A 57,201-nucleotide genomic window follows, 5' to 3' on the forward strand; every position below is an offset into this window, starting at 1 on the left:
CGACGGTCCCGCCTGCCCGGCGACCACGGACTTCGTGCTGCACATCAGCGCCCAGGGGTCGTCGGGCGCGGGCGGCGACGGTGTCGTACCCAAGGGCTACGCCTGCATGCGGAACCTGGAACCCCCGCACCCCGGTGACCCGGGTGGCGGGGGCGGGCCCCGCACGATCGTCGGGGACTGTGTCTACGGCTCGGGCAGCGGGCAGGTCCGGGAGACGGCGTGCGACGGCTCGGGGCCGAAGAAGCCGCAGTACAAGGTGGTCAAGGCCGTGCTCCGGCGCGCGAGTTGCCCCGCGTCGACCGCCCTGTACGTCCAGCTCGGCGGCGAGCGGCCGGTGGGCTGCGCCCGGCCGGTGTAGTCGGGTGACCGTCAACGGCCGGGCGCGGTAAGGGCGTTACGGCCGGAGCGTCGGCTCGCGCCGCACGTCCTGCCGGTCCAGCTTCGCGTCGTACGACGCCAGTGGCTTCGCCTGTGCCGCGGTGGTGGCCGGGACGCCGGCCCAGGCCAGGATGCGGGCGGTGGCCAGCGCCTTCTGGTCGGCGGTCAGGCCGGCGACGTTCGCGCCGTGGTTCAAACCGGGCGCGGTGAAGACGTACGAGTCCTTCGAGCCCTTGCCGACGGCGAAGCGCTCGGCGCCCCACGGGTCGTTCTGGCCGTAGACGAAGAGCATGTGGTCGGCGTGGTGGCGGACCCAGCTGTCCACGTCCCGCATGGCGTTCGGCTGGAACGTCATCGGGATGGAGCGCGGGACGAAGTTGCGGGGCGGCTGGTAGCCGTAGCGGACGTACTTCTTCTCGATGTACGGGAACTCGATGGTGGGGGCGCCGAGTTGGGTGCCCGCCTGGTAGTAGTACGGGGTGTACGGGTCCAGGCCCTGGTCGGTGTAGAAGGAGAAGCCGGAGATCGTGTCGACCGAGGTCCAAATCTCGTCGTCGGTGGCGGTCGCCGCGTCGGCGGGGATGGTGTCGCAGTCGGAGACCAGGCTGTACTGCCAGAAGCCCCAGACGTAGTCGAGGACGACGGCTTCGTAGGCCTTGTCCAGGCTGCCGACGGTGGTGAAGGTGAAGCCGTTCTCGGCCGCGTACGCCGCGTACTTCTGCTCCAGCGAGTCCCTGCGCACCAGCGCCTCGCGCTGCACGGCGTCCAGGCGGTCGCGGCACTCCTTGGTGCCGACCTTCGTGAAGAAGCGGTCGTAGGCCGAATCCTCGTTGTTCACCACGTCGTTGGGGGCGACGTAGGCGACGACGCCGTCCATGTCACGCGGGTAGAACCGCTCGAAGTACGTGGCCGTCATCCCGCCCTTGGAGCCGCCGGTGGCGATCCAGTTCTTGGTGTAGATCGGCTTGAGGGCCTTGAAGACGCGGTGCTGGTCGCTGGCCGCCTGCCAGATGTCGAGCTTGGACCAGTCGGCCGGGGCGGGCCGGGACGGTGTGAAGTAGCGGTATTCCAGGGAGACTTGGTTGGCGTCCGCGATCCGGGTCGGTTCGCTGCGGCTGGGTGTCGTGGAGACGTTATAGCCACTGGTGTAGAAGACCGTCGGGCGCGAGACGTCCTTGTGCAGCACGGTGATCCGCTGCTGGAAGGTGCCCTTGGACGGGTGCCGGTGGTCGATCGGCTGGGTGTAGTTCAGGACGAAGTAGCGGTAGCCGGTGTACGGCTTCTCCTGGATCAGGCTCATGCCGGGTATCGCCAGCAACTGGTCCTTGATGTCCGCGACTTGACCGGTTCGGCCGGCCTGGGCGGCGGTGGCGGTGGCCACCCCGGCCGTACTCAGCGTGCCTATGAGCACGGTGAGCGCCAGCAGCCATCTGAGCGCCTTGCGCATGCAGTCTCCCCTGTGAGGCAGTTGTGAACGGGAAGCTATCGGAGCAACTCCCGTCACACCAGGGGTGGTTGTGCGCTTACGGCGCTGACCAGCGGCTCAGCAGAGGATCCAGCCCGAGCTGACCGACCCGCCGCCCACCGCGCCCTTCACCAGGACGCACCGGTGACCGGCGTGCACGGTGACCGGTCCGGCCCGGCGCGTGTACCGGCCCTTGTCGACGACCGGGCGGCTGCCGCGCGCCTGCACGCTGACCGACATCGTGCGCTTGGCGCCGGGGTTCTTGGGCGCGGTGTACGCGCAGATGTAGTCGCCCCGGCGGAAGATGTGGACGGTGCCGGTGGAGAAGGGCAGCGTCTCCACCTCCCGCCCCGGGCAGACCGCGGCCGCCTGAGCGGTGCCGGGGGCGGCGAGCGCGAGCAGCCCGGACGTGCTGAGTACGGCCATGCCGAACGCCACCCGCCGTCGTAGCGCACCCATGTCCACAGTCATCCCTCCCGCACAGCACAGCAGCCGAACAGCGTACTGATGTACGGACGCAAGACGTATGTCGCATGGTTGCGCGACCATCAGTGAGGTGCGGCGACCGGCTCCTCCGACTCGGGTGCGCCGACGAAGGTGCGCCACAGTTCGGCGTAGTAGCCGCCCAACGCGAGCAGCTCGTCGTGTGTTCCGTCCTCCACGACCGCCCCGTGATCCATCACGACGACCCGGTCCGCGCGGGCCGCCGTTGTCAGGCGGTGGGCCACGACGAGGGTGGTGCGGCGGCCTGCGAGGCGGTCGGTGGCCTGGTTCACCTGGGCTTCCGACGCCAGGTCCAGGGCGGCTGTCGCCTCGTCGAGGAGGAGGATGTCGGGGTCGACCAGTTCGGCGCGGGCCAGGGCGATCAGCTGGCGTTGGCCCGCCGAGAGGTTGCGGCCCCGTTCGGCCACCTCGTGGAGGTAGCCGCCGTCGAGCGTGGCGATCATCTCGTGGGCGCCGACCGCGCGGGCCGCCGCCTCGACCTCGGCGTCGGTGGCGTCGGGGCGGCCGTAGGCGATGGCGTCGCGGACGGTGCCCTGGAAGAGGTACGCCTCCTGGGGGACGACGCCCAGGTGGTGGCGGTACGACGTGATGTCGAGGGCGCGGAGGTCCGTGCCGTCGACCGTGACCCGGCCGCCCGTCGGGTCGTAGAAGCGGGCGACCAGCTTCACGAGCGTCGACTTGCCCGCGCCCGTCTCGCCGACGAAGGCGACCGTCTGGCCGGCGGGGATGCTCAACTCCACTCCCCCGATGGCTTCTTCGTCGTCGCCGTACGCGAAGTGCACGTCCTCGAAGGCGATGTCGCCCCGGAGGGAGAGGACTTCGAGGGGTTCGTCGGCCACTCGCGTCGATGTCGGTTCCTGGAGCAGCTCCTGGATGCGGCCCAGGGAGACGGTGGCCTGCTGGTAGCCGTCGAAGACCTGGGAGAGCTGCTGGACCGGGGCGAAGAACAGGTCGATGTAGAGGAGGTAGGCGACCAACGCGCCTGTCGTCAGGGTCGCGTTGTCCACCCTGCCCGCACCCGCGATCAGTACGGACGCCGCCGCCACCGACGACAGCAGCTGTACGAAGGGGAAGTAGATCGAGATCAGCCACTGGCCCCGGGTACGCGCCGCGCGGTAGCTGCTGCTGCGCTCGGCGAACCGCCGGCCGCCGTCCTTCTCGCGCCGGAACGCCTGCACGATCCGCAGCCCGGACACCGACTCCTGGAGGTCCGCGTTGACCAACGACACGCGCTCACGGGCGAGTTCGTACGCCTTCACGCTGGCCCGGCGGAAGAAGAAGGTCGCGATGACCAGCGGGGGCAGGGTCGCGAACACGACCAGCGCCAGCTGTACGTCGATCACCAGCAGGGCGACCATGATGCCGAAGAAGGTGACGACCGAGACGAAGGCCGTGACCAGCCCTGTCTGGAGGAAGGTCGAGAGGGCGTCGACGTCCGTCGTCATCCTCGTCATGATCCGGCCCGTCAACTCCCGCTCGTAGTAGTCGAGTCCGAGGCGCTGGAGCTGGGCGAAGATCTTGAGGCGGAGGGTGTAGAGGACCCGCTCGCCGGTACGGCCGGTCATGCGGGTCTCGCCGCGCTGTGCCACCCACTGGACGGCCACGGCGACGAGGGCCAGCAGCGACGCCGACCAGACCGCGCCGATCGCCATCTTGGTCACGCCCTGGTCGATGCCGTGCCGGATCATGATCGGCAGCAGCAGGCTCATGCTCGCGTCCACGGCGACCAGGCCGAGGCTGATCAGCAGCGGGGTGCCGAAACCGCGCAGCAGTCGCCGCAGGCCGTAGGAGTCCTCGGCGCGGACCGCGCCCGCCTCGTCGATGTCGGGGACGTCGGTCGCCGGGGGCAACGCGTCGACCTGGGCGAGGAGTTCGGGCGTCGCGGGCATCCCGGACAGCGCGGTGTCCTTGGGCTCGCGGTCGCCGGTCCACAGCCGGGGCGTGACCCCGCGCTCGGCGTCGAACTCCGCGTCCAACTCGTCGCGTACGGAGGTGTCTTCGGCCGGTTCGGCGGGGAGGGCGTGGCCGGGTGAGACGCCGCCGAGTTCGTCGGGGTCGGTGAGGAGGCGGCGGTAGAGGGGTGAGCGTTCCTGGAGTTCGTCGTGCGTGCCGATGTCGGCGAGGCGGCCCCCGTCGAGGACGGCGATGCGGTCGGCGAGGTTGAGGGTGGAGCGGCGGTGCGCGATGAGCAGCGTGGTGCGGCCCTGCATGACCTGTTTCAACGCCTCGTGGATCTCGTGCTCGACGCGCGCGTCCACCGCCGAGGTCGCGTCGTCCAGGACCAGCAGGCGCGGGTCGGTGAGGATCGCGCGGGCGAGGGCGACGCGCTGGCGCTGGCCGCCGGAGAGGGTGAGGCCGTGCTCGCCGACCGTCGTGTCGTAGCCCTCGGGGAGTTCCTGGATGAACCGGTCGGCCTGGGCGGCACGCGCGGCGGTGAGGATCTGCTCGTCGGTCGCGTCGGGGCGGCCGTAGGCGATGTTGTTGCGGACCGTGTCCGAGAAGAGGAAGGAGTCCTCGGGGACCAGGCCGATCGCGGCGCGCAGCGAGTCGAGGGTGAGTTCGCGGACGTCGTGGCCGCCGATGAGAACCGCGCCGTGGGTGACGTCGTAGAAGCGCGGGAGGAGGAGCGAGACCGTGGATTTTCCGGAGCCGGAGGAGCCGACGACCGCGAGGGTCTCGCCGGGGCGGATCTCGAAGCTGAGGCCGTTGAGGACGGGGCGCTCGTGGTCGTAGCCGAACGACACGTCGTCGAACTCGACCGTGGCCGGGGCGTCGGCGGGGAGTTGCTTGGTGCCGTCCGTCAACGAGGGCTCGGTGTCGATGAGTTCGAGGACGCGTTCGGTGCCGGCGCGGGCCTGCTGGCCGACGGTGAGGACCATGGCCAACATGCGGACCGGGCCGACGAGTTGGGCGAGGTAGGTGGAGAACGCGACGAACGTGCCGAGCGTGATGTGCCCGCGCACCGCGAGCCAGCCGCCCAGCGCGAGCATCGCGACCTGGCCGAGGGCGGGGACGGCCTGGAGGGCGGGGGTGTACTTGGCGTTCTGGCGGATCGTGCGGAGGCGTCCCGCGTAGAGCCGGCGGCCGACCTCGCGGAGCTTTCCGGTCTCCTGGTCCTCCTGGCCGAAGCCCTTCACCACGCGTACGCCGCTGACGGCGCCGTCGACGACACCGGCCACCGCGGCGGCCTGGGCCTGCGCGTACCAGGTGGAGGGGTGCAGCTTGCTGCGGCTGCGCCGGGCGATGAAGCCGAGGGCGGGGGCGACGGCCAGGGCGATCAGGGTCAGCGGCAGGGACAGCCAGGCCATGATCGCGAGGGAGATCACGAAGAGCAGGACGTTCCCGATGGTCATCGGGAGCATGAAGAGCAGGCCCTGGATCAGCTGGAGGTCGCTGGTCGCGCGGCCGACGACCTGGCCGGTGGACAGCTCGTCCTGGCGGCGGCCGTCGAGGCGGGTGATCGTCCCGTACATCTCGGTGCGGAGGTCGTGCTGGACGTCCAGGGCGAGGCGGCCGCCGTAGTAGCGGCGGATGTACGTCGAGACGTAGACGAGGAGGGCGGCGACGATCAGGGCGGCTGCCCAGGGGGCCATGGAGCGGGTGTGGCCGGTGATCACGTCGTCGATGATCACCTTGGTGACCAGGGGGACGAGTGCGGTGACCGCCATGCCGGCCAGGGAGGCGCCCAGGGCCAGGACTACGTCCTTGGGGTAGCGCCAGGCGTATCCGGCGAGCCGTCGGGCCCAGCCCTGGGTCTGCCCCGGTGTCTCCCCCTGTTTCGCTGCCACGCGGTGCCTTCCGTTCGCCCCTGATCAGCTGGTCTTACGGAAGGCACCAACGCGGATTGAAGCGGATTTCATCCCTCCGCAACATTGCGCTTCGCGCGGAGGGTCGTTTTTTGGGCGCAGGCCCGCTGTGGCTGGTCGCGCAGTTCCCCGCGCCCCTAAAAGACGGGGGTTGTGCGGACCCGGAGATAGTAGAAGCGGGTCGTCTGGACCGCGTTCTGGTTGTCGTCGCTGACCAGGAGGACCTTGTAGGTGCCCTTCTCCCTCCCCGTGATCACCATGCCCTCGATGTTGTCGAGGAGGGGGTTCGGCTGGGGCTGCTTCGCTGTGGCGCCGAGGGACGGGCAGTCGGCGATGTCGGCGAGGAGGGTCTTCTTGATCAGGTGGACTCCGGGCTGGCCGGTGAGGGTGTCGATCTTGCTGGTGTCCGTCGCGTGGCGGGGGTCGGCCAGGTAGAGGCGGACGGTGTTGCCTACGCCACTGGTGAAGCCGCGTTCCAGGACGAGGAGGCGGCCGTCGGGGAGGGCCTGTACCTCGGGGACGCCGAGGAACGTGGCGTCGGGCTTGTACGCGTACTGCGCGGCGAGCTTGAAGTGGTCGTCCTTGGTCCGGTTCCAGGTCTGGAAGCGGACGTCGCCGGAGGTGTCCCCGGCGATCGGGTACTCCATCGACGCGAGGAGCGTGTGACCGCCGGGCAGCAGGGTCAGGCCCTCGAAGGTCTGGTTGGAGACGGCCCGCCCGGCCGGGGCGACCAGGAGGGAGGACGGGACCGGGAGGCGGTCGAGGATCTTGCCGTCGCGGGAGTAGCGGCGGATCGACGGCTCGGTCTCGGAGGTGATCAGGCGCGTGCCGTCCCGGTCGATGGCGAGGCCCTCGGAGTCGAGCGCGGCGCCGTTCTCGTCGGCGAGCGGGACGACGCGCTGCGGCTGGAGCGTCTTCGCGTTCAGGTCGAACAGCGAGGAACGGTCCTCCAGCGCGGCGATCGAGCCGTCCTTGTCCACGGCGAGCGCGGAGAAGTTGCCGACGAAGGTGCCGTCGTACGTCGTCTTGTCGAGCGCGTCGGAGAAGCGGTCGATCGAGACGGACGGCGAACGGGCGTTGGCGGTACGGGAGTTGCTGGCGTTCGCGGGCCCGGCGGCGGCGGTGAGGCAGGTGGCCGCCGCCAGGCCGGCGGTCGCGGTCGCGAGTACGGTTCTCAGGCGCATGGGCGTCACCGTAGGACGGGTGGGTGACGTGCGGGAGACCGCGCAGTAAAGCGATGCCCTTGAGCAGGCGCTTTGGGCGAATGGGCAGGGACCGGCTTTAGGCGAGGTCCTTGTGGATCACCTTCGCGACACCCTGGATCGTGGTGATGCCGTAGCTCATCGTGCTGTTGTCCTGGGTGAGCACGGACATCATGTAGTCGTGGCCGCCGCCGTTGAAGGTGCCCAGGCTGTGCACGCGCCAGCCGTGCGTGGAGCGCTGGAGCCAGCCGTTCTTGACGTGGACGGTGACCGTGGAGGGGGCCCCGGACGGGGTGCCCCAGCGCTGGCTGGAGATGACCTGGTTCATCAACTTCAGGATGTACGCACGGGAGTTGTCGCTCAGCACCGTGTTCTTGGCGGTGACCAGCTTGAGCAGCTTCTGCTCGTCGGTGACCGTCTCCTGGGTCAGGCCCCAGTAGTTGTTCGCGCCGGGCTTGGTCTGGGTCATGCCGGCGGCGGACAGGAAGCCCTTGATCTTCGTCAGGCCGAGCTGCTTCCACAGGGTGGAGGTCGCGTCGTTGTCCGACTTGGTGATCATGGCCTTGGCGAGCGTCGACTCCCGCGTCGTCAGCGTGCGGTTGTGCTTCTTCGCGTCCCACAGCAGCGTGGCGAGGACGGTCACCTTGACGGTGCTGGCCGAGTCGTAGGCGCTCGTCGCCCGCAGGGTGCAGGTGGTCTTGGTGGTGCGGTCGTAGAGGCCGACGGCGACGGTTCCCTTACGGGTCGCGAGGGCCGCGGTGATGTCCTTCTTCAGCTTGGCGGCGAGGCCCGCCTTGGCCGACGTACAGCTGACCGTCGGGGTGGCCGCGGCAGCGGGCGTCGCGGCGGCCAGCACGGGTATGAGGACGCCGGCGCCCACGCCGACGGCCACCGCTCTGGCTCGGCGGGATGTCCAAAGAGACTGAGTCATGCCTGAGTTGACTCACAGGAAGGCATGAAAGGTTGTACGGGTTGGGGAACGGTTGTACGACGCGTTACCCGGCCCTTTGCGAATTCACAGCCGGCCGCCAGGTTCGGCACAGCAGTCACCCACCCTGCTTTCGCACGATGCGTGGGTGACATCTGCCACCGATCCACACCCCCACACCGAACCCGCGTCCGCCGACTGGCCGCCGCCGGCCCCACCCGCCGACGCTCCGCCCGAGAAGGCGCCCCGCTGGTCGCTGCCCGCGCTGATCGCCGTCATGGTGCTCGCCGCGGTGCTGTACTCCTGGAACCTCTCCGGCTCCAGCCTCAACAGCTTCTACAGCAGCGCCGTCTACAGCGGCACGCAGAGCTGGAAGGCCTGGTTCTTCGGCTCGCTGGACGCCGGCAACTTCATCACGGTCGACAAGCCCCCCTTCTCCCTCATGGTGATGGGCCTGTCGTGCCGGATCTTCGGCTTCGGCACCTGGCAGATGATGCTGCCGGAGGTCGCCGCCGCGCTCGGCACTATCTGGATCCTGCACTCCTCCGTGAAGCGGTACTTCGGGCACGTGGCCGCGACGATCGCGGCGCTGGTCCTCGCCCTCACCCCCATCACGGTCGCCATCAACCGCGACAACAACCCCGACACCCTCCTCGTCCTGCTGATGGTGGCCGGCGCGGCCCTCGGCCTGCGCGCCGTGCGCACCGAGAAGCTACTGCCGCTGATCGGCTCGGCGGTCTGCTTCGGCTTCGCGTTCAACACCAAGCTCCTCCAGGGCTACATCGCCCTGCCCGCCGTCTTCGCCGTGTACCTGTTCGCGTCGAAGCTCGGCTGGAAGAAGAAGGTCGTCCAACTCGCCCTGGCCACGGTCGCGTTGGCCGTCTCCAGCTTCTGGTGGGCCACGGCCGTCTCCCTCGTCCCGGCCGCGGACCGCCCCTACATCGGCGGCTCGACCGACGGCACCGCCTGGGACCTGATCATGGGCTACGACGGCTTCGGCCGCGTGTTCGGCGGCGAGGGCAACGGCGGCGGAGGCGCGGGGGGCGGCGGAGGCGGCGGCGGTACGTTCGCCGGCACCGCGGGCCTCGGCCGTATGTTCAACGACATCCTCGGCGGCCAGATCTCCTGGCTGCTCCCCTTCTCGGCCATCGCCCTGATCGCCGGCCTGGTCCTGGTCGGCCGCGCCCCGCGCACCGACGCGACGCGCGCCGCGCTGGTCATGTGGGGCGGCTGGACCCTGCTGCACTACGTCACCTTCAGCATGGCCCAGGGCACGATGCACCCGTACTACACGACCGCGCTCGCCCCGGGCATCGCGGCCCTGTGCGGTGGCGGCGGCGTCATGCTGTGGCGCGCGTTCCGCAGCGGTGACGCCCGCTGGTCGTGGGTCCTGCCGGCCGGTCTCGGGGTCACCGGGATCTGGGCGATCGTCGTCCTTCGCCGGGCCTCCGGCTGGAACACCTGGCTCTGGCCGACGATCGGCGTCCTCATGGTCCTCGCGATCGTGGGCCTGTTCGTCTTCCGCTCCGGCAACCGGACCCGGCTCCTCACCGCGTCCATCGCGGCGGCGATCATCGCCGCGCTCGCCGGTCCGACGGCGTACGCCGTGACCCCGGCGGCGTCCAGCGGCACCGGGGGCGGCATGGGCGGCACCAACCCGACGGCCGGTCCGTCGACCGGCGGCGGCTTCGGCGGTGGCGGGGCTCCCGGCGGCGGCCGGGGCGGCTTCGGCGGCGACCGTGGCGGCGAGATGCCCGGCGGCACCCAGCAGGGCGGCGGCCAGGCGAACGGCGAGGCTCCCGGCGGGATGACCCCGGGTGGCGGCGGCACCGGCGAGGTACCGCAGGGCGGCGGCGCACCGAGCGGGGCGCCGAGCGGCACGGCCGGTGGCGCGACCGGTGGTCAACAGGGCGGTACCACCGGGGAGTTCCCCGGTGGCGGTACGGCACCTGGCGGTACCGGCACCGGTACGGCTCCGGGCGGCACCGGCGGTACGCGCGGCGGCTTCGGCGGCGGTGGCGGCATGGGCGGCACCACGTCCAGCGCGCTCATCTCGTACCTGGAGAAGCACCAGGACGGCGCCAAGTGGCTGCTCGCGGTGTCCAATTCGCAGAGCGCGGGCCAGCTGATCCTCAGCACCCACAAGCCCGTCATCTCCATGTGGGGCTTCACCGGCTCCGACAAGGCGATGACCCTCGCCAAGCTCAAGGAGCTGGTGAAGAAGGGCGAGTTGCACTACATCCAGCTCGGCGGCGGCGGGATGGGCGGCAACAGCACCCTGAACACCGAGATCACCGCGTGGGTGCAGAAGAACGCGACGGCGGTGAAGGAGAGCGCGTACGACAAGAGCGCGTCGACGGAGACGAGTTCGAGTTCCTCGACCTCCACGACCAGCACGTCGACGCTGTACCGGCTGGACCCGTCGGACGTGAAGTGACACCGACGTAGGCGACAGCGAACGGCCAACGGCCCCCGACCTTACGGTCGGGGGCCGTTTTGGTATGTCATCCAGCGGTCTCTCTCTGTCAACTCGCGTAGACACAGGGCAAATTGTCGCGTCAGGTCACCGGATCGACACGTCCCGTTTATTTACTCGACCGCATGAACATGTCACGCTCCCGATTGCCGCCCCATTCAACCCGCGTAGATGGGACACTCTTTATGCTTGGGACACGGATCCACCGCTGGAAATCGGTGGCGTTGACGACCGCCGCCGTCCTGGTCGGCCTCGCCGCGCCGGCCCTGACCGCGACCCCGGCGTCGGCCACGACCACGGCGTACGACGCGACGTACTACAAGAACGCGGTCGGCAAGACGGGCACCAGCCTCAAGTCCTCGCTGCACACGATCATCAGCAGCCAGACGAAGATCTCGTACTCCGCGGTCTGGGACGCGCTGAAGGCCACCGACCAGGACCCGAACAACAGCAACAACGTGATCCTGCTGTACAGCGGTGTCTCCCGCGCCAAGTCCCTCAACGGCGGCGACGTCGGCGACTGGAACCGCGAGCACACCTGGGCCAAGTCCCACGGCGACTTCGGCGAGGTGACCGGTCCCGGCACCGACCTGCACCACCTGCGTCCCGCGGACGTCCAGGTCAACAGCATCCGCGGCAACCTGGACTTCGACAACGGCGGCAGCGCGGTCACCAACGGCGGCGGCAGCACCGTCGACTCCGACTCCTTCGCGCCGCGCGCGGCGGACCGGGGCGACGTGGCCCGCATGATCCTCTACATGGCCGTGCGCTACGAGGGGGACGACGGCTTCGCCGACCTGGAGCCCAACGAGAAGGTCGGCAACGGCAGCAACCCCTACATGGGCAAGCTCTCCGTCCTCAAGGCCTGGAACGAGGCGGACCCGCCCAGCGCCTTCGAGGAGAAGCGCAACGAGGTCATCTACAGCACGTACCAGCACAACCGGAACCCGTTCATCGACCACCCGGAGTGGGTCGAGGCGATCTGGTAGGCAGAAGTTGCCGCCGGACCTGAACTCCCCCTGAGTCAGGTGGAGTTCAGGTCCGTTTTGCTGTCGCCGCCCGCGGAGGGCGCCCAGGGTCTCACGGCCGGGCTCGCGACGCCGGCGGACACCCCCGCCGACCGGGTGCACCAGGACGTGGCGGACGCCCTGCGGCGGTATTACGAAGTCGCCGCGGCACCCTGCCGGGAGCGGACGCCGGCCAGGGTGGAGGCGGACCGGTCGATCCGGGGGCGGCCCCTGCCGGCCGGCGAACTGACCCGTCTCACGAGGGTGTCGGCCCCCACGGTGAGCCGGCACATCACGGCCCTGCGGGACGCGAGGCTCATCAGCAGCCTCCGCTTCGGCACGAGCGTCCTGCACACGCTCACCCCGCTCGGGGCGGCACCGCTGCGCGGGGCGGACAAGCCGGTCTCCTCCGTGCCGTGACCCGCGGCACGTGGCGCGGGCATTCGGCCGTTCGGCCGTTCGGTGGAAACCGCAGGCCTGTCGGTGCTCGTACGCGGACGGCGGCGGACGGCGCGGCATCGTGGCCCCCGACCCGATCCACCCGTCCCACGCAGTCCAGCAGGAGGACTCCATGCTCGGCACCGACTTCACCACCGGATCGCCCAACTGGCTCGACCTCGGCAGCCCCGACACCGATGCGGCCGCCGCGTTCTACGGCGCCGTCCTCGGCTGGCAGTTCGTCTCCGCCGGGCCCGAGGCGGGCGGATACGGCTTCTTCCAGGTGGACGGGAAGACCGTCGCCGCCCTCGGACCGCTCACCGAGGAAGGGGCGCACTCCGCTTGGATGATCCACTTCAAGACCGACGACATCGCGGCCACCGTCGAGGCCGTCACGGCCGGTGGCGGAACCGTCCGGATGGAGCCCATGGACGTCATGGGCGAGGGCATGCTGGCCCAGGCCACCGACCCGCAGGGCGCCCAGTTCGCGCTCTGGCAGCCCGGCAGGACCGCAGGCCTGGAACTCACCTCCGCCCCGAACACCCTGCTCTGGGCAGAGCTGCACGCCCCCGACCCGGAGGCGGACATCGCCTTCTACCAGGGCCTGTTCGGCTGGCGCAGCCAGGAGATGCCGGCGCCCGGTATGACGTACCGGGTACTGAGCACCGCCGAAGGGGACCAGCAGGACGCGTCCTTCGGCGGGGTCGCGCCGTTGAACGCCGGCGAGGGCGAACAGCCGCGCTGGGTACCGTACTTCCACTCGACCGACGTCGACGCCACGATCGCGGCGGCACAGTCCAAGGGCGGTTCCGTACTGATGCCGGCGACGGACGTACCCGAGGTCGGCCGGATGGCATGGCTCGGGGACCCGTTCGGAGCGGTGTTCGCACTGCTGACGCCGGATCCGCGGATGTGAGGCGGGCGGCCCGGGGGGGCTCCGGCTCAGGCGGCGGCCCTTCGCCGACCTGGAGTCCGACGACAAGGTCGTCAGGGCAGCACCCGTACATCGGCAAGCTCTCAATCCTCAGGCAGCGGAACGACGAGGACCCATTGGACCCCGTTCATCTCATTCCAGATTGTCTGGGGTTTCTGCCCTATCGAATCCCTTGGTAGACGTCAATTGGGCCATAGTGAGTCCGTAGCATGGGCTTAGCCGCGCTCCTGCAATCGTAGCTTGATCCAAGATCGCCCCATCGAATTTGGCGCCTCGCAGATCGGCTCCCGAGAGGTCCGCCATCTCTAGATTTGCGCCAGTGAGGTCCGCGTCTCGCAAATCAGCGTTGACCAGATTCACCGCCTTCAGCACCGCGTGCCGCAAAATAGAGTTACGCAAATCAGCCCGCGACAATGAACCCTTACTCAGGTCCACTTCAGTCAAGTCAACTTTTGTCAGCACAGCCGATTCCAGGAAAGCAGAACTCATATAGGCGCCCTTTAGGCTGGCACCACCGAGCCACCCCTCACTTAAGTCAATCCCTCGCATATCCGCTTTTTCAAGCGCCGAGTTGCCTAGTCGACAACGCCTAAGCTTGGCTCCTTTCAAATCGACACCGCGAAGATACGCCCTCCGCAGGTCAATCCGAAACGGCTCGTCCCAATCAGGACGGCGCCCAAGGACTGTTGCCGCAGCACTCAGGTGATCCGGCATCCGTTCGTCGATTTCCCCTTCCTGCACCGCGTTACCCCTTTGCGCGTTGGCGCGGATAAATGCCACCAACACCTCAACGATCGTCGAGTGATACTTGGGCGAGTCGTGCATAATTCGCTCAAGTGCATAAATTCCTCCTAGCTTCTCCGTTGCTGGATCAGCCGAAAGCATCTTTATAGCGGAACTGTATCTATCAATTACTTGGCCTTCACGCGTGAGCTCCGCCTGCTCACTATCTTTTTCTCGCACGTGCGTGAGAATGTCGCGGCTGTGACGAAAATTTCGATCGGTATAGTACAGGCCAATCGCCGCTACCACCCCTGCCCCTACAGCCACAATAACTGTTCGAAATCCGGTAACTACCGCTGCCACACCCGGACTCAATCCGGGTCCCATGTGTCCTGAATCAGCCCACCAAGGCCCCTTCCACACAAGCAGGAGAAAAAGTCCGGCACCAAAGGACGAAAGGGTAATCTTCGACACCCGTTTATTCATGCACCCAGGCTGCCCGAAAAGCGTTATCGATCCCGCCACAACCTCTACCCGTGTTGCCAACTTGTTACCCCACCCTCCCTTCTTGCGCATTTCCGATCGAGAACCGGTCGGATATCATCAAGAGGATCGAACATATGAATCAGGGGGAAGTTGTTGAGGCACCCCCATGCCGCCCAAAGCGGTCAAGATCGATGATCTCCACGAGTTGATTAAAAAATCCGATTCAGCCTGTCGATCCCCTGATCCACGCGTCGCGAGGAACAGGGGAAACATACGACACGACATCCGAAACGTGCACTGCACAGACAGGCAATGGTCGGTCGCATGCAACAGCACGCACCTGCACAACCAGCTCAGCTGTCTCCCGTGTCGGGGTCGTGCTGGAGATGGACACCGCTCGTGCTGGAGATGGACACCGCTCAACCCTCGAAGTCGTACTCCAGGATGTATGACGCCGCGTCCAGCACCATGTTGTTCACCTCAACGGCAACTCCCCCAGCGTCAAACGCAGTTCGCGCGATCAGCATGACCGGCACACCCGCCGGCAACGCCAGTCGCCGGGCCTCGTCGCCACTCGGCATACGGGAACGGACCTCTTCCCGGAAGTGGACCGGCTTGCGCCCGAGTTCCTCCAGCCTCGCGTAGATGCCGCCGGGACCGGTGTCCGGTCGAGCGATCGGCGTGCCCGACGCCAGAGCGGCCGCGAGGAAGGAGGTGGCCAGAAGCACCGGCTTGCCGTCGAGAACGTACCGGCGGCGGCGCACGCAAACCCGAGCCCCTTCGTCACCCAGGCCCAGCACACCCGCGATCGCGGCCGGGGCGTCCTCCTCGCCCACCTCCACCGAGTCCACGACGAGTTCACGGTCCCCGACATCGGTCGCCCAGACGGAACGCCCCTCGCCCCACTGCGCGTGAGCGAGGCGTTCGAGCCCGCGCCGCCGGATCGGCTTGAAGTCCCGGACGAACACCCCGGCTCCCTTGCGCGCCTCGACGAGCCCCTCCGCCTGCAGCACACCGAGGGCCTGCCGGGCGGTCATACGGGCGACGCCGTGCTCGGCCATGAGGTCGTTCTCACCCGGAAGCCGCTCACCGGCCCCGTACTCACCGGCCTCGATGGCCGCCCGCAGCTGCGCCGCGATGCGCTGGTATTTCGGCTGACGCCCCGTGTCCCCGCCGCTCATCCAGGCCTCTCCTCCGGTCATCTCTAGACATCCTAGGCACCAGCCGCCACACCCTGACAGCCGACCATCGGTCCCCAGCGAGCAATTCCGCACATCTCTAGAGATGTATTGACGCAGGCATGGACCACCCGCTTCACTGAATGCCCCTCACCTCTCTAGAGACGTGAGGGGCGTCCGCCGCCTGCCGTGGAGGTCTTCATGTCAGCCCACACCGCGCCCGCACAACCCGCAAGCCCCGACATGCGGGAGGCCCAGTGGCAACTCCCGCACAACCCGCGCAGTGCCAAACACGCTCGCGCGCTGCTTCGCCTACAGCTCACGGACTGGAAGATCACCGGCGAAGTCGCTGACACCGCCGAACTGTTGCTCTCGGAGCTGGTCACCAACTCCATCCGGCACGCGCGGACTCCGCCCGGCCGCGAGATCGGTCTGCGTTTCGCCACGTACGACGGGCGGCTGCGAGTCGAGGTCGCCGACGCGAGCGACCGTCGGCCGCGGCTCCGGGTAGCAGCCCCCGAAGACGAAGGGGGCCGGGGACTCACCCTCGTGCAGGCCTTGGCGGAACGCTGGGGATGCTGCCCTCGCCTGCACGGCATCGGAAGGGCGACATGGGCGGAAGTGGCCCTGCCGCGATGAACACGCGCAACACAGCGATACGGCCGATACCGTTGAAATCGCCGTACATCGCATCTCGCAGCGCATACGAGGAGATCCCCGTGGCCGACGCCTCCGTTCCCCCGCCGGACCGACCGGCCACGCCGGACGACGTCGTCACGGTGACGCTCACCTACACCGGTGACCAGGCCGAAGTGCTGCGCACGCTCGCCCTCTTGGAGGGACGTACGCCCGAGGAAGTGGCGTTGGACCACATCGCGCGTGGCGTCCCGCTGTCCTTCTCCTCTTCATTGGGAGAGGACTCGGAGGCGATGGCCGTTCTGGCGCGGGCGATGTTCGACGGACCTTCCGACTTGGCCGCCCGATCCGGCGAGGACGTGTTCGGGGAAGGTGGCCGTTGAAGCGTCATCTGTTCGGCGTCGCGGACACGTCGGTCCTCCTCGCTGTCTACAACCGGAAGGACGCTCACCATGAGTCCTCCGTACAGGCCCTCTCCCTGGTCGACCGGCTCGTGGTGTCGCCGATGGTTCTGGCCGAGTTGGACTACCACCTGACGACGAAGATCAGCGGCAAAGCGGCAGCGGACGCTCTGGCCAGCATGCGCGCCTGGGCGAGCACTGATCGGCTCACACTCGCGACCGTGGGCTGGCCGATCTTGAGCGAGGCCGAGCGTTTGATGCGTACGTACGCGGATCATGACGCTATCGGCATGACCGACGCGGTCAACGCCGTTCTGGCATGGTCTCTGCCCGAGCCGGTTGTACTCGCCTTCGACCATCACTACCGAAATGTCATCGCGCTCAGGACACCGACCGAGGCACCGCTGAAGGTGCTCCCGTAGTCGAGCAGCGCCCTCACCCCAAATGCGTAGCCGCGAACATCCGCAACACAGCCGGCAGTACGACCACGGACGGCCCCGGTTCCCCCAACGCCTTCGCGAGGTCCGACTCCAGTGCCTCCGGCGAAGTCCGCACCCCCCGTACCCCGAACGACTCCGCCAGTGCCACATAGTCCGGCCGGGTCAGTTCCGTCGCCGTGGCCTCGCCGAACGCGTCCGTCATGTACTCGCGGAGGATGCCGTAGCCGCCGTCGTCGACGATGAGCCAGGTGACGTTCAGGTCGTACTGCTTGGCCGTGGCCAGCTCCGCGATGGAGTACAGCGCACCGCCGTCCCCCGACACCGCCAGCGCCGGACGCGTCGGGTCGGCGGCCGCCGCGCCCAGTGCCGCCGGGAAGCCGTAGCCGAGGCCGCCGGCGCCCTGGGCGGAGTGGAGGTGGTTGGGGCCCTTCGCGTCGAAGGCCGACCAGGCCCAGTAGGCGAGGATCGTCATGTCCCAGAAGGACGGGGAGTTGGGCGGCAGGGCCCTGCGTACCGACTCCAACACGCCCTGTTCCAGGGTCAGTTCCTGGGACGCGATGCGTTCGCGGACCTTACCCAGCAGCTCCCCCACCCGCACCGGCGCCGAAGTGTCCGCCCGCTCCGTCACCGTCTCCAGCAGCGCCTGCAGCCCGTGCCACGCGTCCGCGTGGATGCCCAACGCCGGGTGGTTCGACTCCAGTTTGCCGAGGTCCGCCTCGATCTGGATGACGTGCCCTCGTGGTTTGAACGTGTGGTAATTGGAGGAGAGTTCACCCAGACCCGAGCCAACTACCAGTACTACGTCCGCGTCCTCCAGGAAGTCCGTCGTATGGCGGTCCTCCAGCCACGACTGCAACGACAGCGGGTGCGTCCAGGGGAACGCGCCCTTGCCACCCGGCGTCGTCACCACCGGCGCCTGGAGTTTCTCCGCCAACTGCCGCAGCTTCTTCGACGCGTCCGCCCGTACGACTCCCCCGCCCGCGATGATCGCGGGACGCACCGCGCGCGACAGCAAGTCGGCTGCTACGGCGGTCAGTTCGGGGCGCGGGAGGACGTCCTCCGGTGTCGCGTCCACCGCCGTCACCACCGGGAGCAGGGTCGGAGCCAGCAGCACGTCCTGGGGGATCTCCACCCACACCGGGCCGTGCGGAGCCGTCAGCGCCGACTTCCACGCCTCCGCGATCGCGGACGGGATCTGCGACTGGGCACGGACCGTGTGGACGGACTTCACCACGCCCCTGAACGAGGCCGACTGGTCGGGCAGTTCATGCAAATACCCATGCCTGCCACCGCCCAGACCCGCCGTCGGGATCTGGCTGCTGATCGCCAGCACCGGCGCCGAAGCCGCCCTCGCCTCCTGGAGCGCCGCCAGCGACGTCAGCGCGCCCGGGCCCGTCGACAGCAGCAGCGGTGCCGCCTCGCCCGTGATGCGGCCGTACGCGTCCGCCGCGAACCCGGCGTTGTTCTCCACCCGCAGGCCGATGTAGCGCAGGTCGGAGCGGCGCAGCGCGTCGAACATGCCGAGCGCGTGCTGGCCCGGCAGACCGAAGACGGTTGTCGCGCCGAGCCCGGCCAGGGTCTCCACGACCAGGTCGCCGCCGTTGCGCCCGGGGGGCGGGTTCAGGGCGGCGGTGATCTGCGCGGCCGTCGGGCGGAGTTCCAGGTCGTGGTCGTGCGTCACTTGCTCTCTGTCTCCCTACGAGTCACCAATTGCCCGGCCGGTGTTACGAGTTGCGCGCCTCCGCGATCTGCCGGGACATGATCGTGATCAGGTCGTACGCGGTGTGCGACGCGGCCACCGACGTGATCTCGGCGTGGTCGTATGCCGGTGCCACCTCGACGACGTCCGCCGACACCAGGTTGCAGGATGCCAGGCCGCGCAGGATCTCCAGAAGTTCGCGGGAGGTCATGCCGCCGGCCTCGGGCGTGCCGGTGCCGGGCGCGTGGGCCGGGTCGAGGCAGTCGATGTCGATGGAGATGTACAGGGGGCGGTCGCCGATGCGCTGGCGCAGCTGGTCGGCGACCTCGTCGGCGCCCCGGCGGTAGACGTCCGCCGAGGTGACGATGCCGAAGCCCATCTTCTCGTCGTCCTTGAGGTCCTGCTTGCCGTACAGCGGACCGCGGATACCGACGTGCGAGAGCGCCTCCGTGTCGAGGATGCCCTCCTCGACCGCCCTGCGGAACGGCGTCCCGTGGGTGTACTCGGCGCCGAAGTACGTGTCCCAGGTGTCGAGATGGGCGTCGAAGTGCAGCAGGGCCACCGGGCCGTGCTTCTTCGCGACCGAACGCAGCAGCGGGAGCGCGATGGTGTGGTCGCCGCCCAGGGTCATCAACCGCGCGCCGGTGCCCAGGAGTTGGTCCGCCGCGGCCTCGATGGTCTCGACGGCCTCGTTGATGTTGAACGGGTTCGCCGCGATGTCACCGGCGTCCGCGACCTGCGCGAGCGCGAACGGGGACGCGTCCTGCGCCGGGTTGTAGGGCCGCAGCAGCCGGGACGCCTCGCGGATCGCGTTGCCGCCGAAGCGCGCGCCCGGCCGGTACGAGACACCGGCGTCGAACGGCACCCCGACCACCGCCACGTCCGCGGTGCCGACCTCGTCCAGACGCGGCAGCCGCGCGTAGGTCGCGGGTCCGGCGTACCGCGGGGTGCGGGAGGAGTCGACCGGGCCGCGGGGCGTCTCGTTGCTGGTCATGGGCACTGCCTTCTTTCCTACGCTTCGTCGCGTATGGGATTTTTCCTGCGGGTTTGTACACCTGACTACGACTTTACTGGTGGGCGGCGACGGGCTCGGACGCGCGTTCGGGTGCGCCGCGCCCCGCGAGCCGGTCCCGCCACGCGGCGAGTACGGCCGCGTCGGTCGCCGGCGTGGCGAGGGAGACGGTCACATAGGCGGCCAGAGACAGCAACAGGCCGTAGTACACAGGCTCGTTGGCGAGGATGCCGTAGCCCGCCATCAGGCCGACGACCGCGAGGCCGCCGACGATCACCGAGGCGAGCGCGCCCTGTGCGGTGCCGCGCTTCCACAGCAGGCCACCGAGGATCGGGACGAGGAGTCCGCCGACGAGGAGGTTGTAGGCCACGGTCAGCGCCTCGACGACGTTGTTGAGCGCGATCGCCGTGACGATCACCGCGACGCCCATGACGAGGATGAAGGCACGGTTGCCGCGCACCTCGTCACGCTCCTCGTCGTCCTCCCGCCGTACGGCGCCCCGCAGCCGCGACCAGATGTCGTTGTTGGCCACCGTGGCGCAGGCGATCAGCGCGCCGGACGACGTGGACATCACTGCGGCCAGGGCGGCGGCGAGCACCAACCCCCGCACCCCGACCGGGAGTTCGTCCTTGACGAAGGTCGCGAAGGCGTCGTCCGGGCTGCCGAGGTTCGGGTAGAGGACCTTGGCCGCCGTACCGATGACGGCGCCCGCGACGGCGTAGACGAGGCAGTAGGTGCCCGCGACCGTGCCGCCCCACTTGGCGGTCCTGTCGCTGCCCGCCGTGAACACGCGCTGCCAGATGTCCTGGCCGATGAGCATGCCGAACGTGTAGATCAGGACGTAGGTGAAGATCGTCTCGCCGCCGATGCCCAGCGGGTCGAAGTACCCGGTGGGCAGCTTCGCCCTCATCTCGCTGAAGCCGCCGGCCTTGACGACCGCGATCGGCAGGAGCAGGAGCAGCACGCCGATCGTCTTCACCACGAACTGCACCATGTCCGTCAGCGTGATGGACCACATGCCGCCGAGCGTCGAGTACGCGACGACGATCGAGCCGCCGAGGACGATCGCGAGGGTGCGGTTCATGTCGAAGAGGACGTCGAAGATCGTGGCGTAGGCGATGGTCGAGGTGACCGCCAGCATCAGGGTGTACGCCCACATGACGATGCCGGAGACGACCCCCGCGCGGCCGCCGTACCTGAGATCGAGCATCTCGGAGACGGTGTACACCTTCAGGCGGGCGATGCGGGCGGAGAAGAACACGGAGAGGGCTAGCAGGCCGAGGCCGATGGTGAAGACCATCCAGGCGCCGGAGAGGCCGTACTGGTAGCCGAGACCGACTCCGCCGATGGTGGACGCGCCGCCCAGGACGATCGCGGCCATGGTGCCGGAGTACATGACCGGGCCCAGGCGGCGGCCCGCGACCAGGAAGTCGCTCTTGGACTTGGCGCGGCGCATGCCCCACCAGCCCATGGCCAGCATGCCGGCCAGGTAGACGACGATCACGGTGTAGTCGACGGCCATGTGGGGGCCTCCTTCGCGCACTCTCGGGGTCGTCCCGGGGTCTCGGGGTGGCTTGCGTCGCGACTGACCCTAGGTGGCCGGAAAGCGGCTGCGAAGTGTACGTTTCATCCATTCGAGCCCGAGGCAATGGAGGAAACGTCCACCATGCCGGACCTCACGGTTCCGCCCACACCACCCACCCCACCCGTGCTTCTCTCCGCCCTCCTGGCCCGCGAGGACCTGGGGCTGCGGCAGATCGCCGGGCCGTCCGACCCCGGCATCGCGATCCACTGGGCGCACACGTCGGAGATGCCGGACCCGTATCCGTACCTGCTGGGCGGCGAACTGCTCCTCACCGCGGGGGTCCACATCCCGGACGCGGCCGGCTCGGGCACGTACTTCGACGACTACGTCGCCCGGATCGTCGAGGCGGGCGGCGTGGCCCTCGGCTTCGGCGTCGCACCGGTCCACGACACGGTGCCGCGCGCCCTGGTCGCGGCCTGCGACCACTACGACCTCCCCCTACTGGAAGTCCCGCCGCCCACCCCGTTCTCCCGCGTGGCCCGCGCGGTCTGGCAGCTGATGGCCCAGGCCCGCCTCGCCGAACTCCGCCGCGTCACCGAGGCCCAACAGAGCCTCGCCGCAGCGGCCTCCCGCCCTGATCCGGTCCCTTCGGTACTACGACAGCTCGCCCAGCGGGTCGGCGGGCGCGCGGTGCTGTTCGGTCCTGACGGGACGGAGATCGCGGGGGCGGGGCGGGGTGCCGGGGGAGTTGGAGCGACGGGGGCGGAGGCGGGAGGTAGGACGGGTTCGACGGGTACGTGGGCGGGACGCGGAGCGGGAGCGGTCGGCGCGGAGGCGAGCGGCGCGAAGGTGCGGGAGGCGTTGGCGGAGCTGGCCCGGGTGGTCCGGCCCCCGGCCGCTCCCACTTCGTCCCCCGCCTCATCCCGTAGGTCCCCCGCCTCATCCCCTACGTCTCCCACCACACCCTCTAAGTCCTCCACCTCCACCTCCCTCGACGGCACGCCCCCGAACCGCCCCGCCCCCACCTCCGCCACCGACACCGTCCCCGGCGCCCACCTCGCCGCGTACGCCCTCGGTACCGGTCAGGGTTTCGTCCTGGGGGTCGCCGCCCCGCGGCGCGCCCCCGGCGACCACACCATCGCCTCCGTCGCCGCCGTACTCCTCTCCCTCCTCACCGGCGAGCACCAGAGCCGCACGGGAGCGGACCGTTCGTCGGCGCTCGTACGGCTGCTGCTGGGCGCCGCGCCGGAGGACGTCGCGTCGCTGCTCGGCGGGGACCGGTGGGTCGTCGTGCACGCACGACCGGACACGCCCGCGCCCGACCCCGTCGCCGCGTCCGCGCTGGGCGCCGCCCTCGGTTCCACGCTGATCGACCGGACACCGGAGGTCGTACGGGTGCTCCTCCCCGCCGATCGCGAACCCGCCCCGCAACCCGGCTGGACCCTAGGGGTCAGCGCCCCCGTCACTCCCGAGGAGTGGCCCGCCGCCGACACCCAGGCGTCCCGTGCCCTGGCCCGCGCCCGTGCGACCCGTGCCCCGTTGGTACGACACGGTTCCTCCGGCCGCGCCGGTCTCGACGAACTCGTACCGCACGACGAGGCCGAGGCGCACGCCCGCACCCTGCTCGCCCCGCTCACCGCCCACCCCGCGCTCACCGAGACCCTGCGCACCTGGCTCTCCCTGCACGGGAGTTGGGACCGTACGGCGGTCGCCCTGGCCGTGCACCGCAACACCGTGCGGCAGCGGATCGCCCGGTGCGCGGCGCTGCTGGAGACGGACCTGGACGATCCGGACGTACGGATGGAGCTGTGGTTCGGCCTGCGTCACCTCTGAGTGACCCAGTGGGAGTGATCCACATCCCAGCGTTCGGGACGTCGGGCACGCGCACAACTCTCTGCTTCACAATGGGAACCATGCCGATACCCGGGACTCCCAGCCGCGCCGAGCTCGTCGATCACCTTGTGAAGACCCGTATCGCGGGCGACGTAGCCACGCCCCGTGAGAACAACCTCTCGCACTACCGCAAGCTCGCGAACGGCGATCGCCACTACTGGTTCGGCCTGGAGTTCGGCAGCCGTTGGACCGACGAGCAGGACGTGCTCGCGGTGATGGCGGAGCGGGTGGGTGTGAACGACGATCCCGAGTACCGCTACGGCCAGGACACCATCGACCCGGAGCTGACGGTCGAGGGTCTCGACCGGCTGGCGGCGCGGCTGCGCAAGGCGGCCGACGGGCGGCAGCGGGTGCTTTTCGCGACCGGTCACCCGGGTGGTCTGCTGGACGTGCACCATGCCACGGCCGCCGCCCTGCGCACGGCCGGCTGCGAGATCGTCGTGATCCCGGACGGGCTGCAGACGGAGGAGGGGTACGTCATGCAGTTCGCGGACGTGGCCGTCCTGGAGCACGGCGCCACGCTCTGGCACACGCACTCCGGTGAGCCGATGAAGGCGATCCTCACCGCCCTGGAGCGCGAGGGCCGCCCGCTGCCGGACCTGGTGGTCGCCGACCACGGCTGGGCGGGCTACGCGGGGCGGCACGGCATCGACTCCGTCGGTTACGCCGATTCGAACGACCCGGCGCTCTTCCTCGCCGAGTCGGAGGGCACCGTCCAGGTGGCGGTCCCCCTCGACGACCACGTCGTCAGCCCCAGGTACTACGACCCGATGACGGCGTATCTGCTGGCGGAGGCCGGACTGTCGTCCTGAGCACCTGGCTCGGCCGGACTCCTGGCTCGATTGGGCTCGACTCTCCTGTCACGGCCAGGGGTTGAGCCCCTCCGCCCGGCGCTGCGCGTACCCCGGTGTCGGGTCCAGGTACACCCGGTTCACCGACGGGAACGCCTCGCGCAGTCGCTGTTCGGCCTGTTCGCAGGCCCACTCGATCTGCGCAGCGCTCGACCTGTCCCGGAAGTCGATCTTCGCGGCCACCAGCGCCTCGCGCGGGCCCTGCACGAGGGTCGTCAACTCCAGTACGGCTTCGATGTGTTCGACCCCGAGCAGCTCTTCCTTGATCCGGTCCCGCATGGCCTTGGGGAGCCGGCGGCCGATGAGGAGTTCCGCGTTGGAGCGGCCCAGCACCCAGGCGACGCAGAGCAGCAGGGCGCCGATGCACAGCGAGGCGATGCCGTCCCAGACGCCGGAACCCGTGAGCTGGCCGCCGAGCAGGCCGCCGGCCGCGAGGACCAGGCCGACCAGGGCGGCGGAGTCCTCCAGGACTACGGCCTTCACGGCGGTGTCGGGGGTGTAGCGGAGGTACCGCTTGAAGGAGGCGTCGAAGCGAGCCGCCTCGCCGCGCGCCTGGCGTACGCCCGTCCGCAGGGAGTAGCCCTCCAGGAGGAAGGCGACGCCGAGCACGATGTAGGAGATCAGCGGGTCGCCGAGGTCCTCGCCGGCGACGAGGGTGTGGACGCCGTCGTAGATCGAGAAGACCGCGCCGCCGACGAAGGTGGCGACGGCGGCGAGCATCGCCCAGATGTAGCGCTCGGGGCCGTAGCCCAGGGGGTGTTCCTCGTCGGCGGGTTTCCCGCTGCGTTTGAGGGCGGTCAGGAGGAGGAGTTCGGTCACCGTGTCGGCGACGGAGTGCGCGGCCTCCGACAGCATCGCGCTGGAGCCGCTGATGACGCCGGCGACCGCCTTGGCGAGCGCGATGCCCAGGTTGGCGACGGCCGCGACAATTACGGTGACGGTGGACTCGCCGCCACCGTCACCCTCCTCTGTTTCTGCCATGCCCTCAGTGTTCCCGAGGAACCCGGACCACGCCCTCCTGAATGACGGAGATGGCCAGTTGGCCGTCCTGCGTGTAGATCCGCGCCTGCCCGAGCCCCCGCCCTCCGGACGCCGACGGCGACTCCTGGTCGTAGAGCAGCCACTCGTCCGCGCGGAACGGCCGGTGGAACCACATCGCGTGGTCGAGGGAGGCCCCTACGACGTCCCCTACGGCCCAGCCGCCGCGGCCGTGCGCGAGGAGGATCGAGTCGAGGAGGGTCATGTCGGAGACGTAGGTCGCGAGTACTACGTGGAGGAGGGGGTCGTCGGCGAGCTTGCCGTTGGTGCGGAACCAGACCTGCGAGTGCGGTTCGCGGGGCTCGCCGAACTTGCCGTACGGCGGCTCCTCGACGTAGCGCAGGTCGATGGCCTCGCGGGCCTCCAGGAACTTCTCCACGACCTCGGGGGCGATGTGGTCGTAGCCGCGCAGCCGGTCCTGCGAGGTGGGCAGCGTGACCGGGTCGGGGGCGGCCGGCATGGGGGCCTGGTGCTCGAAGCCGTCCTCGTGCTTCTGGAAGGACGCGGACAGGGCGAAGATCGGCTGCCCGTGCTGGACGGCGACGGTGCGGCGGGCGCTGAAGGAGCGGCCGTCGTTCATGCGCTCGACGGTGTAGACGATGGGCGCGCCGGGGTCGCCGGGGCGCAGGAAGTACGCGTGCAGGGAGTGGGCGAGGCGGTCCTCGGGGACCGTACGCCCGGCGGCGACGAGGGCCTGGGCCGCCACCTGTCCGCCGAAGACGCGGGGGACGACGGCGGCCTGGGACCGGCCGCGGAAGATGTTCTCCTCGATCTGCTCAAGGTCGAGCAGATCGAGGAGAGACTGAAGTGCCTGGCTCATGGCACCTTTTCTACTGGCCGGTAATTTCGGGGACCTTACAGGCCCATGTCCTTCGCGATGATCGTCTTCATGATCTCGCTGGTGCCGCCGTAGATGCGGTTGACGCGGTTGTCCGCGTACAGGCGGGCGATCGGGTACTCGTTCATGAAGCCGTAGCCGCCGTGCAGCTGGAGGCAGCGGTCGATCACGCGGTGGGCGACCTCGGTGGTGAACAGCTTGGCGCTGGCCGCCTCGGCGGGGGTCAGCTCACCGGCGTCCAGGGCCTCGGTCGCGCGGTCGACGACGGCCTCGGCGGCGTCCACCTCGGCCTGGCAGGCGGCCAGTTCGAACTTGGTGTTCTGGAACGCGGCGACGGGCTGGCCGAAGACCACGCGCTCCTGGACGTACTGCTTGGCGAACCGGACGGCGGCCTTGGCCTGCGCGTACGCGCCGAAGGCGATGCCCCAGCGCTCGGAGGCGAGGTTGTGGCCGAGGTAGTAGAAGCCCTTGTTCTCCTCGCCGAGGAGGTCCTCGGCCGGGACCTTCACGTCGACGAACGCCAGCTCGGCGGTGTCGGAGGTCTTCAGGCCGAGCTTGTCGAGCTTGCGGCCGACCGAGTAGCCCTCGGCCTTGGTGTCCACCACGAAGAGGGAGATGCCGTGGCGGCGGTCCTCCTTGGTGGACGGGGAGGTGCGGGCGCAGACGATCATGCGGTCGGCGTGCACGCCGCCGGTGATGAAGGTCTTGGCGCCGTTGAGGACGTAGTGCGTGCCGTCCTCGGAGAGCTTGGCGGTGGTCTTCATGCCCGCGAGGTCGGAGCCGGTGCCCGGCTCGGTCATCGCGATCGCCCACATCTCCTCGCCGGAGACGAACTTCGGCAGGAAACGCTTCTTCTGCTCGTCGGTGGCGAGCAGCTTGATGTAGGGCAGGCCGAGCAGCACGTGCACACCGGAGCCGCCGAAGGAGACACCCGCGCGCGCGGTCTCCTCATAGAGGACGGCCTCGAACTTGTACGAGTCGATGCCCGCGCCGCCGTACTCCTCGTCCACGCGGATGCCGAAGACGCCGAGCTCGGCGAGCTTGTAGTAGAAGTCGCGCGGCGCCTGGCCGGCCGCGAACCACTCGTCGTAGACGGGGACGACCTCGGCCTCGATGAAGGCCCGGAGGGTCTCCCGGAACGCCTCGTGGTCCTCGTCAAACACCGTACGGCGCACCGCCGCCACCTCCAGCTAGCCCAGGGTCCATGTCTAAGCGCTTGCTCAGAACATCACGGTACCGGCGAGTAGGGGGAGCGTCCAGCGGAATGGGCACGTAACGCTCATCACGCTGTCGCTCCGCTCACAGACCCGCATGTGCCCACCCGCCCGCCCGACTCGGTAGGCCAAGCGGCCCCGACACGGGGCTCCGCCCCGGACCCCGCCGAAGCCACAGCCTGATACCGCCCCCGTCACCCCGCCGAAGCCGCCGCCCCGAACGCCCCCCTAGCCATCCGATGCAACAACTCCGCCGTAGCCCCCCGCCCGGGCAGCGACCCAGGCCGCCCCAGATGCGGAGTCGAGTTCAGCAGCCCGAACACCGAGTGCACCGCCGACCGCGCACTGGGCTCGGCCAGCTCCGGATACACCTCCCGTACGACCTCCACCCACAACTCGACGTACTGGCGCTGGAGTTGACGCACCAGCTTGCGGTCCGTGTCGCGGAGTCGGTCCAGCTCGCGGTCGTGGAGGGTGATCAGGGGGCGGTCGTCGAGGGCGAAGTCGATGTGGCCCTCGATAAGCGAGTCGAGGAGCAGCTCCGCGGAGGTCACCCCCTCCGCCTCCGCCAGGCGGCGCTTCGCGCCCGTGAGGAGCTGGCCGCTGATGCCGACCAGCAGCTCGGCGAGCATCGCGTCCTTGCCAGGGAAGTGGCGGTACAGGCCGGGCCCGCTGATGCCGACCGCCGCGCCTATCTCGTCGACCCCGACGCCGTGGAATCCCCGCTCGGCGAAGAGCCGCGCGGCCTCCTTGAGGATCTGTTCGCGGCGGGTGGGGGCGTCGGTTCTCGTGGTCATGGAAGCAATTCTAGACAGGGAGGTTAGCGGTCGTTAACCTGAAGGAAATGGTTAACGCTCATTAACAGTCGAGTCAGTAGTCGAGAGCAACCGATCGCTGTGCGAGGGGACCCACAGAATGCAAGAGGCACCGGAGCTGACGAGCGCGGCCGATCCCGCGTCGGAGGCGTGGCGGGCCAACGAGGCGGCGCACCGCGCGCTGGGCGAGGAGCTGCGGCAGAAGCTCGCCGCGGCCCGGCTCGGCGGCGGTGAGCGGGCCCGGGACCGGCACACCGCGCGCGGCAAGCTGCTCCCCCGCGACCGCGTCGACACGCTGCTCGACCCCGGCTCGCCCTTCCTGGAGCTGGCTCCCCTCGCCGCCGACGGCATGTACGACGGGGCCGCCCCCGCCGCCGGTGTCATCGCCGGGATCGGGCGAGTGAGCGGGCGCGAGTGCGTGATCGTCGCGAACGACGCCACGGTCAAGGGCGGGACGTACTACCCGATGACCGTGAAGAAGCATCTGCGCGCCCAGGAGATCGCCCTCGAAAACCGCCTCCCCTGTATCTATCTCGTCGACTCCGGGGGCGCGTTTTTGCCCATGCAGGACGAGGTGTTCCCGGACCGCGAGCACTTCGGGCGGATCTTCTACAACCAGGCCCGGATGTCGGGGGCGGGGATTCCCCAGATCGCGGCTGTTCTCGGGTCCTGTACCGCCGGTGGGGCCTACGTCCCTGCCATGAGCGACGAGGCCGTCATCGTCCGCAACCAGGGGACGATCTTCCTGGGCGGACCGCCCCTCGTGAAGGCCGCCACCGGCGAGGTCGTCACCGCCGAGGAACTGGGCGGCGGCGACGTCCACGCACGCGTGTCGGGCGTCACCGACCACCTCGCGGAGGACGACGCGCACGCGCTGCGGATCGTCCGCACCATCGCCGCCACGCTCCCCGCGCGCGGGGCCCTCCCCTGGGAGGTCACCGAGTCGGTGGAGCCGAAGGTCGACCCGTACGGGATCTACGGCGCCGTCCCGGTCGACTCCCGTACCCCCTACGACGTACGGGAGATCATCGCGCGCGTGGTCGACGGCTCCCGTTTCGCCGAGTTCAAGGCCGAGTTCGGGCAGACCCTGGTCACCGGCTTCGCCCGCGTCCACGGCCACCCGGTCGGCATCGTCGCCAACAACGGCATCCTGTTCTCCGAATCCGCCCAGAAGGGCGCCCACTTCATCGAACTGTGCGACCAGCGCGGCATCCCCCTGGTGTTCCTCCAGAACATCTCCGGCTTCATGGTCGGCAAGGACTACGAGGCGGGCGGCATCGCCAAGCACGGCGCCAAGATGGTCACCGCCGTCGCCTGCGCGCGCGTGCCGAAGCTGACGGTGGTGGTCGGCGGTTCGTACGGCGCGGGCAACTACTCGATGTGCGGCCGGGCGTACTCCCCCCGCTTCCTGTGGATGTGGCCCGGCGCCAAGATCTCCGTCATGGGCGGCGAGCAGGCCGCGTCGGTCCTCGCGACGGTGAAGCGGGACCAGTTGGAGGGGCGCGGGGAGGAGTGGCCCGCCGAGGACGAGGACGCCTTCAAGGACCCGATCCGGCAGCAGTACGAGCGCCAGGGCAACGCCTACTACGCCACCGCCCGCCTCTGGGACGACGGGGTCATCGACCCGATGGAGACCCGCCAGGTGCTGGGTCTGGCCCTGACCGCCTGTGCCAACGCGCCCCTGGGAGACCCCCAGTTCGGCGTCTTCCGGATGTGATGAGGGTGCCCCAGATGGTCGACACATTCGAGATTCCCGAGCCGCCCGAGGTACCCGAGATGTTCGACACGGTCCTCGTGGCCAACCGGGGCGAGATCGCGGTCCGCGTCATCCGCACCCTGCGCTCGCTCGGCGTGCGCTCGGTGGCCGTCTTCTCCGACGCCGACGCGGACGCCCGGCACGTCCGCGAGGCCGACACGGCGGTACGGCTCGGCCCGGCTCCGGCGGCCGAGAGCTACCTGTCCGTGGAGCGGCTCCTGGAGGCGGCGGCCCGCTCGGGCGCGCAGGCCGTGCACCCGGGCTACGGCTTCCTCGCCGAGAACGCGGCCTTCGCGCGCGCGTGCGCCGACGCCGGGCTGGTCTTCATCGGTCCCCCGGCCGACGCGATCGCCCTCATGGGCGACAAGATCCGCGCCAAGGAGACGGTGGAGGCGGCCGGGGTCCCGGTCGTCCCCGGCGGCCGCGACCCCGAACTGGCCAAGGCTGCGCACGAGTTGGGCGCACCTGTACTCCTCAAGCCGTCGGCCGGAGGTGGCGGCAAGGGCATGCGCCTGGTCCGCGACCTCACCGTCCTGGAGGAGGAGATCGCCGCCGCCCGCCGCGAGGCCCGCGCCTCCTTCGGCGACGACACCCTCCTGGTCGAGCGCTGGGTCGACCGCCCCCGCCACATCGAGATCCAGATCCTGGCCGACGGCCACGGCAACGTCGTCCACCTCGGCGAACGCGAGTGCTCCTTGCAGCGCCGGCACCAGAAGGTCGTCGAGGAGGCCCCGAGCGTCCTCCTGGACGAGGCCACGCGCGCGGCGATGGGCGAGGCGGCGGTCCAGGCGGCCCGCTCGTGCGGGTACGCGGGCGCGGGCACGGTCGAGTTCATCGTGCCGGGCAACGACCCGTCGTCGTACTACTTCATGGAGATGAACACCCGCCTCCAAGTGGAGCACCCGGTAACGGAGTTGGTGACCGGCCTCGACCTCGTGGAGTGGCAGTTGCGGGTGGCGGCGGGCGAGCGACTGCCCTTCGCACAGGACGAGATCACGCTCACCGGGCACGCGATCGAGGCCCGCATCTGCGCCGAGACCGTGTCCGTCAAAGAGGGCGCGCGCGGGTTCCTCCCCTCCGGTGGCACCGTCCTGAAACTGAACGAACCCTCGGGCGACGGCATCCGCACCGACTCCGGCCTCTCCGAAGGCACCGAGGTCGGCAGCCTCTACGACCCGATGCTCTCCAAGGTCATCGCCTACGGCCCCGACCGCGCGACCGCCCTCAGGAAACTCCGGGCGGCCCTGGCGGACACGGTGACGCTGGGCGTGCCGACGAACGCCGGTTTCCTACGGCGGCTGCTCGCTCATCCGGCGGTCCTGGCGGGCGAGTTGGACACCGGGCTCGTCGAGCGGGAGGCGGACGGGCTCGTGCCCGGCGAGGTACCGGTGGAGGTCTACGCGGCGGCGGCGCTGCTGCGGCACGCGGCGCTCGCGCCCGGGCGGAGCTCCGGCTGGGCCGACCCGTTCGCCGCCACGGACGGCTGGCGGCTGGGCGGGGAGCGGGCCTGGACGGCGCACCCGCTCCAGGTGCCGGGCCACGACCCGGTGACCGTGCGCGTACGCCGCACGCCCGAGGGCGGGACCGAACTACTGCCGGACGGCGCCGAGAAGCCGCTCGGCGGGTCCGGCCGGCCCGGGCCCGACGGCCGGTTCGTCCTGCGGCTCGACGGACTCGTCCACACCTTCACCGCCCTGCCGGACGGCACCTGGCTGGGCCGGGACGGGGACGCCTGGCAGGTGCGGGACCACGATCCGGTGGCCGCGTCGCTCAGCGGGGCCGACCGGTCCGGTGCCGGTTCGCTGACCGCGCCGATGCCGGGGACGGTGACCGTGGTGAAGGTCGCCGTGGGGGATCAAGTGGCCGCGGGGCAGAGCCTGTTGGTGGTGGAGGCGATGAAGATGGAGCACGTCGTCTCCGCGCCGCACGCCGGCACCGTCGCCGAACTCGACGTGACACCCGGCGCGACGGTCGCCATGGACCAGGTGCTGGCGGTCGTCACACCCCTGGAGGAGGACCAGTGACACTCGGACCGGAGACACTCCCGATGGTCGTACCGGCCCCCGATCTGCCCGCCCGGGTGCGCATCCACGAGGTGGGGGCGCGGGACGGGCTGCAGAACGAGAAGTCGACCGTGCCCACGGAGGTGAAGGCCGAGTTCGTGCGGCGGCTGGCCGACGCGGGCCTGACCACGATCGAGGCGACGAGCTTCGTCCACCCCAAGTGGGTGCCCCAACTGGCCGACGCCGAGCAGCTGTTCCCGCTCGTGCGGGATCTGCCGGGCGTGGACCTCCCCGTCCTCGTGCCGAACGGCCGCGGACTCGACCGGGCGCTGTCCCTGAAGGCGACCCGCGTCGCCGTCTTCGCCAGCGCCACCGAGTCCTTCGCGAAGGCCAACCTCAACCGCACGGTGGACGAGTCGCTGGCCGTGTTCGCCCCGGTCGTGGCCCGCGCCAAGGACGAGGGCGCCCATGTGCGCGGCTACGTCTCCATGTGCTTCGGCGACCCCTGGGAGGGCGCGGTCCCCATCGCTCAAGTGGTGCGTGTCTGCCGGGCGCTGGTCGACATGGGCTGCGACGAGCTGAGCCTCGGCGACACGATCGGCGTCGCAACTCCGGGACACGTACTGGAACTTCTCGCCGCGCTCAACGAACAGCACGTCCCCACCGACGTGTTGGGCGTGCACTTCCACGACACCTACGGCCAGGCACTGGCCAACACCTACGCGGCACTGGAGCACGGTGTCACCACCGTGGACGCCTCCGCGGGCGGCCTCGGCGGCTGCCCGTTCGCCAAGTCCGCCACCGGCAACCTCGCCACCGAAGACCTCGTGTGGATGCTCCAGGGCCTCGGCATCGACACCGGAGTCGACCTCGCCCGTCTCACCGCCACCAGCGTGTGGATGGCCGAACAACTGGGCCGACCCAGCCCGTCCCGCACCGTCCGCGCACTCGGTAAAACAGCGCGGCCCCACAAGGAGCAGTGACCGCCATGGACCACCGTCTCTCCCCCGAGCTGGAAGAACTCCGCCGTACGGTCGAGGAGTTCGCGCACGACGTCGTGGCGCCGAAGATCGGCGACTTCTACGAGCGGCACGAGTTCCCGTACGAGATCGTCCGCGAGATGGGCCGCATGGGCCTGTTCGGGCTGCCGTTCCCCGAGGAGTACGGCGGGATGGGCGGCGACTATCTCGCGCTCGGCCTGGTCCTTGAGGAGCTGGCCCGGGTCGACTCGTCGGTCGCGATCACCCTGGAGGCCGGGGTGTCGCTGGGCGCGATGCCGATCCATCTCTTCGGCACCGACGCGCAGAAGGCCGAGTGGCTGCCCCGGCTGTGCTCCGGCGAGATCCTCGGCGCCTTCGGGCTGACCGAGCCGGACGGCGGCTCCGACGCGGGCGCGACGCGGACGACGGCCCGACTGGACCCGGACACCGACGAATGGGTGATCAACGGTTCCAAGTGCTTCATCACCAACTCCGGTACGGACATCACCGGTCTGGTGACGGTCACCGCGGTCACCGGCCGCAAGCCGGACGGCAAGCCGCTGATCTCGTCGATCATCGTGCCGTCCGGGACGCCCGGCTTCACGGTCGCGGCGCCGTACTCGAAGGTCGGCTGGAACGCCTCGGACACCCGCGAGCTGTCCTTCGCGGACGTCCGGGTCCCGGCGGCGAACCTGCTCGGCGAACTCGGCCGCGGCTACGCCCAGTTCCTGCGCATCCTCGACGAGGGCCGCATCGCGATCGCGGCGCTGGCCACCGGTCTCGCGCAGGGCTGTGTCGACGAGTCGGTGAAGTACGCCAAGGAACGGCACGCGTTCGGGCGGCCGATCGGCGCCAACCAGGCCATCCAGTTCAAGATCGCCGACATGGAGATGAAGGCCCACACCTCACGGCTCTCCTGGCGCGACGCGGCCTCCCGCCTGGTCGCCGGCGAGCCCTTCAAGAAGGAGGCCGCCCTCGCCAAGCTGTACTCCTCCACCATCGCCGTCGACAACGCGCGCGACGCCACGCAGGTGCACGGCGGCTACGGCTTCATGAACGAGTACCCGGTGGCCCGCATGTGGCGCGACTCCAAGATCCTGGAGATCGGCGAGGGCACCAGCGAGGTCCAACGGATGCTGATCGCCCGCGAGTTGGGCCTCACGGGCTGACAGCCGGCTGAACACGCTCAGATGCCGAGGCGCCCAGGCCTGCCGACAACTCCCCTGAGATCAGGGCGATATGGCGGTAGGCACGTTCGGCGGCGGCCAACACCCGTTCCTGTACGGCGGGTTCGCCGAGCGCGCGGTCGAGACGCCCGGTGAAGGCCGCCCAGCGGGCGCGGTCACCGCTGCCGTAGTACGAGGCGCCGTTCCCGTCCGTGAGCCGGTACGCCTCGGTGACGTAGCGGCACAGGAACATCGCGCCGAGGGTCGAGCCCTCCAACACGTAGAGGAAGCCGAGGAGTTCACGGGGTTCGGTGGCCGCGGTGCGCCGTATCTCGCCCACGAACTCCTCGGCGGCCGGCCCGGGTTCGGGGACGGCGCCCCGGGCGGCTGCGAAGTGGCGCAGGTCGCGTTCGAGGAGGGGGAGCTTGACGAGGTCGGGCGACCACACCGCGGCGACCGACGGGCAGGTGGCTCGGGCGAGTTCGGCTTCCAGCGCCGACAACACCACGCGGTAGGCGGCAAGTTGACCGACGTAGCGGCCGAGCGGCAGAGTCCCGGCGAGCATCGCGGTGGCGAACCCCGTGCGCTCCAGGGCCTCGTGCCAGGCGCGGGTGCCGCTCCGCAGCCGCTGGGTCACCGTGCTCACACTCGTACCGGAGTCGATGTCCGTGCGCGTGTCCGTCATACGCCGCTCCGCTGCCGGACCGTCGCGAGCAGACGGTCGATGAGGTGGCCCTTGCGTTCGATCGTCACGTCGAAGTAGGCGGCACTGCGCTCAGAGCGGCACACGCCGTGCACGGCGTCCTTCGCGGCGCGCTTCAGGGCCACGGCCTCCTCGGCGAGCGCGAGGAGCGTGCGCTCCAGGTGGGGGTGACCGAGAACATACGGTTTGAAGTCCTCGCGCGGGCTCCCTGCCGGTACGTCGTCGAGGAGTTCCAGGAAGACCCGGTTGCCCAGGCCGTCGAAGTCCTCGTGGGTGTTGGCGCCGCCGAACTCGGGCACGAAGTCGGTCAGGTCGTTGAACAGCTGGCTGGCGAGGCCCAGTTGACGCATCGCGCTGTCCAGGGCGAGCCGGTCGTCCTCGACCACGCGCAGCCCCGCGACCGCCGCGTCGAGCGGCATCCAGAACAGGGTTCCGGTCTTGAGGGCGGCCGTCGACTCCCAGAAGTCGACCCGTGTGGCGCGCGGCGCGGCCAGCAACTCGGCGCGCGTGAGCGCCGTACGCGAGGACATGTCGACGGCCTGCCCGGTGAAGCCGCTGCCGACCGAGCGCACCAGGCTGTCCACGACGGCGGGGTCGGCCGCGTGCCGGAGCGCGGACATGATCAGCCAGGCGCCGGCGTTCAGGGCGAGCGGGGTGCCGTGGGTGGCGTGGAGGGCGGGTTCGCCGTAGCGGACCTCGCTGCCGTCCTGGATGTCATCGAGGGCGACCGCGGCCTTCAGCAGAATCCTTACGGCAACTGCCGTGCGGCGGATCACCGCGAGGTCGGAGGCGGTTTCCGCCTTCCCCGGGAACCCCTCCGTCTCTTCGGATAACCCTTCCGCCTCCTCAGGGAACCCCCGGTAGTTGCGGTACGCCCAGTACACCATCGAGGGCCGCAGCGGGGCCCGGCCGCCGGGTGCTCCGGCCGTGGGGGGCAGCGCCTGCTGGCCCACTTTCGACCCGAGGGCGTCGGCGACCGGTTCGTACAGGGCACGGCGCAGGGCCGTGTCGTAGACGGAGACCGCCGCCGTCCGCGCCGGGGCGGTCACGGTGTCGAGGAACTCGGCGAGGTCGTCCTCCAGCAGGGCCGCGTCGCTCCGGACCACCGCTTCCACGTCCGTCACATCCATCGTGGTAGCCACTCCACCTCCGCAGACGACCGAACAACAGTGCGCAGATCCCCGTAGAAGGAGCGTGATCACAACGGCCGGACGAGACAAGGCGGTTGAAAGCCAAATCGCATAGGACATGGGCTCATAAGCCCCGCACAGGACAGCCACAGGGCACGTACAGACCGAGGCGGCGGATCACCCCGCCCACTGGACAGATAGTGAGGTTAGGCTAACCTACCTTCGAATTGTCCGGCGGGCGCTCCCGCCCTGTTCGAAAGCAGCCACACATGTCCAACGCCCGTGCCACTCACCTCTCCCGCCGCGGCATCCTCGCCGCGGGCGGCGCCCTCGGCCTCGGTGCCGCGCTCGCGGCCTGCGGCGACGACGACGCGAAAAGCGGTGGCTCGGACAAGGAGACGGCGGCCGCCAAGTCCGGCCCCTGGACCTTCAAGGACGACCGCGGCACCACCGCGAAGGCCGACAAGGTCCCGGCGAACATCGTCTCGTTCATCGGTGTCGCCGCCGCGCTGCACGACTACGGCATCGAGTCCAAGGGCGTCTTCGGGCCGACGAAGCTGAAGGACGGCAAGGCCGACGTGCAGGCCGGCGACCTCGACATCAGCAAGGTCACCATCATCGGCAACGAGTGGGGCCAGTTCAACATCGAGAAGTACGCGGCCCTCTCCCCCGACGTCCTCATCACCACGATGTTCGACTCGGCCGGAACGCTCTGGTACGTCCCGGAGGAGTCGAAGAAGAAGATCCTCGCCGTGGGGGCGCCGACCGTCGGTATCTCGGTGTACGACATCCAGCTGCCGACGCCGCTCGGGCGGATGCTGGAGCTTGCCAAGTCCCTTGGTGCGGACACCACTTCTTCTACGATCACCGCGGCCAAGAAGCGGTTCGAGGACGCGGCCGCCCGGCTGCGTGCCGCGGCCAAGGCCAAGCCGGACATCAAGGTGCTCGCGGGTTCCGCGAGCCAGGACATCTTCTACGTCTCCGGGTCCAACCTCTCCGCCGACCTTGAGTACTACAAGGCTCTCGGCGTGAACTTCGTCGAGCCGGCCGCTGCCGCGTTGAAGGCGAGTGGTGGGTGGTTCGAGAATCTGAGCTGGGAGAACGTCGACAAGTACGGGGCGGACGTCATCATGATGGACAACCGGACGTCGGCGATTCAGCCTGCGGACATTACCGAGGGCACGTGGAAGAAGCTGCCTGCGGTGAAGGCGGGGCAGGTCATCGCGCGTAATCCTGAGCCGATTCTGTCGTACGCCAAGTGCGCGCCGCTGCTTGAGGATCTCGCTAAGGCGATCGAGAACGCGAAGAAGGTCAGTTGATTTAGGGGTGGTTGAGCTTTCGTGGGGAGCTGCGGGCCGGTCGTGGCTGGTCGCGCAGTTCCCCGCGCCCCTAGGTATGTATCCCTGACGCCAACTCAGGAGTCACCCCCCTATGACTACGGCCGTTGCCGCGCCCTTCCGGTTCTTCTCACTCCAGGTTGTGCGGACGGAGCGGCTTGGGCCGTCTCTGGTCCGGGTGACCTTCGCCGGGGACGATCTGGCGTTCTTCTTCTCCGACGGGTGTGACCAGTCCCTGTCGCTCTTTCTCCCCCAGCCCGGCCAGCTGGAGCCCGCCGTGCCGCATGAACTCGGTGACGGGTGGTGGCAGGGCTGGCGTGAACTGCCGGACGGCGTGCGGGCCGTGATGCGGTCGTACACCCTGCGTGCCTTGCGCCGGGACCCCGACGAGATCGACATCGACTTCGTGTTGCACGAACCTGCCGGGCCCGCCTCCCTCTGGGCCTCACGCGCTGCCGCCGGTGATCGGGTCGTCTTGCTCGGGCCGGCGGTCGCGGACAATCGGGCGATTCGGTTCCGGCCGCCGGAGGATGCCGATCTCGTGGTCGTGTGGGGGGACGAGACCGCCGTACCGGCCGCTTCGGCGATTCTCGAAGCGCTGCCCGTTGGTACCCGTGCGCGGGTGTGGCTGGAAGTCCAACATGCCGGTGACATCCAGGACTTGGCGACCGACGCCGATGCCGAAGTCACCTGGCTGGTGCGGGAGAACCAGGGCGCCGAGGGGTCCCCCATGGCCCTCGGCGCTCTTCGGGATGCCCAACTCCCCGCCGCCGAGCGGCCGTACGTGTGGATCGCGGGCGAATCCGGTCAAGTGAAGGCGTTGCGGCGGCACTTCGTGGGTGAGCGTGGGTTCGACCGGCGGCGGGTGACCTTTGTCGGGTACTGGCGGCGGGGGCTGAGCGAGGAGCAGTTGCGCGACGCCGGATGACGGTGCGAGGGGCAGCTGGGGCGTGAGTGACGGCTGTCACGGGAGCGGCGGGTTTCACGAACGTTAAGTTAGGTTAGGCTTGCCTAAATTGATGTTGCGGAACCCCGCCGCTCACCTGTCCCGCACGGACTTCCCCACCGGAGGACCCCCACATGCGCTCGCACCTGCTCAATGACACGACTGCGGAGCACTACCGCCGCTCCGTGACGGAAGGCGTTGAGCGGGTGGCGGCCAAACTCGCCACCACGGAACGGCCGTTCACCGGCGTCACGGTCGACGCCCTCTCCCCCCTCATCGACCGGATCGACCTCGACCGCCCGCTCCACGACACCGCCGCGGTGCTGGACGAGCTGGACGAGGTCTATCTGCGTGACGCGATCTACTTCCACCACCCCCGCTATCTCGCCCACCTCAACTGCCCGGTCGTCATCCCGGCCGTGCTCGGCGAGGCGGTGCTCTCCGCCGTCAACTCCTCCCTGGACACCTGGGACCAGTCGGCCGGCGGCACCCTCATCGAGCGCAAGCTGATCGACTGGACGAACGAACGGATCGGCCTCGGGCCGCACGCCGACGGGGTGTTCACCTCCGGCGGCAGCCAGTCCAACCTCCAGGCCCTGCTGCTGGCCCGCGAGGAGGCGAAGACCGACACACTCGCCAAACTGCGTATCTTCGCCTCCGAGGTCAGCCACTTCAGCGTGAAGAAGTCCGCGAAGCTGCTGGGACTTGGGCAGGACGCCGTCGTGTCGATACCCGTCGGCGCCGACAAGCGCATGCAGACGGTCGCGCTCGCCCGCGAGTTGGAGCGCTGCAAGAGCGCCGGGCTCGTGCCCATGGCCGTCGTCGCCACCGCCGGCACCACCGACTTCGGCTCCATCGACCCGCTGCCCGAAGTCGCCGCCCTGTGCGAGCAGTTCGCGGTGTGGCTGCACGTGGACGCGGCCTACGGCTGCGGTCTGCTCGCCTCGCTGAAGTACCGGGGCCGGATCGACGGCATCGAGCGCGCCGACTCGGTCACCGTGGACTACCACAAGTCCTTCTTCCAGCCGGTGAGTTCGTCCGCCCTGCTGGTCCGCGACGCCGACACCCTGCGCCACGCGACCTACCACGCCGAGTACCTCAACCCGCGCCGCATGGTGCACGAGCGCATCCCCAACCAGGTCGACAAGTCCCTGCAGACCACCCGCCGCTTCGACGCGCTCAAGCTGTGGATGACGCTCCGCGTGATGGGCGCCGACGGTGTCGGCCAACTCTTCGACGAGGTCTGCGACTTGGCCGTGGAGGGGTGGGAGCTGCTCGCCGCCGACCCCCGTTTCGACGTGGTCGTCGAGCCTTCGCTCTCCACCCTCGTCTACCGCTACATCCCGGCCGCCGTCACCGACCCGGCCGAGATCGACCGCGCCAACCTGTACGCCCGCAAGGCCCTGTTCGCCTCCGGTGACGCGGTGGTCGCGGGCACCAAGGTCGCGGGCCGCCACTACCTGAAGTTCACCCTGCTCAACCCCGAGACGACGACCGACGACATCGCCGCCGTCCTCGACCTGATCGCCGGCCACGCCGAGCAGTACCTGGGAGAGTCCCTTGACCGCGCTTCCTGAAGCCACGAACAAGACCTACGACTTCGTGGGGATCGGGCTCGGGCCCTTCAACCTCGGCCTCGCCTGCCTCACCGAGCCCATCGCCGAACTCGACGGAGTCTTCCTGGACTCGAAGCCCGACTTCGAGTGGCACGCCGGCATGTTCCTCGACGGCGCCCACCTGCAGACCCCGTTCATGTCGGACCTGGTCACCCTCGCCGACCCGACCTCGCCGTACTCCTTCCTCAACTACCTGAAGGAGAAGGGGCGTCTGTACCCCTTCTACATCCGCGAGAACTTCTACCCGCTGCGCGTCGAGTACGACGACTACTGCCGCTGGGCCGCAGGCCGGCTGTCCAACGTGCGCTTCAGCACGACAGTCACGGAAGTGACGTACGAGGACGAGGTCTACGTCGTCCACACCGAGACCGGTGACGTGTACCGCGCCCGTCACCTGGTCCTGGGCACCGGCACCCCGCCGTATGTCCCGGAGGCCGTCGCCGGACTGGGCGGGGACTTCATCCACAACTCCCGTTACCTGCAGCACAAAGCGGAGTTGCAGGCCAAGGAGTCGATCACGCTGGTCGGCAGCGGGCAGTCCGCCGCCGAGATCTACTACGACCTGCTCAGCGAGATCGACGTCCACGGCTACGAGTTGAACTGGGTCACGCGCTCGCCCCGGTTCTTCCCGCTGGAGTACACGAAACTCACGCTGGAGATGACCTCCCCGGAGTACATCGATTACTTCCACGCACTGCCGGAGCAGACCCGCTACCGCCTCACGGCCGAGCAGAAGGGCCTGTTCAAGGGCATCGACGGCGACCTCGTCAACGAGATCTTCGACCTGCTCTACCAGAAGAAGGTCGGCGGACCCGTCCCCACCCGGCTGCTCACCAACTCCTCGCTGGACAGCGCCACTTACCGCGACGGGGTGTACGAGCTGGGGCTGCGCCAGGAGGAGCAGGAGAAGGACTACACCCTGCGCTCCCAGGGCCTGATCCTCGCCACCGGCTACAAGTACGCCGAGCCGGAGTTCCTCAAGCCCGTCCACGAGCGGCTGCGCTACGACAGTCGGGGCAACTTCGACATCGCGCGCAACTACTCGATCGACACCACGGGCCGGGGCGTCTTCCTCCAGAACGCCGGCGTCCACGCGCACAGCATCACGTCCCCGGACCTGGGCATGGGCGCGTACCGCAACTCATACATCATCCGCGAGCTGCTCGGCACCGAGTACTACCCGGTCGAACAGACCATCGCGTTCCAGGAGTTCGCCGTATGAGCACCCTCACCAGCACAGGCACCTTCGCCTTCCGCCCCCTCGACCCGCTGCGGGACGCCGAGTTGCTGCACCGGTGGCTCACGCACCCCAAGGCCGCGTTCTGGATGATGCGGGACGCGAAACTGGAGGACGTCGAGCGCGCGTACATGGAGATCGCGGCCGACGAGCACCAGCACGCGCTGCTCGGGCTCCAGGACGGTGTCCCCGTCTTCCTGATGGAGTACTACGACCCCCGTCATCGCGAACTGGTCGGCCTGTACGAGCCGTTGCCCGGTGACGTCGGCATGCACTTCCTGACGCCGGCCACCGAGACGCCCGTGCACGGCTTCACCCGCGCGGTGATCACCGCCGTGATGGCCCGCCTCTTCGAGGACCCGGCCGTCGAGCGTGTCGTCGTGGAACCGGACGTGTCCAACACCGCCGTCCACGCCCTGAACGAAGCGGTCGGGTTCGTGCCCGAGCGCGAGATCCAAAAGCCGGAGAAGAAAGCCTTGTTGAGCTTCTGCACACGGGAACAGTTCATGGTTGCCACGGCGGTGTCCGCATGAGCCTCGCCGACGCCGTGGCCCACCTCTCCCCCGAACGCTGGGAGAAGGCCAACCGCCTCCTGATCCGCAAGGCCCTCGCCGAGTTCGCGCACGAGCGGCTGATCACCCCCGAACTGGCCCAGCAAGACGGCGACTTGTACGTCGTCCGCAGTGACGACGGCCTGACCCACTACCGGTTCACCGCCACCCGGCACGCCCTCGACCACTGGCAGGTCGACGCCGACTCCATCAGCCGCCACCGCGACGGTGCCGAACTCCCCCTCGCCGCCCTGGATTTCTTCATCGAGCTGAAGCAGGCGCTCGGGCTGACCGAGGAGATCCTGCCGGTCTACCTGGAGGAGATCTCCTCCACCCTCTCCGGCACCTGCTACAAGCTCACCAAGCCGCAGATCCCGGTCGCCGAGCTGGTCGAAAGCGACTTCCAGGAGATCGAGACGGGGATGACCGAGGGCCACCCCTGCTTCGTCGCCAACAACGGCCGCCTCGGCTTCGGCATCCACGAGTACCTCTCGTACGCCCCCGAGACCGCGAGCCCGGTCCGGCTGGTGTGGCTGGCCGCGCACCGCTCCCGGGCCGCGTTCACGGCGGGCGTGGGCATCGAGTACGAGTCGTTCGTACGGCGGGAGTTGGGCGCCGGGACCGTGGAGCGGTTCGGGCTGACCCTCGTCGACCGGGGGCTCGACCCCGACGACTATCTCCTCATCCCCGTCCACCCCTGGCAGTGGTGGAACAAGCTCAGCGTCACCTTCGCCGCCGAGATCGCCCGCGGCCACCTCGTGTGCCTCGGCGAGGGCGACGACGAGTACCTCGCCCAGCAGTCCATCCGGACCTTCTTCAACAAGTCCAACCCCGAGAAGCACTACGTGAAGACGGCTCTGTCCGTCATCAACATGGGCTTCATGCGCGGGCTTTCGGCCGCCTACATGGAGGCGACCCCGGCGATCAACGACTGGCTCGCCCAACTCATCGACAACGACCCGGTGTTGAAGTCCACCGGCCTGTCGATCATCCGTGAGCAGGCGGCCGTCGGCTACCGGCACCTGGAGTACGAGGCGGCGACCGACCGCTACTCGCCGTACCGCAAGATGCTCGCCGCGCTGTGGCGCGAGAGCCCGGTCTCCTCGCTCCAGGACGGCGAGTCCCTCGCGACGATGGCCTCGCTGGTGCACCTGGACCACGAGGGCGCGTCCTTCGCCGGCGCGCTCATCGAGCGATCGGGGCTGACCCCGGTGGAGTGGCTGCGGCGGTATCTGCGGGCGTACTTCACCCCGTTGCTGCACAGCTTCTACGCCTACGACCTGGTGTTCATGCCGCACGGCGAGAACGTGATCCTCGTCCTCAAGGACGGTGTCGTCCAGCGCGCGATCTACAAGGACATCGGCGAGGAGATCGCCGTCATGGACCCGGACGCGGTGCTGCCGCCGACCGTGGAGCGGCTGCGGGTCGAGGTCCCCGAGGACAAGAAACTGCTCTCGATCTTCACCGACGTCTTCGACTGCTTCTTCCGCTTCCTCGCCGCCGGCCTGGCCGCCGAGGGCGTCCTGGAGGAGGACGACTTCTGGCGTACGGTCGCGGACGTCACCCGCGAGTACCAGGACGCGGCACCCGAACTTGCCGACAAGTTCCGGCAGTACGACATGTTCGCCCCCGAGTTCTCGCTGTCCTGCCTCAACCGTCTCCAGCTGCGCGACAACAGGCAGATGGTGGACCTGGCGGACCCGTCCGGCGCGCTCCAGCTCGTCGGCACCCTGAAGAACCCAATCGCCGGGTTCTGACCCCACAAGCAGGCGGGCAGCCCAGGGTACGGTCCCCCGGGGTGCCCGCCCCATGTGCAGGGGCTGCTCAACTAGCTTGCGGGCCAAGGAACTTGAGGCGACCGGTAGTAGTCGATCCCCAGCGCGTCCCACCTCGGGGCCTGTGCCGCGAGCCGCACCTTGTACGTGTCCCAGTCGTGCGTCGAGGCCGGCGACCAGCCCAGCTCGGCCACGCCCGGCAGCCTCGGGAAGGCCATGTAGTCGATGTTCGCGCTGGTCACGATGGTCTCCGACCACAGCGGCGCCTCGACGCCCCGGATCGCCGAACCCGGCACCCCGGCAAGGTAGTTGCCCGGATCCCAGTCGTAGGACCGCCTGACCTCGACCAGGCCTGCCCAGTCCTGGCCGAGCGGGGTTTCCTCGGTGTACTTCATGTCGAGGTAGACCCGGTCGGCGGGTGAGAGGATCAGCCCGGTGCCGTTCTTCGCGGCCTCGGCGACCTGCGCCTTCTCGGCGGCGTCGGTGTCGTCGAGACCCCAGTACTGGGCGAGGGCCCCCTTCACCGGGTGGGCGCCGGTGATCTGGTGCCAGGCGATCACCGTCTTGCCGTACTTGGTGACGATCGGCTGCACCCGGTCCATGAACTTGACGTAGTCCTCATGGCTGGTGGAGTGCGCCTCGTCGCCGCCGATGTGCAGATAGCGGCCCGGGGTGATCGCGGCCAGCTCGCGGATCACGTCGTCCACGAAGCTGTACGTGAGGTCCTTGCCGACGCACAGCGAGCTGAAGCCGACGTCCGTGCCCGTGTAGAGCGGGGGCGCCACGCCGTCGCAGTTCAGGTCGGCGTAGGAGGCGAGGGCCGCGTTGGTGTGGCCCGGCATGTCTATCTCGGGGACTACTTCCAGGAAGCGCGAGGAGGCGTAGCGGACGATCTCCTTGTAGTCGTCCTTGGTGTAGTGGCCGCCGGTGCCGCCGCCGACCTCGGTCGAGCCGCCGTAAGTCGCCAGGCGGGGCCAGGAGTTGATCGCGATGCGCCAGCCCTGGTCGTCGCTGAGGTGCAGATGCAGGGTGTTGATCTTGTAGAGCGCCAACTCATCGATGTAGCGCTTGACTTGGTCGACCGTGAAGAAGTGCCGGGAGACATCGAGCATTGCGCCGCGGTAGGCGTAGCGCGGGGAGTCCTCGATGGTGCCGCCCGCGATCTGCCAGGGGCCGGGCTGCCGGGAGGTCTTCTCCACGGCGGCGGGCAGGAGTTGGCGCAGGGTCTGCACGCCGTGGAAGAGGCCGGCAGGTTTGCTCGCGGTGATGGTGACCCCCGAGACCCCACTGACGAGCCGGTAGCCCTCGGCGCCGAACCCGCCCTTGGCCAGGCGGAGTTGGATGCCACCCTTGCCGCGCGAGGTGATCGGCAGCCGGTAGCCGGTGGAGGGGCGCAGGATGCCTGCGAGGTACTCGCCGATCCGGCGCGACTCACGGGTGTCGTCGACGCGGATACGGGTACTGCTCGTGATCTTGTACGGATGCCCGGCAGGGGTGACCTTCGCGGGCGCCGGGACCACCCGGCCCAGCGGGGTGGCGGTGGCGGGCGCGGCGGAGGGTGCGGCGCCGACGACGGACACGCTCGCGGCGGCGACGAGCAGCAGCGAACCGAGGAGGCGGGTCGTTCTGTGGCGCTGTCTCACAAGGCGTCTCACGAGCGGTCCCTTCCTTTGAACTTCCTTTGAGCCCGGACAGGTACAGACCATTCTGTCGCCTGGCCGGTGGAAGAATCCCTCCTATGGCGGAAATCATCCAGAAGGACGGCACCTGGATCTTCGACGGCGACGCCCTGCGGCTGACTCCCGGACGGGACAAGAACGTCGGCCTGTTCCGCAAGACCCTGGGCGAACTCGTGGTCCCCCTGGGCGCGTTGGCGGGCGTCTCCTTCGAGCAGGGCCGGAAGTCCGGGCGGCTGAGACTGCGGCTGCGCGACGGCGCCGACCCGCTGCTGCACGCCACCGGCGGGCGGCTCACCGAGGGCGACGACCCCTACCAACTCCCCGTCGAGTCGGACCGGTACGGCGTCGCGGAGTACTTCGTGGACGAGGTGCGCAACGCCCTGCTGCTGGACCAGGTCCCGGCCGACCCGGTGGACACGTACCTGCTGCCGGGCCCAGCCGTACCGCTCTCGGTGTCCGCCGGGGACGGCACGGCGAGCTTCGACGGCGAGCGCGTCCGGCTGGAGTGGAACTGGAAGACCGAGGACGCCAAGTCCGCCGCCGGCGCCCGCACGCTCGCCGTCACGGACCTCGTCGGCGTGGAGTGGCGCCCCTCGGCCGGGCTGGAGAACGGCTACATCCGCTTCTCGATGCGCAACGCGCCGACCAAGGCACCGCCCAAGTACGACCCCAACTCCGTTGAGCTGTGGGGCTTCAAGAAGGACCCGTTGATGGCCTTGGTCGCCGCGGCCGTACAGGCCCGCCTCCCGCACCCGGCGGCCGAGACGGACGTACGGCCTGAACAGCCCGAGCCCGTAAGGCGGTTGGCGGCCGCGGCGGAGGACGGCCACGACGCTCTGCTGCGGCGGTTGCGGGAACTCGGGGAGCTGCACCGGGACGGGGTGCTCACGGACGAGGAGTTCGCGATGGCCAAACAGGCGGTCCTCAGACGGATGTGACCATACGGGGAGGACCGCCTGCGTGATGAGTGGCGCCCTGCCTTCCGGGCGTAACTCGGGTTACGTCAGAGCTACTTGGCCTTGCGGGCGACCGTGAAGCGGTCGATCTCGGCGCCGGTCTCGGCGATGCCGCGGACCGTCAGGGTCGCCGTACGGCCGCGCGAGGCGGGCTGGACGTCGACGCGCAGGAACGAGTAGTTGAGGTAGCGGACGCGCGACCACGCGACCGTCTCGTTGACCTTGCCGTCCTTCGTGTTGATGAAGGCGGCGACCGAGTCGACGTCGGCGACGTGACCCTCGTAGGAGTCCGGGGCGGAGAACGCGTACAGGCTGCGGCCGGCCGCGCCCGCCGTCACGTAGACGACACCCTCGGTCTCCGGGTACGCCGTGCCGCCGATCGGCAGCTTCTTGACGACCGCGTTCTTCTTGATGACGTCGGTGCGCTCGTACTGGTGGTTGTGGCCGTTGATGACCAGGTCCACCGTGTACTTCTCGAACAGCGGTACCCACTCGTTGCGCACTCCCCCCTCCGAGGAGTGCGCCGTCGAGGTGCAGTACGCGCAGTGGTGGAAGAAGATCACCACGAAGTCGATGTCCTTGGACGCGCGGTACTTCTTGAGCTGCGCCTCCAGCCACGTGGTCTGGGTGCCGCCGGAGATGCCGAGGTTGGCCGGGATCTCGAAGGACACGTCGTTGGCGTCCAGCGAGATGACCGCCGTGTTGCCGTAGACGAAGGAGTAGACGCCCGGCAGGTTCGTCTTGTCGGGGCCGTTGTCCGGCAGGGTCCAGCGGGCGTCCTCGCCCCCGTAGCCGTTGGGCGAGTACCAGGCCTCCATGTCGTGGTTGCCGTAAGCCGGCATCCACGGCACGGACTTGGCGACGGACTCGGTCTGGGCGAGGAACTGGTCCCAGATGCGCGAGTCGAAACCGGTGTCGGCGGTCTTGCCCGCGCCGGCCGGGTCGGCGTACGCGATGTCGCCGGCGTGCAGGTGGAAGGCCGGGTTCTGGGCCAGCAGCAGGCTGTCGTTGGCCAGGCCGTGGTAGCCGACGCCCTCGTCGCCGAAGGCCGTGAAGGTGAACGGCACGGAGCGGTCGGGGGCGGTGGTGAAGGTGCCCAGCGTGCCGAGCAGGTGGGGCTCGGCCGGGTCGAAGCCCGCGTGGCCGGCGCCGTAGTAGTAGGTCCGGCCCGGACGCAGGTGGGTCAGCTTGGCGTGCAGGTAGTACTGGGTGTGGTCGCCGCTCGCGCCGACGCCCGCCGGGGTGTAGAGCGTGCGCACCTCGGCCTCGATCTTGCGGGAGAGGTCCCAGGGGTGCGCGCCGATCCGGACGAACGGTTTCTTGACGTTGGTCGGGACCTGCCAGGAGACCGTCACCTCCGTGCTCGGGTCGTTGCCGAAGGCGAGGTGGCGGCCGAACGGGGAGACGAGGGCCCCGTCGACCGTCTCGGTGGAGGTGGAGGTGGAGGCGTAGGTGGCGGAGGCCTGGCTGGGGACGGCCGCCTGGGCGACCGCGCCCGGCACGAACACGCCACCCGCGATGGCGCCGAGCGTCACGGCACCGCCTCTGACCATCGTGCGCCGCGAGAATCTCGCGCGCAGGTACTCGTGCTGCTCCGCCATGCTCATGCGCTCTGCGAGCTCCGCGGGTACTCCCATACGAGGAATGTCCATGGCGTCTGAAACTCGTCGACATGAGCAACGGTGCGCAAGACACAGGATGGACAGCTTACGAACAGAGCCCCATAAGACTTTCAACAGGCCGCTGCCCGATATCGGGCAGGATTCTTGCAAACCGCCCTTCGGTACCCCAGGATCAACCGGGTGCACGACGAACTCGTTGATCATCTGACGCGCTCCTCACCCCTCAACCGGGGCGAGGCACTGCGGGTGATCCAGGACGTGCTCGCCTACTTCGACGAGACGACCGAGGAGTACGTCCGTCGCCGCCACCGCGAGCTCCAGGCCCAGGGCCTGGTGAACGCGACGATCTTCGACCGGATCGAGGCGGACCTGAAATACCGGGCGGTCGCACCACCGGAGCTCACGCTCAGGCAGTTGCGCCGCATCGTCTACGGCTAGGAATACCTATACATATGTGCGGAATCGTCGGATACATCGGCAAGCGTGACGTTGCTCCGCTTCTGCTGGAGGGCCTGCAGCGGCTGGAATACCGCGGCTACGACTCCGCGGGCATCGTGGTCACCACCCCGAAGGCGGCCGGCCTGAAGATGGTCAAGGCCAAGGGCCGGGTCCGTGACCTGGAGGCCAAGGTCCCGGCACGCTTCAAGGGCACCACCGGAATCGCCCACACCCGCTGGGCCACGCACGGCGCCCCCTCCGATGTGAACGCCCACCCGCACCTGTCCGCCGACAGCAAGGTCGCCGTCGTCCACAACGGCATCATCGACAACGCGTCCGACCTCCGGAAGAAGCTCGAAGCGGACGGCGTCGAGTTCCTCTCCGAGACCGACACCGAGGTCCTCACCCACCTCATCGCCCGCTCACAGCAGGAGAAGCTGGAGGACAAGGTCCGCGACGCCCTCCGGGTGATCGAGGGCACCTACGGCATCGCCGTCCTGCACGCCGACTTCCCCGACCGCATCGTGGTGGCTCGAAACGGTTCCCCGGTGGTCCTCGGGATCGGCGAGAAGGAGATGTTCGTCGCCTCGGACATCGCCGCACTGGTGACGCACACGCGCCAGATAGTGACGCTGGACGACGGCGAGATGGCCACTCTCAAGGCCGACGACTTCCGGACATACACGACCGAGGGCACCCGCACCACCTCCGAGCCGACCACCGTCGAGTGGGAGGCCGCCTCCTACGACATGGGGGGCCACGACACCTACATGCACAAGGAGATCTTCGAGCAGGCCGACGCCGTGGACCGCGTGCTGCGCGGCCGCATCGACGACCGCTTCTCCACCGTGCACCTCGGCGGCCTGAACCTGGACGCCCGCGAGGCCCGGCAGATCCGCCGCGTGAAGATCCTCGGCTGCGGCACCTCGTACCACGCGGGCATGATCGGCGCCCAGATGATCGAGGAGCTGGCCCGCATCCCCGCGGACGCCGAGCCGGCCTCCGAGTTCCGCTACCGCAACGCGGTCGTCGACCCCGACACCCTCTACATCGCGGTCTCGCAGTCCGGTGAGACGTACGACGTCCTGGCGGCGGTCCAGGAGCTGAAGCGCAAGGGCGCCCGCGTCCTCGGCGTGGTGAACGTCGTCGGCTCGGCGATCGCCCGTGAGGCGGACGGCGGCATGTACGTGCACGCGGGCCCCGAGGTCTGCGTCGTCTCGACCAAGTGTTTCACCAACACCACTGTCGCCTTCGCCCTGTTGGCCCTCCACCTCGGCCGCACCCGCGACCTCTCGGTCCGCGACGGCAAGCGCATCATCGAGGGTCTGCGCAAGCTCCCGGCCCAGATCACCGAGATCCTGGACCAGGAGGAGGAGATCAAGAAGCTGGCGGCCGAGTACGCCGAGGCCCACTCGATGCTCTTCATCGGCCGGGTCCGCGGCTACCCGGTGGCCCGCGAGGCCTCCCTGAAGCTCAAGGAGGTCTCGTACATCCACGCCGAGGCCTACCCCGCCTCGGAGTTGAAGCACGGCCCCCTCGCCCTCATCGAGCCCGCCCTCCCCACGGTCGCGATCGTCCCCGACGACGACCTCCTGGAGAAGAACCGCGCCGCCCTGGAGGAGATCAAGGCCCGCAGCGGCCGCATCCTCGCGGTCGCCCACCAGCACCAGGAAAAGGCCGACCAGACCATCGTGGTCCCGAAGAACGAGGACGAACTGGACCCCATCCTGATGGGCATCCCGCTCCAACTCCTCGCGTATCACACGGCATTGGCGCTTGGGCGGGACATCGACAAGCCCAGGAACCTCGCGAAGTCGGTCACGGTCGAGTAGAACGCCCCAAAGGGGCGCGGGGAACTGCGCGACCAGCCCCCACGCACCCGCAGCGGCCAACGAAACAGAACGAACCCCCACGTGCAGCCTCAAAGCACGGGGGGGTTCGCTCATATCGCCGGGAGTTTTCCGACCCCCAGCCAGCGCCGCTAGCCGGTTGCCGTCACGCCCCGACCAGCCGCCCGCCGAGGAAGAACCGTCGGCCAGTGCGCGAGCGCCGCCGTCGCCGAGTACCAGGCAACAGCCCCCGCAGCGACACCGAACCACCCCCCGACCTTGCCCAGCCCATCGTTCCCGGCGAACTGGGCGATCGCGAGAAGCACGAGGGAAACAAAGAACAACCCGTAGGTGCCCTGGGTGAGTTGGTCGCCGCCCGCGAGGGTCACGGAGAGGGCGACAAGGGCGAACAGGACCAGGAACAACCCCGCCGCGTTGTCCGAGGCGGAGCCCCCCGCGCTCACAGCCCAGGTGAACCAGAGCGCGCCGAACGCGGTGAACGCCGTACCGGTAGCCGTGTCGCCGTCGCGGAACGCGAGCAGTCCGACGACGAAGAGGGCAACTCCGCCCACGTAGTGGGCAATTGACACGGCGTCGGCTGTAGAGACCCCGTTGATGACATTCGTGTACCCGAGCCCGAAGGCCAACAGGGTGATTCCCAGGGCGAGTCGGCCGACGATCGAGGTGGTGCTTCCCGCAGAGACGTCATTGTCCACGGCGGGCTCCCTTCATGCATGTGCGTTTGTGCGGTGTGACCGATATATGCCCTTCACAAGGACACAAACACCTCTGCACAGCAGGGAATTCGGAGCCGACCGGCGAGTTCGACCTACGAGTTGCGGGATGGCACGTCAGGGAATGACGACGACGGGCCGCTTGGCCCGCTTGGCGAGCCGTCCGGCGACGGAGCCGAAGATGCGTCCGACGATGCCGTGGGTCGAGCCCACGACGATCGCGTCCGCCTCGTACTCCCGCCCCACCTCTTCGAGTTCATGGCAGATGTCGCCACCGCGCTCGACAAGGATCCAGGGCACTTCCGCCAAGTACTCGGCGCACGCCAGCTCCAGACCCAGCACCTCGGTGCGGTGGTCCGGCACATCGACGAAGACCGGCGGCTCGCAGCCCGCCCACACCGTGGTGGGCAGCCGGTTGGCGACGTGGACGATGACGAGGCCCGAGCCCGAGCGATGGGCCATGCCGATCGCGTAGGCGAGGGCACGTTCGCTGGACGTGGAGCCGTCGAAGCCGACGACCACTCCGTGCTTGAAGGCTGGATCGCAGGAATGACGTGGCTGTTCCGCCGCCAGGGGCTCGGCCGCCGTGGGATCGGCGACGGGGCGCTTGCGGTCCGCTGGTTCGAAAGATTCGTGACCGGCCATGGGTGTCTCGGCTTTTTGATCCTCTTGGGAGGGGACAACAGGGAGCGGCGGAGCTGTGTCCGGGAATCATCTTCCCAACCCCATACCCCCAAGGGTACGGCGGCACTCCTCCTTAGCCCATATCCCGCACGTGCTCCGGCGGAGTTCCCCGGAGCATGCACGAGGGGGCGCCCGTAACGCAATGGTTGCTGCCCCGTACAGGCGGTTTGCACAGGATTCACTTATCCGAGCCGGCCCATGTCCCTCCATGGACTGCCATGGACTGCCCTACAGTGACCGACGCATCGAACACGCGTTGAACCCGGCGAGCCGCCGCCCCAGGGAGCACGCCATGTCCGGACACCGCACGACCTCCGAGACACACCCCAGCCACGACACCGCCACCGACGTGGTCCGCTGGGCGGTCTTCAGCTGTGTCCTCGTCCCCGTGGTCCTCCTCTGGTACGGCACCTCGTTCGCCGGCGCCACCGGTACGGCCCTGGGTCTCGCGGCCGTCACCGCCGCCTGCCGGATGCTGCTGCGCCGCTCCGAACAGGGTGAGGCCCGGCTGCTGCCCGAGGAGCAGGCACCGCCGCTGGCCGAAGAACACTCCTCGCACCGCGGCCACCGCCACCGGGCCGGGGCGGGGGCGCACAGGGGCGGGCGGCGCACCGGGGGAAGTGCACCGGTCGACTGACCGGTTTCCGCGCACGCGCCCGACGCTTTTCAGCCAACTTCCGGTCACCGCGCATCTGTTGTCCGAACCACCCCCCAACCCCCGTTCCACCTGCACCGAAAGGGTCTGGGGGGCCTTGCGCACCCTACGGGGATTGGCCACTACGACGAGGCGCACTTCCCTGCACGGCCCACGAGTGCAACGCTTCGTGATCGAATGCTTCACGCCAAGTTGCCATGTCGACAATGTGCCGGTTGCCGAACTGGTCACCCCGGCACCACTGGACACAGTAGATTCGATCTTGACGTCTTACGGCGGGGGACTCGTGCAGGACCGAGGGGAAACGTGCAGGAGCGACACAACCGAGGAGCCGCGACCACCGAGGGGGGCTTAGCAGTATGAGCCACGACTCCACTGCCGCGCCGGAAGCCGCGGCCCGGAAACTTTCCGGGCGACGCCGCAAGGAGATCGTCGCGGTGCTGCTGTTCAGCGGCGGCCCCATCTTCGAGAGTTCCATACCGCTGTCGGTGTTCGGAATCGACCGGCAGGACGCCGGAGTTCCGCGCTACCGCCTCCTTGTGTGCGGTGGCGAAGAAGGCCCGCTGCGCACGACCGGAGGGCTGGAACTCACCACACCGCATGGCTTGGAAGCGATCTCGCGGGCGGGCACCGTCGTCGTGCCTGCCTGGCGGTCGATCACCTCGCCGCCGCCGGAGGAGGCACTCGACGCCATCCGCCGGGCCCACGAGGAAGGGGCCCGCATCGTCGGCCTGTGCACCGGCGCCTTCGTGCTGGCCGCGGCGGGTCTGCTGGACGGCCGTCCCGCGACCACCCACTGGATGTACGCGCCGACGCTGGCCAAGCGCTATCCGTCGGTGCACGTCGATCCGAGGGAACTCTTCGTCGACGACGGAGACGTGCTCACGTCCGCCGGTACGGCGGCCGGAATCGACCTCTGTCTCCACATCGTGCGGACGGACCACGGCAACGAGGCGGCCGGCGCGCTCGCCCGGCGCCTGGTGGTCCCCCCGCGCCGAAGCGGCGGTCAGGAGCGCTACCTCGATCGGTCTTTACCAGAGGAGATCGGCGCCGATCCGCTCGCGGAGGTCGTCGCCTGGGCGCTGGAGCACCTCCACGAACAGTTCGACGTGGAGACGCTGGCGGCACGCGCGTACATGAGCAGGCGTACGTTCGACCGCCGCTTCCGCTCGCTCACCGGGAGTGCTCCCCTGCAGTGGCTGATCACGCAGCGGGTGCTCCAGGCGCAGCGCCTGCTGGAGACGTCGGACTACTCGGTGGACGAGGTCGCGGGCCGCTGCGGCTTCCGCTCGCCGGTGGCTCTGCGTGGCCATTTCCGGCGCCAGCTGGGCTCGTCGCCCGCCGCCTACCGGGCCGCGTACCGCGCCCGCAGGCCCCAGGGCGACAAGCAGGTGGACAGCGACGGCGCTCCCGGCCAGCCCGGCGGTCCGGCGCCCCTGGGTCCGGCCGGGCTGCCGCCCGCGCTGCACCCGGACGGCCCGGTCCCGATGCAGACCCGTCGTACGGCGGCGAGCGCGCTCTCGGCGACGGCGTCCGCGTCGGCCTCCGCCGCGGAGAACGGCCGTGAGGCGTACGCCACAAGCCGGGCCGCGAGTCTGCCCGGCCAGCGGAGCGCGACGTAGCAACCGCACGCCCCCGGAGGTCTCTCGCAGGAGATCTCCGGGGGTTTCCGCACGCCCCCGCATCACAAGGTCAGCGCACGATCGGCTCAGCTGAGCGGCGCGCACCTTAAGGTTAGACACATGAACGATCGCATGGTGTGGATCGACTGCGAGATGACCGGCCTCTCGCTGTCAGACGACGCTCTCATCGAGGTGGCCGCCCTCGTCACCGACTCCGAGCTGAACGTGCTCGGCGAAGGGGTGGACATCGTCATCCGCCCGCCGGACCAGGCGCTGGAGACGATGCCGGACGTAGTACGCCAGATGCACACCGCATCCGGCCTGCTCGACGAGTTGGCCGACGGTACGACGCTCGCCGACGCGGAGGAGCTGGTCCTGGCGTACATCCGGGAGCACGTCAAGGAGCCGGGCAAGGCCCCGCTGTGCGGCAACTCGGTCGGCACCGACCGCGGTTTCCTGCTCCGCGACATGCCAACGCTGGAGGAGTACCTCCACTACCGCATCGTGGACGTGTCCTCGGTCAAGGAGCTGGCTCGCCGCTGGTACCCGCGGGCGTACTTCAACAGCCCCGAGAAGAAGGGCAACCACCGCGCCCTCGCCGACATCCGCGAATCCATCGCCGAGCTGCGCTACTACCGCGAGGCCATCTTCGTCCCGCAGCCCGGCCCGGACTCGGAGACGGCCCGCACGATCGCCGCGAAGCACGTCCTGCCCACCTCGTAAAAGGCGTGCGCGAGCACCCCTTCGGACCCTGTACACTTTTTCTCGGCCGGTCGGAAACTTACAGAGTGAACGACCGGGCATGGTGGGTGTAGCTCAGCTGGTAGAGCACCTGGTTGTGGTCCAGGAAGTCGCGGGTTCAAGTCCCGTCACTCACCCTGAGTAATCAGCCGGTGACCTCGGAAACGAGGTCACCGGCTGATTCGTTTTCCGAAGCCTCCCCCTCTGCGCGGAGCACACCACCGCGACGGCGAGATCAGGTGGCGGCGCGCCACGCGTCCGTGAACTCCCGTACGCCCGCGAACCGTTCGGCGGGGTCGGCACGGGTCGCCCTTTCCAGTACGGCGAGTTGAGCCTCCGTACCCCGCCAGGCGCGTTCACCGTCCCCCGCGTCGAGGAGGAGACGGGCGGTGCGGCCGAGGGCGTAGACCGTCGTACGGATGTCGATGCGGGCGCCGTGGTGCCACTCCTCGGGGGCCATGAAGCGGGCCGACCCCGGGAGCCGGTCGCTCTGGAGGACGAAGGGGCCGGGGCGGTACTCGTCGAGGTCGATGAGATCGAGGACGTCGCCGCCGAAGTCGTAGAGGAACGCCCCGTCGTACAGATCTACCGCCACCATCCCCGCGGCCTCCACCGCGAGGTGCGCGTCCAGGACGCGGTCGACCGCGCGGAGGACGGAGGCGAGGGGCAGGGCCCGGAAGCGTGCCCGGGCGGGCCCGTAGAGGGACTCTCCGTGCCGCCAGGGCATGACGACCGCCGTACGCCCGCTGTCCGCCACGGCGATCCGGTGCAGCTGCGGGACGATCGCCGGGTGGCGTACGGCCCGATGGAACTCCCAGGCGCCGTCAAGTGAGGCCTGGGCGGCGGCAGTTGTCGCCTCCTTCACGAACCAGCGTTCCCCGTCCGGGAGTTGGACGCCGTAGGAGACGCACCCGGAGTCCTGTTCGCGGAAGGCTCGGAACACCTTGCCCGCGGTGCGGAGGTAGGGCTCGGTCGCAGGGATCCTGTCGACGGCCAGGAGGGGGTGGGGACGGGGTGTCATGGGAACCAGCCTGGACGGTGAACGGCCGGGCGGGGAGAGGAAATCCCTGAACGCGCCCCATGTTTCAGGACGACGCCCGCGTCACCAACTCCGTTGCCAGTACCGCCTGTCGGCGCTCCAGCCCCCGGGACGTGGCCGGCCGCCGGTCCGCGATTTCCGCGAGGAGAAGGTCGATCATCGCTCGGCCCATCTCCTCGATCGGCTGGCGGACGCTGGTGAGGGGCGGGTCCATGTGACGGGCGATGGCCGAGTCGTCGTAGCCGACGAGGGCCACGTCGTCCGGGATGCGGCGGCCTTCCTCGCGGAGGACCTGGCGGGCGCCTGCCGCCATGACGTCCGAGCCGGCGAAGACCGCGTCCACGTCGGGGCGGCGGGCCAGCAACTCCTTCATCGCCCGGCGGCCGCCCTCCTCCGTGAAGTCGCCGGGCTGGATGAGGTGTTGGTCCAGTTCGTGACCCGCGTCGAGGAGCGCCTCGCGGTAGCCGTCCACGCGGCGCTGGGCGCCGTAGACGTCGAGGCGGCCGGTGATGTGGGCGATGCGGGTGCGGCCTCGGGACAGCAAGTGTTCTACGGCGGAGCGCGCGCCGCCGTAGTTGTCCGAGTCGACCGACGTGAGAGTTTCCGCCGCCGAGCGCGGGCCGCTGATCACCGCCGGGATCTCCAACTGGGCCAGCAGGTCCGGGAGGGGGTCGTCCGCGTGGACCGAGACCAGCAGGACGCCGTCCACCCGGTGTGCCGCCAAGTACTGGGCCAGGCGCTGCCGTTCACGGTCGCTGCCCGCGAAGATCAGGAGCAACTGCATCTCGGTTTCCGAGAGTTCGGCGCCCACGCCCTTGAGCATGTCCGAGAAGTACGGCTCCGCGAAGAAGCGGGTCTCCGGCTCGGGGACGACCAGGGCGATGGCGTCGGTGCGGTTCGCGGCCAGAGCGCGTGCGGCCGTGTTGGGGACGTAGCCGAGTTCGTCGACCGCCGCCTCCACCGCCGCGCGGGTCGCGTCGCTGACTCTTGGCGAACCGTTGATCACCCGGGAGACCGTGCCGCGGCCCACACCGGCGCGCGCCGCGACCTCCTCCAGGGTCGGCCGGCCGCCACTGCGGCTCCGCGCTCCGTGGCCTGCCATTGGCTCCGCCTCCTGTCGACCCACCCGTTGGCCTGGAATGTAACAGTCCTGATCAGGGAAGAGGGGCGTGAGGAGCCCCGCCTCCGGCCGAATCCCCGCCTTCCCCACGGTTAGCTAACAGACGAATAACTGAACGCATCTCTCCGCGTCCGCTCCCTTGACACCCCCGCGCGAACCGACGACTCTTCAACACATCACCGGTGGGAGCGCTCCCACGGTACCTGACACATACACATCCCGCACGTTCCCCGCCCGAGCCGCAGCGTGAACTAACGGGCCCAACAATGCAGTTGGCCGGGGGGTCGGCACGTCAGGCAACAGGAGGACGCAATGCGCACGAGTACCCGACGGTCCCATCGGCTGATGGCCCTCGCGGCCGTCGCCGCCCTGACCACAGGGGTGCTGGCCGGTTGCTCCAGTGACTCGGACGGCACTTCGTCGAACGCGAGCGACAGCGGCAAGGGCAAGACCACGCTGACCGTCGGTACCTTCGGCGTCTTCGGCTACAAGCAGGCCGGTCTGTACGACGAGTACATGAAGCTCCACCCGAACATCACCATCAAGGAGGACGTCACCACCCGTACCGACGTGTACTGGCCGAAGGTCCTCACCCGGCTCCAGGCCGGTTCAGGCACCGACGACATCCAGGCCATCGAGGTCGGCAACATCACCGAGGCCGTCCAGACGCAGGCCGACAAGTTCGTCGACCTCGGCAAGGACGTCGACAAGTCCCAGTGGCTGCCCTGGAAGAACGCCCAGGCCACCACCAAGGACGGCAAGCAGATCGGACTCGGCACCGACACCGGCCCGATGGCGATCTGCTACCGCAAGGACCTCTTCAAGAAGGCCGGTCTGCCCACCGACCGCACCCAGCTCGCCAATCTGTGGAAGGGCGACTGGACGAAGTACGTCGATGTCGGCAAGGACTACATGAAGAAGGCGCCCAAGGGCACCAAGTTCGTGGACTCCGCGTCCTCCGTCTACAACGCGGCCATCGGTGGCGAGAGCCAGCG

General features: G+C 69.2%; 49 protein-coding genes and 1 tRNA gene (2 of these 50 running past the window's edge). 28 read left to right on the forward strand and 22 right to left on the reverse strand.

All coding sequences use genetic code 11. The features are described 5' to 3' along the window. Positions 1-358, forward strand: partial view of a hypothetical protein gene (locus tag ACGFY9_RS20405; RefSeq protein WP_393755865.1) — the 3' portion only. 284 nt of this gene lie to the left of the window's left edge; only the last 358 of its 642 coding nucleotides appear in the window; its start codon lies off the left edge, out of view; it ends in the stop codon at positions 356-358. Between the two features lie 36 nt (positions 359-394). Here ACGFY9_RS20405 and ACGFY9_RS20410 read toward each other — a convergent pair whose 3' ends face one another. The 5 genes from ACGFY9_RS20410 to ACGFY9_RS20430 form a co-directional block, all read right to left on the reverse strand. Beyond that, a complete protein-coding gene (locus ACGFY9_RS20410; protein WP_393755867.1) occupies positions 395-1,825 on the reverse strand; it encodes a S28 family serine protease in 1,431 nt (476 codons plus the stop codon). 96 nt (positions 1,826-1,921) lie between these two features. Beyond that, positions 1,922-2,308, reverse strand: coding sequence for a hypothetical protein (locus ACGFY9_RS20415; RefSeq protein WP_393755975.1), 387 nt, complete (start codon positions 2,306-2,308; stop codon positions 1,922-1,924). Between the two features lie 83 nt (positions 2,309-2,391). Then, a complete protein-coding gene (locus ACGFY9_RS20420; RefSeq protein WP_393755868.1) occupies positions 2,392-6,135 on the reverse strand; it encodes an ABC transporter ATP-binding protein in 3,744 nt (1,247 codons plus the stop codon). 155 nt (positions 6,136-6,290) lie between these two features. Beyond that, entirely contained in the window at positions 6,291-7,337 is a 1,047-nt protein-coding gene (locus tag ACGFY9_RS20425) for an esterase-like activity of phytase family protein (RefSeq protein ID WP_393755870.1), read from the reverse strand. Positions 7,338-7,434: 97 nt separating this feature from the next. Then, the gene (locus ACGFY9_RS20430) at positions 7,435-8,286 is read right to left on the reverse strand and encodes a serine hydrolase (protein WP_393755872.1); all 852 of its coding nucleotides are present in this window, start codon (positions 8,284-8,286) and stop codon (positions 7,435-7,437) included. A 145-nt stretch (positions 8,287-8,431) separates the two neighbouring features. On the opposite strand from ACGFY9_RS20430, the gene ACGFY9_RS20435 reads away from it, so the two are divergent. The 4 genes from ACGFY9_RS20435 to ACGFY9_RS20450 all read left to right on the forward strand — a co-directional run bounded on the left by ACGFY9_RS20435 (position 8,432) and on the right by ACGFY9_RS20450 (position 13,120). Then, positions 8,432-10,720, forward strand: coding sequence for an ArnT family glycosyltransferase (locus ACGFY9_RS20435; protein ID WP_393755874.1), 2,289 nt, complete (start codon positions 8,432-8,434; stop codon positions 10,718-10,720). 224 nt (positions 10,721-10,944) lie between these two features. Further along, a complete protein-coding gene (locus tag ACGFY9_RS20440) occupies positions 10,945-11,748 on the forward strand; it encodes an endonuclease I family protein (RefSeq protein WP_393755876.1) in 804 nt (267 codons plus the stop codon). 57 nt (positions 11,749-11,805) lie between these two features. Next, positions 11,806-12,186: a winged helix-turn-helix domain-containing protein gene (locus ACGFY9_RS20445; protein WP_393755878.1), complete on the forward strand. Its 381-nt coding sequence runs from the start codon at positions 11,806-11,808 to the stop codon at positions 12,184-12,186. Between the two features lie 151 nt (positions 12,187-12,337). Then, a complete protein-coding gene (locus ACGFY9_RS20450; RefSeq protein WP_393755880.1) occupies positions 12,338-13,120 on the forward strand; it encodes a VOC family protein in 783 nt (260 codons plus the stop codon). A gap of 150 nt (positions 13,121-13,270) precedes the next feature. Here the strand turns inward: ACGFY9_RS20450 and ACGFY9_RS20455 are convergent, their stop codons facing one another. Together ACGFY9_RS20455 and ACGFY9_RS20460 are read right to left on the reverse strand one after the other, a co-directional pair. Further along, positions 13,271-14,347 (reverse strand): pentapeptide repeat-containing protein, encoded by a 1,077-nt coding sequence (locus tag ACGFY9_RS20455; RefSeq protein ID WP_393755881.1) that lies wholly within the window; start codon positions 14,345-14,347, stop codon positions 13,271-13,273. A gap of 419 nt (positions 14,348-14,766) precedes the next feature. Then, positions 14,767-15,549: a GntR family transcriptional regulator gene (locus ACGFY9_RS20460; RefSeq protein ID WP_393755882.1), complete on the reverse strand. Its 783-nt coding sequence runs from the start codon at positions 15,547-15,549 to the stop codon at positions 14,767-14,769. A 177-nt stretch (positions 15,550-15,726) separates the two neighbouring features. Between ACGFY9_RS20460 and ACGFY9_RS20465 the strand changes: the two genes are divergently transcribed. The 3 genes from ACGFY9_RS20465 to ACGFY9_RS20475 all read left to right on the forward strand — a co-directional run bounded on the left by ACGFY9_RS20465 (position 15,727) and on the right by ACGFY9_RS20475 (position 16,984). Beyond that, entirely contained in the window at positions 15,727-16,164 is a 438-nt protein-coding gene (locus tag ACGFY9_RS20465) for an ATP-binding protein (protein WP_393755884.1), read from the forward strand. An 80-nt stretch (positions 16,165-16,244) separates the two neighbouring features. Then, positions 16,245-16,544 (forward strand): hypothetical protein, encoded by a 300-nt coding sequence (locus ACGFY9_RS20470; protein WP_393755886.1) that lies wholly within the window; start codon positions 16,245-16,247, stop codon positions 16,542-16,544. Continuing rightward, complete coding sequence (locus tag ACGFY9_RS20475; protein WP_393755888.1) at positions 16,541-16,984, forward strand: type II toxin-antitoxin system VapC family toxin; 444 nt, start codon at positions 16,541-16,543, stop codon at positions 16,982-16,984. The genes ACGFY9_RS20470 and ACGFY9_RS20475 overlap by 4 nt, the downstream gene beginning before the upstream one ends. 13 nt (positions 16,985-16,997) lie before the next feature. Here the strand turns inward: ACGFY9_RS20475 and ACGFY9_RS20480 are convergent, their stop codons facing one another. The 3 genes from ACGFY9_RS20480 to ACGFY9_RS20490 form a co-directional block, all read right to left on the reverse strand. Then, positions 16,998-18,683: a thiamine pyrophosphate-binding protein gene (locus ACGFY9_RS20480; RefSeq protein ID WP_393755890.1), complete on the reverse strand. Its 1,686-nt coding sequence runs from the start codon at positions 18,681-18,683 to the stop codon at positions 16,998-17,000. Between the two features lie 43 nt (positions 18,684-18,726). Next, on the reverse strand, positions 18,727-19,695 hold the full coding sequence (gene speB / locus ACGFY9_RS20485; RefSeq protein WP_393755892.1) for an agmatinase: 969 nt from the start codon (positions 19,693-19,695) through the stop codon (positions 18,727-18,729). Between the two features lie 73 nt (positions 19,696-19,768). Then, complete coding sequence (locus tag ACGFY9_RS20490; protein ID WP_393755894.1) at positions 19,769-21,235, reverse strand: sodium:solute symporter; 1,467 nt, start codon at positions 21,233-21,235, stop codon at positions 19,769-19,771. 144 nt (positions 21,236-21,379) lie between these two features. Between ACGFY9_RS20490 and ACGFY9_RS20495 the strand changes: the two genes are divergently transcribed. Beyond that, positions 21,380-23,071: a PucR family transcriptional regulator gene (locus ACGFY9_RS20495; protein ID WP_393755896.1), complete on the forward strand. Its 1,692-nt coding sequence runs from the start codon at positions 21,380-21,382 to the stop codon at positions 23,069-23,071. 80 nt (positions 23,072-23,151) lie between these two features. Next, entirely contained in the window at positions 23,152-23,943 is a 792-nt protein-coding gene (locus ACGFY9_RS20500; protein WP_393755897.1) for a phosphatase, read from the forward strand. 48 nt (positions 23,944-23,991) lie between these two features. On the opposite strand, the gene ACGFY9_RS20505 is transcribed toward ACGFY9_RS20500, so the two are convergent. The 4 genes from ACGFY9_RS20505 to ACGFY9_RS20520 all read right to left on the reverse strand — a co-directional run bounded on the left by ACGFY9_RS20505 (position 23,992) and on the right by ACGFY9_RS20520 (position 27,869). Further along, on the reverse strand, positions 23,992-24,963 hold the full coding sequence (locus ACGFY9_RS20505; protein ID WP_393755899.1) for a cation diffusion facilitator family transporter: 972 nt from the start codon (positions 24,961-24,963) through the stop codon (positions 23,992-23,994). A 4-nt stretch (positions 24,964-24,967) separates the two neighbouring features. Continuing rightward, the gene (locus ACGFY9_RS20510) at positions 24,968-25,840 is read right to left on the reverse strand and encodes an acyl-CoA thioesterase (RefSeq protein ID WP_393755901.1); all 873 of its coding nucleotides are present in this window, start codon (positions 25,838-25,840) and stop codon (positions 24,968-24,970) included. A 35-nt stretch (positions 25,841-25,875) separates the two neighbouring features. After that, complete coding sequence (locus ACGFY9_RS20515) at positions 25,876-27,033, reverse strand: acyl-CoA dehydrogenase family protein (protein WP_266768942.1); 1,158 nt, start codon at positions 27,031-27,033, stop codon at positions 25,876-25,878. Between the two features lie 233 nt (positions 27,034-27,266). Beyond that, positions 27,267-27,869 (reverse strand): TetR/AcrR family transcriptional regulator, encoded by a 603-nt coding sequence (locus ACGFY9_RS20520; protein ID WP_393755903.1) that lies wholly within the window; start codon positions 27,867-27,869, stop codon positions 27,267-27,269. A 118-nt stretch (positions 27,870-27,987) separates the two neighbouring features. Between ACGFY9_RS20520 and ACGFY9_RS20525 the strand changes: the two genes are divergently transcribed. The 4 genes from ACGFY9_RS20525 to ACGFY9_RS20540 are packed head-to-tail and all read left to right on the forward strand — an operon-like array spanning position 27,988 to position 33,795. Further along, positions 27,988-29,604 (forward strand): carboxyl transferase domain-containing protein, encoded by a 1,617-nt coding sequence (locus tag ACGFY9_RS20525; RefSeq protein WP_393755905.1) that lies wholly within the window; start codon positions 27,988-27,990, stop codon positions 29,602-29,604. Positions 29,605-29,663: 59 nt separating this feature from the next. Further along, the gene (locus tag ACGFY9_RS20530; protein ID WP_393755977.1) at positions 29,664-31,667 is read left to right on the forward strand and encodes a biotin carboxylase N-terminal domain-containing protein; all 2,004 of its coding nucleotides are present in this window, start codon (positions 29,664-29,666) and stop codon (positions 31,665-31,667) included. A 23-nt stretch (positions 31,668-31,690) separates the two neighbouring features. Next, positions 31,691-32,629, forward strand: a complete 939-nt coding sequence (locus ACGFY9_RS20535) for a hydroxymethylglutaryl-CoA lyase (protein WP_393755979.1) — start codon at positions 31,691-31,693, stop codon at positions 32,627-32,629. 5 nt (positions 32,630-32,634) lie between these two features. Continuing rightward, positions 32,635-33,795, forward strand: a complete 1,161-nt coding sequence (locus ACGFY9_RS20540; RefSeq protein WP_329350783.1) for an acyl-CoA dehydrogenase family protein — start codon at positions 32,635-32,637, stop codon at positions 33,793-33,795. Here ACGFY9_RS20540 and ACGFY9_RS20545 read toward each other — a convergent pair. Further along, entirely contained in the window at positions 33,785-34,477 is a 693-nt protein-coding gene (locus ACGFY9_RS20545; RefSeq protein WP_393755907.1) for a biliverdin-producing heme oxygenase, read from the reverse strand. The genes ACGFY9_RS20540 and ACGFY9_RS20545 overlap by 11 nt on opposite strands. After that, positions 34,474-35,637, reverse strand: coding sequence for a polyprenyl synthetase family protein (locus ACGFY9_RS20550; RefSeq protein WP_393755909.1), 1,164 nt, complete (start codon positions 35,635-35,637; stop codon positions 34,474-34,476). The genes ACGFY9_RS20545 and ACGFY9_RS20550 overlap by 4 nt, the downstream gene beginning before the upstream one ends. A gap of 257 nt (positions 35,638-35,894) precedes the next feature. Between ACGFY9_RS20550 and ACGFY9_RS20555 the strand changes: the two genes are divergently transcribed. From ACGFY9_RS20555 to ACGFY9_RS20580, 6 genes are all read left to right on the forward strand, one after another. Next, on the forward strand, positions 35,895-36,944 hold the full coding sequence (locus ACGFY9_RS20555) for an ABC transporter substrate-binding protein (RefSeq protein WP_393755911.1): 1,050 nt from the start codon (positions 35,895-35,897) through the stop codon (positions 36,942-36,944). Positions 36,945-37,056: 112 nt separating this feature from the next. Continuing rightward, entirely contained in the window at positions 37,057-37,890 is an 834-nt protein-coding gene (locus tag ACGFY9_RS20560; RefSeq protein WP_393755913.1) for a siderophore-interacting protein, read from the forward strand. Between the two features lie 152 nt (positions 37,891-38,042). Then, entirely contained in the window at positions 38,043-39,485 is a 1,443-nt protein-coding gene (desA, locus tag ACGFY9_RS20565; protein ID WP_393755915.1) for a lysine decarboxylase DesA, read from the forward strand. Then, entirely contained in the window at positions 39,469-40,746 is a 1,278-nt protein-coding gene (locus ACGFY9_RS20570) for a lysine N(6)-hydroxylase/L-ornithine N(5)-oxygenase family protein (protein ID WP_393755917.1), read from the forward strand. Before desA ends, ACGFY9_RS20570 begins: the two co-directional genes overlap by 17 nt. Next, positions 40,743-41,294, forward strand: a complete 552-nt coding sequence (locus ACGFY9_RS20575; RefSeq protein WP_393755919.1) for a GNAT family N-acetyltransferase — start codon at positions 40,743-40,745, stop codon at positions 41,292-41,294. Before ACGFY9_RS20570 ends, ACGFY9_RS20575 begins: the two co-directional genes overlap by 4 nt. After that, positions 41,291-43,069: an IucA/IucC family protein gene (locus ACGFY9_RS20580; RefSeq protein ID WP_393755920.1), complete on the forward strand. Its 1,779-nt coding sequence runs from the start codon at positions 41,291-41,293 to the stop codon at positions 43,067-43,069. Before ACGFY9_RS20575 ends, ACGFY9_RS20580 begins: the two co-directional genes overlap by 4 nt. Positions 43,070-43,140: 71 nt before the next feature. Here ACGFY9_RS20580 and ACGFY9_RS20585 read toward each other — a convergent pair whose 3' ends face one another. Then, positions 43,141-44,730, reverse strand: coding sequence for a beta-N-acetylhexosaminidase (locus ACGFY9_RS20585; protein WP_393755981.1), 1,590 nt, complete (start codon positions 44,728-44,730; stop codon positions 43,141-43,143). Positions 44,731-44,825: 95 nt separating this feature from the next. Here ACGFY9_RS20585 and ACGFY9_RS20590 point away from each other — a divergent pair, with 95 nt between their 5' ends. Further along, positions 44,826-45,704, forward strand: coding sequence for a DUF4429 domain-containing protein (locus ACGFY9_RS20590; protein ID WP_393755922.1), 879 nt, complete (start codon positions 44,826-44,828; stop codon positions 45,702-45,704). Positions 45,705-45,775: 71 nt separating this feature from the next. On the opposite strand, the gene ACGFY9_RS20595 is transcribed toward ACGFY9_RS20590, so the two are convergent. Next, positions 45,776-47,359, reverse strand: a complete 1,584-nt coding sequence (locus ACGFY9_RS20595; protein WP_393755924.1) for a purple acid phosphatase family protein — start codon at positions 47,357-47,359, stop codon at positions 45,776-45,778. A 165-nt stretch (positions 47,360-47,524) separates the two neighbouring features. On the opposite strand from ACGFY9_RS20595, the gene ACGFY9_RS20600 reads away from it, so the two are divergent. Continuing rightward, a complete protein-coding gene (locus ACGFY9_RS20600; RefSeq protein WP_033283838.1) occupies positions 47,525-47,782 on the forward strand; it encodes a hypothetical protein in 258 nt (85 codons plus the stop codon). A gap of 14 nt (positions 47,783-47,796) precedes the next feature. After that, complete coding sequence (glmS, locus tag ACGFY9_RS20605) at positions 47,797-49,614, forward strand: glutamine--fructose-6-phosphate transaminase (isomerizing) (RefSeq protein WP_393755926.1); 1,818 nt, start codon at positions 47,797-47,799, stop codon at positions 49,612-49,614. Between the two features lie 149 nt (positions 49,615-49,763). Here the strand turns inward: glmS and ACGFY9_RS20610 are convergent, their stop codons facing one another. Further along, positions 49,764-50,327 carry a GPR1/FUN34/YaaH family transporter gene (locus ACGFY9_RS20610; protein ID WP_393755928.1) on the reverse strand — a complete coding sequence of 188 codons (564 nt, stop codon included), beginning with the start codon at positions 50,325-50,327 and terminating at the stop codon, positions 49,764-49,766. 135 nt (positions 50,328-50,462) lie between these two features. Further along, positions 50,463-50,990 (reverse strand): universal stress protein, encoded by a 528-nt coding sequence (locus ACGFY9_RS20615; RefSeq protein WP_200677450.1) that lies wholly within the window; start codon positions 50,988-50,990, stop codon positions 50,463-50,465. A 331-nt stretch (positions 50,991-51,321) separates the two neighbouring features. On the opposite strand from ACGFY9_RS20615, the gene ACGFY9_RS20620 reads away from it, so the two are divergent. The 4 genes from ACGFY9_RS20620 to ACGFY9_RS20635 all read left to right on the forward strand — a co-directional run bounded on the left by ACGFY9_RS20620 (position 51,322) and on the right by ACGFY9_RS20635 (position 54,184). Further along, the gene (locus tag ACGFY9_RS20620; RefSeq protein WP_393755930.1) at positions 51,322-51,666 is read left to right on the forward strand and encodes a hypothetical protein; all 345 of its coding nucleotides are present in this window, start codon (positions 51,322-51,324) and stop codon (positions 51,664-51,666) included. Positions 51,667-52,043: 377 nt separating this feature from the next. After that, on the forward strand, positions 52,044-53,306 hold the full coding sequence (locus ACGFY9_RS20625; RefSeq protein WP_393755932.1) for a helix-turn-helix domain-containing protein: 1,263 nt from the start codon (positions 52,044-52,046) through the stop codon (positions 53,304-53,306). Between the two features lie 120 nt (positions 53,307-53,426). Then, on the forward strand, positions 53,427-54,029 hold the full coding sequence (gene orn, locus ACGFY9_RS20630; protein WP_393755934.1) for an oligoribonuclease: 603 nt from the start codon (positions 53,427-53,429) through the stop codon (positions 54,027-54,029). Between the two features lie 82 nt (positions 54,030-54,111). Then, positions 54,112-54,184 (forward strand) — tRNA-His (locus ACGFY9_RS20635). 98 nt (positions 54,185-54,282) lie between these two features. On the opposite strand, the gene ACGFY9_RS20640 is transcribed toward ACGFY9_RS20635, so the two are convergent. Next, entirely contained in the window at positions 54,283-55,068 is a 786-nt protein-coding gene (locus tag ACGFY9_RS20640; protein WP_393755935.1) for a serine/threonine protein kinase, read from the reverse strand. Between the two features lie 64 nt (positions 55,069-55,132). After that, entirely contained in the window at positions 55,133-56,188 is a 1,056-nt protein-coding gene (locus ACGFY9_RS20645; protein WP_393755937.1) for a LacI family DNA-binding transcriptional regulator, read from the reverse strand. A gap of 330 nt (positions 56,189-56,518) precedes the next feature. Between ACGFY9_RS20645 and ACGFY9_RS20650 the strand changes: the two genes are divergently transcribed. After that, positions 56,519-57,201 carry the 5' portion of an ABC transporter substrate-binding protein gene (locus ACGFY9_RS20650; RefSeq protein WP_393755939.1) on the forward strand. Its footprint extends 637 nt past the window's final position, so the window shows 683 of its 1,320 coding nt (coding positions 1-683); its start codon is at positions 56,519-56,521; its stop codon lies off the right edge, out of view.

The organism is Streptomyces sp. NPDC048504 (genome assembly GCF_043200035.1).
Lineage (GTDB): Bacteria > Actinomycetota > Actinomycetes > Streptomycetales > Streptomycetaceae > Streptomyces.

Excerpts from the sequence above, each read along its gene's own strand:
- ACGFY9_RS20575 (WP_393755919.1), top strand. The coding sequence starts at position 40,743 with ATGAGCACCCTCACCAGCACAGGCACCTTCGCCTTCCGCCCCCTCGAC.
- ACGFY9_RS20645 (WP_393755937.1), bottom strand. The coding sequence starts at position 56,188 with ATGGCAGGCCACGGAGCGCGGAGCCGCAGTGGCGGCCGGCCGACCCTG.
- ACGFY9_RS20465 (WP_393755884.1), top strand. The coding sequence starts at position 15,727 with ATGTCAGCCCACACCGCGCCCGCACAACCCGCAAGCCCCGACATGCGG.
- ACGFY9_RS20555 (WP_393755911.1), top strand. The coding sequence starts at position 35,895 with ATGTCCAACGCCCGTGCCACTCACCTCTCCCGCCGCGGCATCCTCGCC.
- ACGFY9_RS20490 (WP_393755894.1), bottom strand. The coding sequence starts at position 21,235 with ATGGCCGTCGACTACACCGTGATCGTCGTCTACCTGGCCGGCATGCTG.
- ACGFY9_RS20640 (WP_393755935.1), bottom strand. The coding sequence starts at position 55,068 with ATGACACCCCGTCCCCACCCCCTCCTGGCCGTCGACAGGATCCCTGCG.
- ACGFY9_RS20410 (WP_393755867.1), bottom strand. The coding sequence starts at position 1,825 with ATGCGCAAGGCGCTCAGATGGCTGCTGGCGCTCACCGTGCTCATAGGC.
- ACGFY9_RS20425 (WP_393755870.1), bottom strand. The coding sequence starts at position 7,337 with ATGCGCCTGAGAACCGTACTCGCGACCGCGACCGCCGGCCTGGCGGCG.
- ACGFY9_RS20535 (WP_393755979.1), top strand. The coding sequence starts at position 31,691 with ATGGTCGTACCGGCCCCCGATCTGCCCGCCCGGGTGCGCATCCACGAG.
- ACGFY9_RS20615 (WP_200677450.1), bottom strand. The coding sequence starts at position 50,990 with ATGGCCGGTCACGAATCTTTCGAACCAGCGGACCGCAAGCGCCCCGTC.
- ACGFY9_RS20495 (WP_393755896.1), top strand. The coding sequence starts at position 21,380 with ATGCCGGACCTCACGGTTCCGCCCACACCACCCACCCCACCCGTGCTT.
- ACGFY9_RS20430 (WP_393755872.1), bottom strand. The coding sequence starts at position 8,286 with ATGACTCAGTCTCTTTGGACATCCCGCCGAGCCAGAGCGGTGGCCGTC.
- ACGFY9_RS20440 (WP_393755876.1), top strand. The coding sequence starts at position 10,945 with ATGCTTGGGACACGGATCCACCGCTGGAAATCGGTGGCGTTGACGACC.
- ACGFY9_RS20520 (WP_393755903.1), bottom strand. The coding sequence starts at position 27,869 with ATGACCACGAGAACCGACGCCCCCACCCGCCGCGAACAGATCCTCAAG.
- ACGFY9_RS20590 (WP_393755922.1), top strand. The coding sequence starts at position 44,826 with ATGGCGGAAATCATCCAGAAGGACGGCACCTGGATCTTCGACGGCGAC.
- ACGFY9_RS20530 (WP_393755977.1), top strand. The coding sequence starts at position 29,664 with ATGTTCGACACGGTCCTCGTGGCCAACCGGGGCGAGATCGCGGTCCGC.
- ACGFY9_RS20455 (WP_393755881.1), bottom strand. The coding sequence starts at position 14,347 with ATGAATAAACGGGTGTCGAAGATTACCCTTTCGTCCTTTGGTGCCGGA.
- ACGFY9_RS20525 (WP_393755905.1), top strand. The coding sequence starts at position 27,988 with ATGCAAGAGGCACCGGAGCTGACGAGCGCGGCCGATCCCGCGTCGGAG.
- orn (WP_393755934.1), top strand. The coding sequence starts at position 53,427 with ATGAACGATCGCATGGTGTGGATCGACTGCGAGATGACCGGCCTCTCG.
- ACGFY9_RS20500 (WP_393755897.1), top strand. The coding sequence starts at position 23,152 with ATGCCGATACCCGGGACTCCCAGCCGCGCCGAGCTCGTCGATCACCTT.
- ACGFY9_RS20540 (WP_329350783.1), top strand. The coding sequence starts at position 32,635 with ATGGACCACCGTCTCTCCCCCGAGCTGGAAGAACTCCGCCGTACGGTC.
- desA (WP_393755915.1), top strand. The coding sequence starts at position 38,043 with ATGCGCTCGCACCTGCTCAATGACACGACTGCGGAGCACTACCGCCGC.
- ACGFY9_RS20560 (WP_393755913.1), top strand. The coding sequence starts at position 37,057 with ATGACTACGGCCGTTGCCGCGCCCTTCCGGTTCTTCTCACTCCAGGTT.
- ACGFY9_RS20450 (WP_393755880.1), top strand. The coding sequence starts at position 12,338 with ATGCTCGGCACCGACTTCACCACCGGATCGCCCAACTGGCTCGACCTC.
- ACGFY9_RS20505 (WP_393755899.1), bottom strand. The coding sequence starts at position 24,963 with ATGGCAGAAACAGAGGAGGGTGACGGTGGCGGCGAGTCCACCGTCACC.
- ACGFY9_RS20510 (WP_393755901.1), bottom strand. The coding sequence starts at position 25,840 with ATGAGCCAGGCACTTCAGTCTCTCCTCGATCTGCTCGACCTTGAGCAG.
- speB (WP_393755892.1), bottom strand. The coding sequence starts at position 19,695 with ATGACCAGCAACGAGACGCCCCGCGGCCCGGTCGACTCCTCCCGCACC.
- ACGFY9_RS20545 (WP_393755907.1), bottom strand. The coding sequence starts at position 34,477 with ATGACGGACACGCGCACGGACATCGACTCCGGTACGAGTGTGAGCACG.
- ACGFY9_RS20625 (WP_393755932.1), top strand. The coding sequence starts at position 52,044 with ATGAGCCACGACTCCACTGCCGCGCCGGAAGCCGCGGCCCGGAAACTT.
- ACGFY9_RS20460 (WP_393755882.1), bottom strand. The coding sequence starts at position 15,549 with ATGACCGGAGGAGAGGCCTGGATGAGCGGCGGGGACACGGGGCGTCAG.
- ACGFY9_RS20595 (WP_393755924.1), bottom strand. The coding sequence starts at position 47,359 with ATGGGAGTACCCGCGGAGCTCGCAGAGCGCATGAGCATGGCGGAGCAG.
- ACGFY9_RS20620 (WP_393755930.1), top strand. The coding sequence starts at position 51,322 with ATGTCCGGACACCGCACGACCTCCGAGACACACCCCAGCCACGACACC.
- ACGFY9_RS20580 (WP_393755920.1), top strand. The coding sequence starts at position 41,291 with ATGAGCCTCGCCGACGCCGTGGCCCACCTCTCCCCCGAACGCTGGGAG.
- glmS (WP_393755926.1), top strand. The coding sequence starts at position 47,797 with ATGTGCGGAATCGTCGGATACATCGGCAAGCGTGACGTTGCTCCGCTT.